Source organism: Micromonospora thermarum, assembly GCF_012034245.1.
In the GTDB taxonomy this organism is placed as follows: domain Bacteria; phylum Actinomycetota; class Actinomycetes; order Mycobacteriales; family Micromonosporaceae; genus Micromonospora; species Micromonospora thermarum.
This window is the reverse complement of sequence record NZ_JAATEO010000003.1, coordinates 57047-112402: the sequence shown is the minus strand read 5'-3', so window position 1 is coordinate 112402 and position 55356 is coordinate 57047. Positions and strand designations below refer to the sequence as shown.

The following is a 55356-nucleotide window of genomic DNA, read 5'->3' as shown; positions in this document are numbered from 1 at the left end:
GTGCTGCTGCTGGCGCTGGTCACCGTGCACTCGATCGCGTTCGCGATCAGCTCGCCGGCGCGTACCGCGACGCTGCCCCGGCTGTTGCCGCCGGAGCTGGTGCCGTCCGGCACCACGCTGAACTACACCACCTTCACCGTGGCCTCGGTGGTCGGCCCGCTCGCGGCCGGCCTGATCTTCGCGGCGTTCGGCACGGAACGCGGCCTGCCGGTCGCGTACGCGGTGGACGCCGTCCTGTTCACCGGCCTGATCGTCGCGACGCTGCGGCTGCCCGCCATGCCCCCGGAGCCGCCGGCCGACGGCGAGGTGCGGCGCGGCGGGCTGGCCGGCATCGTCGGCGGCTTCCGGTACCTCGCCACCACGCCGGTGCTGCTGCTGTCGTTCGCCATCGACCTGATCGCGATGATCCTGGCCATGCCCCGGGCGTTGTTCCCGGAGGTGGCGCAGGAGCGGTTCGGCGGCGGCGCGGCGGTCGGCTGGCTCTTCAGCGCCATCGCGATCGGCGCGATGGTCGGCGGCCTCACGTCCGGCTGGATCGGCCGGATGCGCCGACAGGGGCTCGGCCTGGTGGTGGCGGTGGTGGGCTGGGGGCTGGCCATCGCCGCGGCGGGGCTGGCCCGGCAGCTCTGGCTGATGGTCCTGCTGCTCGTGGTGGCCGGTGCCGCCGACCTGGTGAGCGCGGTGCTGCGCCAGTCGATGCTGCTGGTCTACGCGCCGGACCGGATGCGGGGCCGGCTCCAGGGCGTGAACACCGTGGTCGTGGCGGGCGGCCCGCGTCTGGGCGACCTGCGGGCGGGTACGACGGCGGCGGGCCTCGGCACCGGGGTGGCCTGGGTCGGCGGCGGCCTGCTCTCCGCCGTGCTCGCGCTCGGGCTGGCGGTCGCGTTCCCCGCCCTGGTCCGCTACCGGGCGGCGGCCGCGTCGAGCGGCGAGCGCAGTTGACCGGTTAAGGTCCGGGCATGGACACCCCCGAGCAGCGTCCCCCCTCCGGCGCGCAGTGGACCATCGCCGCCGCCGGCCACGAGGCCGTCATCGTCGAGGTGGGCGGCGGGATCCGGACGTACCGGCACGACGGCGTGGACCTCCTCGACGGGTACGCGGCCGACGAACTGTGCCCCGGCTGCGCCGGGCAGGTGCTCGCGCCGTGGCCGAACCGGATCCGGGACGGGCGGTACACCTTCGGCGACCGGCACCTCCAGCTGTCGATCAGCGAGCCGGCGCGGGACGTGGCGATCCACGGGCTGGTCAACTGGGTGCCGTGGCGGCTGCTGGAGCAGTCGGCCGACGCGGTCACCGTCGGGTACGAGCTGCCGCCGACCCCCGGCTACCCCTGGTCGTTGCGACTGCGCACCCGGTGGAGCGTCGGCCCGGACGGGCTGCGCGCCGAGCACGAGGTGACCAACACCGATGTCGAGCCGGCGCCGTTCGGGTTCGCGGTGCACCCGTACCTGCAACTGCCCGGTGTGGCGGTCGACGACCTGACGATGCGGCTGCCGGCTCGCAGCCGCCTGCAGGTGGACGCGCGGCTGCTGCCGATCGCCGTGACACCGGTGACCGGCACCGACTGCGACTGGACCGGCGGGCGCCGCATCGGCCGGGCGACCCTCGACCACACGTTCGGCGACGTGATCCGGGGCGACGACGGCGGCTCGGCGGTCGACCTGGCCGCCCCGGACGGCTCGGCCGGCGTACGGATCTGGGCGGACCACCAGTTCGGCTGGTGGCAGGTCTTCACCGGCGACTCGCTGACCGGGGAGCGGTACCGGCGGTCGGTGGCAATCGAGCCGATGACCTGCCCGCCGGACGCGTTTCGCTCCGGCCGGGACCTGATCACACTGAAGCCCGGTGACACCTGGCGGGGTGTCTGGGGCATCCGGCCCGGTGCGTGAGAGGCGGGACGGCGTGGAGTTCGGCGAGGTGGTCCGGCGGCGCCGGATGGTCCGCAACTACGACCCGGACCGGCCGGTCCCGCCCGAGGTGGTGGAGCGCCTGCTCGACCACGCGATCCGGGCGCCGTCGGCCGGGTTCTCCCAGGGCTGGGGCTTCCTGGTGCTGGAGAGCGATGAGGACCGGGAGCGGTTCTGGACGGCGGCCACGCCGGGCGGCGGCGGCCGGGACCGCTGGCTGAGCGGCATGCGGCGGGCACCGCTGATCATCGTCCCGCACGCGAACCGGTCGGCGTACCTCGACCGGTACGCGGAGCCGGACAAGGGCTGGGCGGACCGCTCGACCGAGCGCTGGCCGGTGCCGTACTGGTACATCGACACCGGCTTCGCCGCGCTGCTGATGCTGCTGACCGCCGTCGACGAGGGTCTGGGGGCGTGCTTCTTCGGCATCCCGCCGCACCGCCTCGACGACTTCCGGTCCACGTTCGGGGTGCCGGCGGAGTACGAGCCGGTCGGCGCGATCACGATCGGTTACCGTGCTCCCGACCATCGGTCACCATCCCTGCGTCGTGGACGCCGCCCGGTCGAGGAAGTGGTCCACCGTGGCCGGTGGGGGTCGACCGGCTCGCCTGATTCGTCCGGTTGAGAAGCGGACGGCACGGGAGGGAAACTGACATCAGGGAGCAGAACGCGGCGTGACGTGGCGGGCTAGGCTGGCACGGTCATCGGTGCCGCTGGTCGCGGTGCCGCGCCGCGACCCGGCCCGGTGTCGTGGGGGTCGGCCCGGTCAGGGGGAGGGGAGCGTGCCGTCGTGATCTTCAGAGCGGTCCGGGACGGGCGTCCCTACCCCGAACACAACCTGACGCTCAAGCAGTGGGCCGAGATCCCTCCGCGCCCGCTGCGGCTGGACCAGTTGATCACCACCAAGCGCGAGCTGGCGCTCGACAAGCTGCTCGCCGAGGACTCGACCTTCTACGGGGACCTCTTCCCGCACGTGGTGCAGTGGAACGGCGGTCTCTATCTGGAGGACGGCCTGCACCGCGCGCTGCGGGCCGCGTTGCAGCAGCGCAACCAGATCCACGCCCGGGTGCTCGTGCTCTCCGAGGCGGTGGAGTGAGCCTTCGTTAAGGTGGCCACCATGACCCCTCTCGACCTGCTCGACATCGACTCGTCGCTCAGCGAGGAGGAGCGCCAGATCCGCGCCGTCGTGCGCCAGCTCGTCGACGACCGGGTCCGCCCGCACGTCGCCGGCTGGTACGAGGAGGGCCACGCGCCCGCCCGCGAGCTGGCCCGCGAGTTCGGCAAGCTCGGCCTGCTCGGGATGCACCTGACCGGGTACGGCTGCGCCGGCTCGTCGGCCGTCGCGTACGGCCTCGCCTGCCTGGAGCTGGAGGCCGGCGACTCTGGTGTCCGGTCCCTGGTGTCGGTGCAGGGGTCGCTCGCCATGTACGCGATCTGGCGCTACGGCAGCGAGGAGCAGAAGCAGCGCTGGCTGCCCGCGATGGCGGCCGGCGAGGCGATCGGGTGCTTCGGGCTGACCGAGCCGGACCACGGCTCCGACCCGGCGTCGATGGCCACCCGGGCCCGCCGCGACGGCGACGACTGGGTGCTGCACGGCACCAAGATGTGGATCACCAACGCGCCGGTCGCGGACGTCGCGGTCATCTGGGCGCGCACCGACGAGGGGGTACGCGGCTTCGCCGTACCCATGGACACGCCCGGGGTGACGGCGCGGGAGATCCGGCGGAAGATGTCGCTGCGCGCGTCGGTGACCGGCGAGGTCTCCCTCGACGACGTGCGGCTCCCGGCGGACGCGCAACTGCCCGGGGCGACCGGGTTGAAGGCCCCGCTGAGCTGCCTCACCGAGGCCCGGCACGGCATCGTCTGGGGCGCGCTCGGTGCGGCCCGCGAGTGCCTGGAGACCGCCCTGGGGTATGCGACCAGCCGCACCCAGTTCGGCAAGCCGCTCGCCGCGTTCCAGCTCACCCAGGCGAAGCTCGCCGACATGGCCGTCGAGTGGAACAAGGGGTACCTGCTGGCGCTGCACCTGGGCCGGCTCGCCGACGCCGGGCGGCTGCGGCCCGAGCAGGTCAGCGTCGGCAAGCTCAACAACGTCCGGGAGGCGCTCGCGATCGCCCGGCAGTGCCGCACGATCCTCGGCGCGAACGGCGTGTCCGGCGAGTACCCGGTGATGCGGCACGCCAACAACCTGGAGAGCGTGCTGACGTACGAGGGCACGTCGGAGATCCACCAGCTGGTCGTCGGGCAGAAGCTGACCGGCATCTCCGCGTTCGCCTGACCCGGGCCGTCACCCGATCGGGTCGCTCGCCGCGCGGGTGTCGTACGAGGGCCGTAACGTCATTCTCAGACGATGTCTGAGGAGGACGGTGAGGGCGATGGCGCGCGACGGTGACATCAACCAGCCCACCCGGGAGTTTCCGGGCTACCCGACCACCGACACGCTGAAGGCCCGGTCCGACGACGCACCGGAGCCGCCAGCGCCCACCTCGGGCGGCGGGCCGGTCCACCGCCTGCTGCTGGTGCTCGGCGCGGCGGCGCTGACGGTGGTGGTGCTGCTCGGTGTGCAGGCCACCGGCATCCTGCCCGAGTTCCGCAACCCGTTCGCCAAGGAGCAGACCGACCGCAGCCAGCCCGCGCTGCTCAAGTCGATCCAGGATCTGAGCCGCTACGTCGCCGCCGAGGGCAACTTCCAGGTCGTGGTCGACCTCCAGAACGACCGGCGCAACGTCCCGGACTGGCTGCTCAACCAGCGCACGCTCTTCGTCGGTGCGGGCAGCGTCGAGGCGTACGTCGACTTCGCGAAGATCTCCGAGGGTGCGATCGTCGAGTCCGCCGACGGCAAGTCGGTCGAGATCACCCTGCCCGCGCCGCAGCTCGCGAAGACCAACCTCGACCTGGAGAAGAGCTACGTCTTCGCCGAGGAGCGCGGGCTGCTCAACCGGATCGGCGACCTTGTCGAGGGGGATCCCAACCGGCAGCAGCAGGTCTACCAGCTCGCCGAGGAGCGGATCACCGCCGCCGCTCGGGACAGCGGCCTGACCCAGCGCGCCGAGGAGAACACCCGCAAGATGCTGGAGGGCCTGCTCCGCTCCCTCGGCTACGAGCGCGTCACCGTGACGTACACGGCCCCCTGACCCTCTGGACGACCGCGCCCGCCCCGGGAGAACGGGGCGGGCGCCGGTGTCGGGGCGGGGATCAGTAGGTGGTGACGTAGCGGTCCTCGTTCGGCATCAGGATCCAGAGGATCGCGTAGACGATCACCTGGGTGCCGGGCAGCAGCAGGGACAGCAGGAACAGCAGCCGGACGAACCCGGCCGACCAACCGAACCGCTGCGCCAGGCCGGCGCACACGCCGGCGATCATGCGCCCCTGACGGGGCCGGACCAGTCTGCGACTCATCGTCGTACTCCCACTCTGCGGCGTTCCGCCGCCTCTGAGTCAACGGTAGGAAGGGGGCACCACCGCGCCCTCGGTCCCGAGGAGGATCGGCGGCCCGCTGACCCGTAGGTGCATACCCGCGCGCCGGTGACCCGATGCCCCTGACCTGAACGCTCCCCCGGCCGGTCAAGATCGCGCTCGATCCTGGATGTAGTCCCCTCCGAGGCACCGCAATACCACTGCTTCATGGATCGAGCGTGATCATGCGCGGCGGCGGGCGTCGCCGGGTGGAGGCTGACCTGGGCGGGTAGGCTGGCGGGTCGGGCAGCCCACCCACGGTTGCCCCGCCGACGGTCGACCGGACCGCGCGGCCACCACCGAGCGGGAGCCCGCACGACGGGGTGCGGCGGCGAGGAAGTACAGCCATGATCAGCGTCTTCGACCTCTTCAGCGTCGGCATCGGGCCGTCCAGCTCGCACACGGTCGGGCCGATGCGCGCCGCCCGGACCTTCGTCACCGGGCTGAAGGCGGACGGGCTGCTCGCCGACACCGTACGGATCCGCGCGGAGCTGTTCGGCTCCCTGGGCGCCACCGGGCACGGCCACGGCAGCGACCGGGCGGTGCTGCTCGGGCTGGCCGGCGAGGCCCCCGAGACGGTGGACACCGACAGCGTGGAGCCGCGGGTCGCCCGGATCCACGCCGAGCGGCGGATCGCGCTGCTCGACGCCCACGAGATCGACTTCGACCCGGACCGGGACCTGGTGCTCCACCGCCGCCGGGCGCTGCCGTACCACCCGAACGGGATGACCTTCGCCGCCTACGACGGCACGGGCGCGGAGCTGCGGGCCCGGACGTACTACTCGGTCGGCGGCGGGTTCGTCGTCGACGAGGCGGCCGCCGGAGCCGACCGGATCAAGCCGGACAGCACCGCCGTGCGGCACCCGTTCTCCACCGGTGCGGAGCTGCTCGCGGTGACCCGGGCGACCGGACTGTCGATCAGCGAGGTGATGCTCGCCAACGAGCTGTCCTGGCGCAGCGAGCGGGAGGTGCGGGCGGGCCTGCTGGAGATCTGGCGGGTGATGCGCGAGTGCGTGGCACGCGGCTGCGAGCGGGACGGCGTACTCCCGGGTGGGTTGAAGGTCCGGCGGCGCGCGGCCGAGCTGTACCGCGGTCTCATGGCCGACGCGGACCCGGTGCGGTCGGCGGCGGGCGCGGCGGGCCGGGGGGCGGCGGACCCGCTGCGGGCGATGGACTGGGTGACCCTGTTCGCCCTCGCGGTCAACGAGGAGAACGCGGGCGGCGGCCGCGTCGTCACCGCACCCACCAACGGCGCGGCCGGCATCATCCCGGCGGTGCTGCACTACTACGACCGGTTCGTGCCGGGCGCCTCCGAGGACGGGGTGGTGCGGTTCCTGCTGGCGGCGGGCGCGATCGGCGTGCTGTTCAAGGAGAACGCCTCGATCTCCGGTGCGGAGGTCGGCTGCCAGGGCGAGGTGGGCTCCGCCTGCTCGATGGCGGCGGCCGGGCTCGCGGAGGCCCTGGGCGGCACACCGGAGCAGGTGGAGAACGCGGCCGAGATCGGCATGGAGCACAACCTCGGCCTGACCTGCGACCCGGTCGGCGGCCTGGTGCAGATCCCGTGCATCGAGCGGAACGCGGTGGCTAGCATCAAGGCGATCACTGCCGCCCGGCTCGCGCTGCGGGGCGACGGGGTGCACCACGTCTCGCTCGACAAGGTCATCAAGACCATGCGCGAGACCGGGGCCGACATGAAGGTCAAGTACAAGGAGACGGCACGGGGCGGCCTGGCCGTCAACGTGATCGAGTGCTGAGCCCCGTCCGTCTCGCGGGCGGGAGGCGGCGGTGAGTTCTGGCGTGGGCGCGCTCTGGTCGCACCGCGACGCGCTGCGCATCCTCGTCCGCCGCGACCTGGCGGTGAAGTACCAGCAGTCGGTGCTGGGGTACCTCTGGTCGCTGATCGAGCCGCTCGGCACCGGCGCCATCTACTGGTTCGTGTTCGGCGTGCTGTACGCCCGGGACACCACCCGCCACCTGGGCGAGGCGGCTGACTCGTACCCGCTGTTCCTGATCACCGGGGTCTTCGCCTGGAGCTGGACCAGCTCGGCGATCGGCGAGGCGACCAACGCGCTGACCGGCCAGTCCCGACTGATCACCACGATGAACATCCCCCGCCAGGTCTTCCCGATCGGCCGGGTCGTCGGCCGGGTCGCCGAGTACGCGGCCGGCCTGCCCATCCTGGTCGGGGTGGCGGTGGCGTACGCGGTGGCGGACCGGATCCACCTCGGATGGTCGGTGCTCGCCCTGCCGCTGGCCGTGACCGTCCAGGGCGTGCTGCTCGTCGGGCTGGCGCTGCTGCTCTCCGCGGCCAACGTGCTGATGCGCGACGTCGAGCGGTTCATGCGGCTGGCCGTGCGGGTGCTCTTCTACGCCACGCCGATCATCTACCCGCTCAGTCTCGTCCGCGATTCCGGCCTGCCCGGCTGGGTGAAGGTCGCGTACGAGCTGAACCCGCTGGTCGGCATCTTCCAACTGCACCACGCGGTGTGGTACCCGGCCGAGTTCCCCGACGCCCGACTGCTCGCCACCACCGTCGCCGGTAGCCTTCTCGTGCTCGCCGCCGGGTGGTGGACGTTCCGCCGCCTCGAACCGGCCGTGCTGAAGGAACTGTGAATGCCCGCCCCGATCATCGAGGCGGACGGGCTGGGCATCCAGTTCGTCCGCAACCGCCGACGCCAGCTGCGGCTCCGGGACCTCGTCATCCACCGGGGCCGGCGCGGCGGCATCTCGGACGGCCGGTTCTGGCCGCTGCGTGACCTGTCCTTCTCGATCGAGGCCGGCGACACGGTCGGCGTGATCGGCCGCAACGGCACCGGCAAGAGCACCCTGCTGCGGCTGATCGCCGGCGTGCTCATCCCCGACGAGGGGCGGATCACCGTCCGGGGTGACGTCGCGCCGCTGCTGGAACTGTCCGCGGGCTTCTCCAGCGAGCTGACCGGCCGGGAGAACCTGTACTTGGTCGGTGGCCTGCACGGCCTGTCGGCGCGCTACCTGCGCCGCCACTTCGACGAGATCGTGACGTTCGCCGGGGAGCAGGTCGAGCGGGCCATCGACACCTCGGTGCGGCACTACTCGTCCGGAATGAAGGTCCGGCTCGGTTTCGCGATCATCTCTCACCTGCCGCACCCGATCCTGCTCATGGACGAGGTGACCGCGGTCGGGGACGCGGAGTTCCGCCGGAAGTGCTATGCGACGATCGAACGTCTGCTCGGGGAGGGGCGCACTCTGGTGCTGGTGTCACACAACGAACAGGATCTGACCCGGTTCTGCCGTCGCGGGTTCTACCTCGACGCCGGCCGGATGAGCGTCGACGGGACGATCGACGAGGCGCTGGCCGCGTACCACCGGGCGGTGGCGCGGTGACGCTCGCGATCGTGCTGACCGCCGACGCGCCGGCCGGCGGGGCTCTCGGCGAACGACTGGCGGCGCAGTGCCGCCGCGCCGGAGCCGACGAGGTCCACGTCGTCGGCGACCTGCGTGAGCTGGCCGACCTGGTCGAGGCGACCACCGAACCGGTGCTCCTCGCCGGGGCCGACCTGGTCGCGCACACCGCCGTCCTGCGGCACCTCGCCACCAGCCCGGTCGGGCCGACCGTGGCGCTGGTGCTCACCGACCCGCCCGCGCGCGGCCGTACCGCCGTGCGCGAGGACCGTGGCCAGATCGTCGCCGCCGGGGCCCCCGACGAGGTGGACGGTGCCACCGGGACGTTCGGCGGGGCGCTGCGGGTCGGCACCGCCGACCTGCCGGCCCTCGCCGCCGCCGCGCGGTCGGTCGCCGCCGGGGTGGTGCCGGTCGGTCCCGCGCCGGCCGGCGGCACCGTGGTCGGCGGGCCCGCCGTGGACCGGCTCTTCGCCGACCTCGCGGCCGGCGGCACGCTGACCTTCGCCCACCGGGTACGCCTGCTCGTCGCGCACCGGGTCGGCGACGCCGCCGAACTGGCCGCCGCCGAGGCGGCCGTGGCTTCGGTGGACGAGGACCGGGCGGAGCTGCGGCTGTCCGTGAAGGAGCGGGACGACTTCTTCACCACGTTCTTCGTCAGCACCTGGTCCCCGTACGTGACGAAGGCCGCCGCGCGGCTGCGCCTCAGTCCCACCACGGTCACGATGATCTCGGTGGCCTTCGCGGTGGCGGCGGCCGTGCTCTTCGGCGCGGGCGGCCGGCCGGCGCTGGTCACCGGCGCGGTGCTGCTCTACCTGGGCTTCGTGCTGGACTGTGTGGACGGTCAGCTCGCCCGCTACACCCGCACGTTCAGCGCCTGGGGCGGCTGGCTCGACACGATGGCCGACCGGGCCAAGGAGTACGTGGTCTACGCCGGCCTCGGCTACGGCGCGACCCAGGCGGGCTTCCGGTACGGCTGGGCCCTCGCCATCGCCGCGATGACCCTCCAGACCGTGCGGCACATGACCGACACCTGGTACGGGGCGCTGCACGACGAGGCGGCCCGCCGCCCGAAGGCCGCCGCGGGTGGCGGTGGCGGGATCGGTGACCGGCTCAGCGCCGCCTCCAACCGGGTGCAGGCGGACACCGGTTCGGTCACGTACTGGCTGAAGCGGACGGTCGTCTTCCCGATCGGTGAGCGGTGGGCGCTCGTCGCGGTCGTCGCGGCGCTGTTCGACCAGCGGGCCGCGCTGATCGCGGTGCTGACGTGGGGGGTGCTGGCGTTCGCGTACACCGGTGCGCTGCGGACCCTGCGCTCCCGCTCGATGCGGGTGGGGGTCCTCGACACGGTCGACGCCACCCTGCACCGCGACGACGGGCCCCTCGCCCGGGCCCTGCCGGTGGTCCGCCGCCCGCTGGTGCTGGCGATGCTGGCCGCGCTCGCGGCGGCGGTGTTGCTGCTGGCGGCCCTCACCGTCGATCCGCCGCGGTGGTCGGTGGTGGTGGCCCTGGCGGTTTTGCTGGTCGCAGGTCTCGGCGGCCGCGCGCCGCACGGCGCGGCCCTGGACTGGCTGGTGCCGGCGGCGCTCCGGGCGGCCGAGTACCTGTTCGCCATCGCGGTCGGCGTGCTCGGCGACGTGCCGGCCTGGGTGATCTTCGGGTACGTCTTCGTGCTGACCCTGCACCACTACGACCTGACCGCCCGGCTGGAGAAGCGCAAGGTAGCGCCGCCGCTGCGCGCCGCCACGCTGGGCTGGGAGGGGCGCTCGGTGGTGCTGGCCCTCGCGGCGATCGCCGGAATTGCCGAGATCGGGATGGTTACACTCGGTCTGTACCTTCTCGTGTTGTTCGTGGCAAGCGTTGCTCTGGCGTGGGTGGTCCTGCCCGGCCGTGTCGCGCGGCCGACGGCCGGGCCGGTCCGGGCCGGAGGTGGCGGGCCGGGCTGACGGAGGGACGGCCGGGGTGACACTGATCAGTTTCGTGGTCCCGGCCTACCGCGTGCAGGGCTACCTGCGCGAATGCCTGGACTCGATCCTCGGGCAGTCGGCGACCGGCATCGAGGTGATCGGCGTCGACGACTGCTCCCCGGACGGCAGCGGCGAGATCCTCGCCGAGTACGCGGCCCGCGACGCGCGGGTGCGCGCGCTCCGGCTGCCGGCGAACGTCGGGCTCGGTCCGGCCCGCAACGCGGGGCTGGACCGGGCCGCCGGCGAGTACGTGTGGTTCGTCGACGGCGACGACTGGCTCGCGCCGGAATGCCTCACCGAGGTGGCCGAGCGGCTGCGCGCCACCCGTCCCGACGTGCTCGTGGTCGACCACGTCCGGGCCTGGTGGAACGGGAGCACCACCCGCAGCGGGATGCTCGACGTGTTCCCGGAGGCGCCCGGTGCGGAGACGTTCCGGCTGCGCGAGCGGCCCGAGGCGGTCCACCTGCTGCACACCGCGTGGAACAAGGTGCTGCGGCGGGGATTCCTGCTCGACCACGGGCTGCGCTTCGCGCCCGGCTGGTACGAGGACGTCTCGTTCACCTACCCCGCGCTCCTGCTCGCCGAGCGGATCGGCGTGCTGGACCGGATCTGCGTGAACTACCGCCAGCGCCGCGCGGGCGCGATCACCCGGACGAGGGGCGACCGGCACTTCGAGGTCTTCACGCAATGGCACCGGGTGTTCCGGCGCCTGGACGAGTGGGGGCCGGAGGCCGACGACCTGCGACCGGTCCTCTTCGAGCGGATGATCTGGCACTACCTGACGGTGCTCGGCAACGGGGAGCGGACCGCCCCGGAACTGCGACCGCGCTTCTTCGCCCAGATCACCGCCGACTGCACCCGCTGGCGGCCACCGCAGGGGTACCCGGTCCCGGGCGGGGTGGAGGGGCTCAAGCACCGGCTGGTCGCCGAGGGGCGGTGGCGGACGTACAGCGCGCTGCGGACCGCGTACCAGGCGCGGGAGGTGGCCGAGCGGCGGGCCCGGCGCGCCGCCCCGGTGGTACGCCGGAGCGCCCGACTGGCCCGGGACATCGCGCTGCGCGGGTACTACCAGGCGGAACTGCGCCGGCCGGTCGACCCGACGCTCGCCGTGTACGCCGCCTACTGGTACCGCGGCTACGCCTGCAACCCGGCGGCGATCTACGAGGCGGCCCGCCGGCTCGCACCGGACGTCCGTGGGGTGTGGATCGTCCGGCGGGACCGGGCATCGGCCATGCCCGACGGGGTCGAGTACGTGGTGGCGGGCACCCCCGCCGAGCACCGGGTGCTGGCGCGGGCGCGCTGGCTGGTCAACAACGTCAACTTCCCGGACTTCGTCCGCAAGCGCCCGGGCACGGTCCACGTGCAGACCCACCACGGCACCCCGGTCAAGGTGATGGGGCTGGACCAGCAGCGGCACCCGGTCGGAGCGGTGGGGATGGACTTCGCCGGGCTGTTGCGTCGCGTGGACCGGTGGGACTTCAGCATCACCTCGAACAGCTTCTCCACCCAGATGTGGGAGCGGGCGTACCCGGCCGCGTACACGACGCTGGAGGTCGGCTACCCGCGCAACGACCGGCTGGTCACCGCCACCGCCGAGGACGTGCTGCGGATCCGCGCGGAACTGGGCCTCGGCGTCGGCGAGCAGGTGGTCCTGTACGCGCCGACGCACCGCGAGCACCTTCCGGGCTACCGGCCGCCGTTCGACCCGGACCGGGTCCTCGCCGCGCTCGGCCCGACCGGCCGCCTGCTCATGCGCAGCCACTACTTCCACGACCGGGAGCGCCGGGCGCTGCGCGCGGTGACCCGTGAACGGGTACGCGACGTCAGCGGCCACCCGCGCGTCGAGGACCTCTACCTCGCCGCCGACGTGCTGGTCACCGACTACTCGTCGGCCATGTTCGACTACGCCGTCCTGGACCGGCCGATCGTCGTCTACGCCCCCGACTGGGAGGCGTACCGGTTGGCGCGGGGCGTCTACTTCGACGTGACGGCCGAGCCGCCGGGGGCGGTGGCGACGGACCTCGACGCCCTGCTCGACGTGTTCCGCTCCGGCGCGGTACGCGGCCCGGAGGCGGAGGAGGCGCGGCGGCGGTTCCGTGACCGCTTCTGCCGGGTCGACGACGGCCACGCGGCCGAACGGGTGGTGCGGCGGGTGTTCCTCGGCGAGCCGCCGGGGCACGTCCCGGCCTGCTGATCGGACCCTCGTGGACCCCGGTGACGTGCCGGGTGTCCGGATTGCCGCATTGTCTTGGCTCGATGGCGCGTAATAGGACTGTCACGGGTGAAACATGGCACGTTCACCCGATGTGCGATCGGGGTGGTCTTCGTCACAGTCATTCGGGTTCGGCCGACCGAGCTGGGGGAGGAGACGGTGACCACCGTCGCGCTCAAGGATGTGACCAAGGTCTTCAAGGACGGCACCCCTGCCGTCGACAGAGTGAACCTGGACGTCAACGACGGCGAGTTCATGGTGCTGCTGGGGCCGTCGGGTTGCGGCAAGTCGACCGTCCTGCGGATGGTCGCCGGCCTGGAGACCCCGACCTCCGGCGCGGTGCTGCTCGGCGGGGAACTGGCCAACGACCTGCCACCGCGCGAGCGCGGAGCGGCGATGGTCTTCCAGGACTTCGCCCTCTACCCGCACATGACGGTCGGCGACAACATCGCCTTCCCGCTCCGGCTGGCCGGCGTCGAACCGGACCGGCGGGCTGAGCGGGTCGCCGACGTGGCGGGCGCGCTCGGCATCAGCGACGTCCTGGCCCGCCGGCCCGGCCAGCTCTCCGGCGGCCAGCGGCAGCGGGTGGCGATGGGCCGCGCGATCGTGCGCCGGCCCGGCCTGTTCCTCATGGACGAGCCGTTGTCCAACCTCGACAGCGGCCTGCGCGCCGAGCTGCGGGCGGAGATCTCCGGCCTGACCCGCGAGCTGGGCGTCACCACGATCTACGTCACCCACGACCAGGCCGAGGCGCTGACCATGGCCGACCGGGTCGCCATCATGCGCAAGGGCGTCCTCCAGGACGTCGGCACGCCCACCCAGGTGTACGGCCGCCCGGCCACCCTCTACGTCGCCGCCTTCCTCGGCAGCCCCCGGATGAACCTGCTGGAGGCCTCCGTCTACGTGCACCTCGACCGGTACGTCACGCTCACCCTCGGGGAGCAGGCGCTCTACCTGCCGTGGGACGACATCCGCACCCGTGCGGTCGCCCACTACCACGGCGAGCGGATCGTAATCGGTATGCGGGCCGAGGCGCTGACGCCGGTCACCCCGGACACCCAGGGCGACGTCCTGTACGGCCGGATCCGCTACCTGGAGCACCACGGCCACGAGTCGCTCGCCTTCCTCGACATCGGCGCCACCGCGGTGGTGGTGGACGAGATGGGCACCCCGGTCGACCAACCGGTTCCCGGTGAGCGCGGCCTGCGCCGGTTCAACCAGGTGGTGCAGCGCATCACCGGCCGCGCGGGGGAGCCGGCGTCGGACGACGAGGTGGCGTCGGCGGCCGGCACCCGGACGAGCGTGCTCCCCGACCCGGGCCGGCACCACCGCCGCCCGGCCGAGCTGGCGGTCCGGCTGGCCCCGTACCCGGCCGTGTCGCCGGGGCACCCGCTCGCCGTGTCGGTCCGGATGGACGCGCTGCACTTCTTCGACGAGCGCGGCGACCGCATCGACGTCGGCTGGCGCTGAGGGTGTACCTGGGCCTTACCCCGGAAGTTACTCACGGGTAACGTACGGGCATGACGATCGACTCTCGCCTGGTGGCGACCGCCATGCTCGAGGCCGTCCCGTTCGCCCGAACGCTCGGCTTCGAATTCGTCGAGGTGGCCCCCGAGGCCGACGGCGGGGTGCGGGCGGTCGTCCGGCTGCCCGACTCGCCGGCCACCCACAACCACGTCGGCGGGCCGCACGCCGGCGCCATGTTCACCCTCGGCGAGACCGCCTCCGGCGCCGTCGTCATGGCCGCGTTCGGGCACCTGCTCGACCGGGCCACGCCGCTCGCCGTGAGCGCCGACATCGCGTACCGGAAGCTGGCCATGGGTCCGGTGCGCGCGACCGCGCGGCTCGGCCGCCCGGCCGCCGAGGTGCTCGCGGAGCTGGAGGCCGGCCAGCGGCCGGAGTTCCCGGTGCCCGTCGAGATCGCCACCGAGGAGGGCAAGGTGACCGGCGAGATGACCGTCGTCTGGACGCTGCGCCCGCACTGAGTCGCGGGTGGACGACCCGGCCCGGGAGACGTTCTACGGCGGGTACGCGGGCTGCTTCAGCGACCCGGACGGGCACGTCTGGGAGATCGCGTACAACCCGGGCTTCACACTGGCGGAGGACGGCTCGTTGACCGTCCCCGACTTCGGCAGCGCCTAGAACCGCGCGACCAGCCAGCGGCACGCGTCGGCTTCGGCGGAACCGGGTTTGCCGCCACCAGGGTGTGGATAGATTCGTACCGTGCTGGGCCTGCCTGCTCACGTGACCGCCTGTCTCTTCGATCTGGACGGTGTGCTCACGCAGACCGCCCGCGTCCACAACGCCGCCTGGACCGCCACGTTCGACGAGTTCCTGCGCCGTCGCGCGGCGGCCACCGGCGAGCCGTTCCGGCCGTTCGATCCGGGCGACGACTACAACCGCTACGTCGACGGCCGGCCCCGCTACGACGGGGTGCGCACGTTCCTCGCCTCGCGCGGCATCGGGCTGCCCGAGGGAGAGCCGGGCGACCCCCCGGGTGCCGACACGGTGCACGGCGTCGGCAACCGCAAGAACGTGCTGCTGCTCGAGACGCTGCGTACCTCCGGGGTCGACGTCTACCCCGGCTCGGTGGCGTACCTGAAGGCGGCGACCGCCGCCGGCCTGCGCCGCGCGGTCGTTACGGCGAGCGCCAACGGGCGCGAAGTGGTCGCGGCGGCCGGCTTGGAATCCCTGCTGGAGGTACGGGTCGACGGCCTGGTCGCCCGCGCCGAGGGGCTGCGCGGCAAGCCTGAGCCGGACACCTTCCTCGCCGGCGCGCGGCTGCTCGGCGCGGAGCCGGCCGACGCGGCGGTCTTCGAGGACGCCCTCGCCGGGGTCGCCGCGGGGCGGGCCGGCGGATTCGGGTACGTGGTCGGCGTCGACCGGGTGGGCCAGGCCGACGAGCTGCGGGCGAACGGCGCCGACGTGGTGGTCCGCGACCTGGCCGAGCTGCTCGACGCCGAATCGGCCGGGCCGGGACGCGAGTCGACCGCGCTGGCGCGGGAGTCGAGCCGGATGGACCGCGGGCCGATCGTGCGGGACCGGGAGACCGGCGCGTGATCCGGGAACGGGCGTATCCGGTCGAGCCGTGGCACGTGCGGGAGACCCGCCTCGACATGGACGTGCTGGCCCAGTCCGAGTCGGTCTTCGCCCTGTCCAACGGGCACGTCGGGCTGCGCGGCAACCTGGACGAGGGGGAGCCGCACGGCCTGCCCGGGACGTACCTGAACTCGTTCTACGAGCTGCGTCCGCTGCCGTACGCGGAGGCCGGCTTCGGCTTCCCGGAGTCCGGCCAGACGGTCGTCAACGTCACCAACGGCAAGCTCATCCGGCTGCTCGTCGACGACGAGCCGCTCGACGTGCGCTACGGCGAACTCCTCTCCCACGAGCGGGTGCTCGACATGCGGGACGGGACGCTGCACCGGTCCGTGCACTGGCGCTCGCCGGCCGGCCGGGAGGTGCGGGTCCGCAGCACCCGGCTGGTGTCGTTCCGGCAGCGGGCGGCCGCCGCCATCAACTACGAGGTGGAGGTCGCCGACGACAAGCCGCTGCGCCTGATCATCCAGTCGGAGCTGGTGGCCAACGAGACGCTGCCTCCGCAGAGCAAGGACCCGCGCGTCGCGGCGGTGCTGGAGTCGCCGCTGCTCGCCGAGGAGGAGCTGACCACGGACGACGGCGGCCTGCTCATCCACCGCACCAAGGTCTCCGGGCTGCGGGTCGCCGCCGCTATGGACCACGAGGTGCAGACCGAGGCGCGGACCACCGTCGAGTCCGAGGGGTACGAGGACTGGGTACGTACCACCATCGCCTGCGTGCTCAAGCCCGGCGAGACGCTGCGGGTCGTCAAGTACCTGGTGTACGGGTGGTCGAGCCGCCGGTCGCTGCCGGCGTTGCGCGACCAGGTCGGTGCGGCGCTCGCCGCCGCCCGCCTGGACGGCTGGGAGGGTCTGCTGCGCGAGCAGCGCGAGTACCTCGACGATTTCTGGAAGTCCGCCGACGTGCTCGTGGAGGGCGACCCGGAGGTGCAGCAGGCGGTCCGCTTCGGGCTCTTCCACGTGCTCCAGGCCGGTGCCCGGGCGGAACGCCGGCCGATCGCCGCCAAGGGCCTCACCGGCCCGGGGTACGACGGACACGCCTTCTGGGACACCGAGATGTTCGTGCTGCCCGTGCTCACGTACACCCATCCACCCGCGGTGCGCGACGCCCTCTACTGGCGGCACCGCACCCTCGCGGCCGCGCACGAGCGGGCCCGTACGCTCAACCTGAAGGGCGCGGCCTTCCCGTGGCGGACCATCGAGGGGCCGGAGTCGTCCGGGTACTGGCCGGCCGGCACGGCCGCGTTCCACATCGCCGCCGACGTCGCCGACGCGGTACGCCGGTACGTGCTGGCCACCTGTGACACCGACGTGGAGCGGGAGATCGGCCTGGAACTGCTCGTGGAGACCGCGCGACTGTGGCGGTCACTGGGCCACCACGACCGGCACGGCCAGTTCCACATCGACGGGGTGACCGGCCCGGACGAGTACACGGCCGTCAAGAACGACAACATCTACACCAACCTGATGGCCCAGCGGAACCTGATCAGCGCGGCGGACGCGGTGATGCGGTACCGGGACGAGGCGTTCCACCTCGGCGTCACCGACGAGGAGGCGGCCGCCTGGCGGGACGCGGCGGCCTCCATGCACATCCCGTACGACGAGGAGATCGACGTCCACGAGCAGGTGGAGGGTTTCACCCGGCTCCAGGAGTGGGAGTTCGCGGAGACGCCGGCCGAGAAGTACCCGCTGCTGCTGCACTACCCGTACTTCGACCTGTACCGCAAGCAGGTGGTCAAGCAGTCCGACCTGGTGCTCGCGATGCACTGGCGGGGGGACGCGTTCACCCCGGACCAGAAGCTGCGGAACTTCTTGTACTACGAGCGCCGCACGGTCCGGGACTCGTCGCTGTCGGCGTGCACCCAGGCGGTGCTCGCGGCCGAGGTGGGCTACCCCGAGCTGGCGCACCTGTACCTGCGCGAGGCCGCGCTGATGGACCTGCACGACCTGAACGAGAACACCCGGGACGGCGTGCACATGGCGTCCCTGGCGGGCGCGTGGATCGCCCTGATCGCCGGGTTCGGCGGGCTGCGCGACCACGACGGCATGCTCTCGTTCGCGCCCCGGCTCTCCAGCCGGCTGAGCCGCCTGGAGTTCTCCCTCCAGTGGCGGGGGATGCGGCTGCGGGTCGACGTGCGGCCGCACCAGACCACGTACACCCTGCGTGACGGCGAATCCGACGACACGATGGACCTGCGTCACCACGGGGAGCGGATCCAGCTCACCCGCGCCGAACCGGTGACCGTGCCGATCCCCCAGCTCGAGGTGTCCGGCCCCACCCCGGAGCAGCCACCCGGGCGCGGCCCCCTGCTGCGCCTGCCGGAGCGCTCTCCGTAGCGGGTGCGAGGAAGGGGCCCTCCCGACCGCCTCCGGCGGAGAAAGGGCCCCTTTCCGATACTTCCAGCGGTCAGAGCGCTCTGCCCTGCGACGGGCGGCCCGCCGCGTCGCGGGGCGCCATCGCCCGCGGATCGTCGGCCGTACGCGCCTTCGCCGCCTCGTCCGCCCAGTCCCGGTTGCGTTCGGCGTCCTGTTCCCGTCGTTCCTGCTCGGCCGTCTGCTGCCTGGACCCTCGCTGCTGCTGCGCCATGGCGATCCTCGCGATCCGTCGGGGGCGCGGTGCGCGCCGGTACGGTCTGCGGTCACCCGCCGCCTACCCGACGCCCCGAACGGCAAACGCGGAGGCGGCTCCGGTCGGACGGACGGGCGTGTGGGGGGTTGACAAGAGCCCCTTCCTTGCGCGCATGGGGCGGGGGCGGGTGGGAACGTGCGGGGTATGGACGTACGGAGCAGCGAGGTGACGATCCCGGCGGGGGAGGCCCGCCTCACGGCGGACCTGCTGATGCCGGCGGAACCGGTGGGCGTGGTGGCCTTCGCACACGGCAGCGGCAGCTCCCGGCACAGTCCCCGCAACGTCGCGGTGGCTCACGTGCTCAACGGGAGCGCCCTCGGCACCGTCCTGGTGGACCTGCTGACCCCGGCGGAGGACGCGGTCGACGCGCGTACCGCCGAACTGCGCTTCGACATCGGCCTGCTCGCCGGCCGGCTCGCGGGGATCGTCGACTGGCTCGCCGCCGAGCGACCGTTCGGTCCGGTGCCGATCGGGTTGTTCGGGGCGAGCACGGGTGCCGCCGCGGCGCTCGTGGCCGCCGCCGAGCGACCCGACCTGGTCAAGGCGGTGGTGTCCCGGGGCGGCCGGCCGGACCTGGCCGGCCCGGCGCTCGGGACGGTCCGCGCCCCGACCCTGCTGCTGGTGGGTGGCCTCGACGAGCAGGTGATCACACTGAACGAGCAGGCCCAGGACGCGCTCCCAGAGACGGCCGAGCTGACGATCGTCCCGGGCGCCACCCACCTCTTCGAGGAGCCCGGCGCCCTGGAACAGGTCGCCCACGAGGCGGCGACCTGGTTCACCACCCACCTACGCTGACGCCTCCGACATCGGGCCGGCGCGGTGCCGTTGGACGGTGTCGACCACGCGCCAGACCACCGCCGTGATCGGCACCGCCACGAAGGCGCCGGCGATGCCGGCGATGAGCGTGCCGGCGGTGACCACGACGAGGATGACGGCCGGATGCAGGTTCACCTGCCGTTTCATGATCAGCGGCTCCAGCAGGTTGCCCTCGATCTGCTGGACCGCGATAACGGCGGCCAGGATCAGCAGGGCGGTGACCGGGCCGTTGGCCGCGAGCGCCACCAGGACGGCCACCGTACCGGCCACCGTCGCCCCGATGATCGGGATGAAGGCGCCGAAGAAGGTGATCAGCGCCAGCGGGAACGCCAGCGGCACCCGGAGCACCACCAGCGCCAGGCCGATGCCGATGGCGTCGATCGCCGCGATCATCAAGGTTCCCCGGCTGTACGCGCCGAGCGTGTGCCAGCCGTTCCGGCCCGCCTCGGCGGTGAGTGCCCGGTTCGGTCCGGTCATCCGGTCGAGCATCCACCGCCACATCGTCCGGCCGTCCTTGAGCAGGAAGAAGAGCAGCACCAGTGCGAGCAGGGCGGACCCGAACACCTCGGCGGCGGTCCGTGCGCCGGACACCGGGTCCAGCCCGCCGCCTCCGCCGGCGGCCTGCCGAGCCTGGTCGACCAACCGGTCGAGCTGTTGGTCGGAGACCGGCAAGGTGGAGGTCACGAAGTTTCTCGTCTCCTCCACGCCCCGGGTCAGCTCGCTGCTCAGCTTGTCGAACTGCTCCGCCGTGAGGTTCCACACCAGAGCGCCGACACCGACGAGCACACCGAGCAGCAGCACCACCGTCAGCAGGGCGGCGAGTGACGCCGGCAGTCGCAGCCGGCGCAGCAGTCGTTGCACCGGGTCCAGCATCGCGGCCAGGAAGAGGGTGGCCGCCACGGCGATGGCGAGCGGTGCGAGCAGCAGCGCGATCCGGCCCAGCAGGTACAGCCCGGCGACCACCACCACCAGGCACGCGCTCCACAGCACCGCGGCGCGAACCAGCCAGGGCAGGTTGGCCCACGCTGCCCGGGGGCCCCGCTCCCTCGGCTCCTCAGTCGTCCGTCCGTCGTCGACCACGTCGGCCCTCCTCGATCTCCGGGCGAGTCGGTACCCGGACGGCGGCTCCGCGACACCCACGCTAGGCCCCTTCCGGCGTCCCGGCGCGACGGTACGTCCACGTTTGTGCCATCCGCCCCGGGGAACGCAGAGAACCGAACCCCGATTCGAGGAGGATCCCCCCGTGAGCGACTTCATGGACAAGGCCAAGGACTTCGCGGACAAGCACGACAAGCAGGTCGACCAGGGGCTGGAGAAGGGCGGCGAGCAGGTCGACAAGCGCACCGGCGGCAAGTACGACGAGCAGACCGACAAGGGCGTGGACACGGCCCAGGCGCGTACGGGCGAGGGCGACCAGGCCCGCTGACCGGCGTACCCGATCCCGGGCCGCCCCACGCGGGGCGGCCCGGGATCGGCATGTGTCAGCTCTCCTTCGCGCGCAGTTCCGTCATCGTGGTCGGGCGACCGCTCAGCGCGTCCCGCACCCGGTCCACGAGACCGGTGCCCGGAGCGAGCAGCTTGTTCGCCGGTGGCCGGTCCGGAGCGGCCGGGTGCGGCCGGGTCGGCGCCGACTTCTTGGCCGCCTCCACCTTGCCGGCCAGCTCCACCAGCTCCTCGTGGGCCACCGCCGCCCGCAGTCGGGGGAACAGGTCGGACTCCTCCTCCTGCACGTGGTGCCGGATCGTGCGGGTGAGGTGGGTGAGCAGCTCGTCGAAGCGGGGGTCGCTCGGGTCCACGGACTCCAGGTCCTTCATGGTCCGCTCGGCGTCGGCGTGTTCCGAGATCTCGTGTTCGGCGATCTGGTCGCCGTCCGGCAGCGCCTTACGGGCGGTCGGGTAGACGTGCATCTCCTCGGCGATCGAGTGGCGAACCAGCTCGGCGATCACCACGTCGGCCAGGTGCCGGCGGTGCTCGGGGCTGCCCTGCCGGCTCTCCAGCTCGACGAAGAGGACCTCGACCTCGCGGTGGTCGGTGATGAGGACGTCGAGGACGTCCGGTCCCGTGGTGGTCTGTGGGTTGGTCATGTCGTGCCCCTTACCGGTTGCGGAATCGGTGGGAGCCCTCCTACCCGTGGGTCGCCGGTCGAACCCACCGCCGTGTTCCCGGTCCATCGGGGAGCCGCACGGTGGCCCGGCTCAGCCCTCGTGGTCCGCGAGGATCGCGGCCAGCGTGTGGCGGGCGGTGGCGGACATCGGCGGGTTGCTGTCCACGTAGTACGCCAGCGCGCCGACCGCCTGCACGAGCGCCCAACCCTGCCCCCGTGCCCAGGTGGCGTCGTCGACCGCGAGGGCACGCCGGTACCGCTCGCGCCGGGCCGGCGGCAGCAGGTTCCACGCCGGCATGAGGTCGACCGCCGGATCGCCGACACACACCGTGCCGAGGTCGATGACCACGGCGAGGCGGCCGTCGCGCACCAGCAGGTTGCCCGGCATCAGGTCGGTGCGCACTCCGCCAGGTAGCGCTGGACGTACGCGTCCTTCTCCGGCAGCGGCCCACCGCGCGAGTCCCCGTCCCACCCCCGGCCGCCGGTGTCCACCGCCTGCAGGGCCCGGACGAACGCGGCAGGTCGTCCGCGAACTCGGCGGCGTCACGGAGCCGCGCATCGCGCCACGGGTTTCCGCCGGAGGGTTTCTCCTTGGCGAGGGCGCGCCACCGGCGAACGCCGCACCGTCCACCGCTGCCGGCGGGGACGGTTCGCGTGCCGCAGGCGGGGTACTCGCCGCCATGTCCGACCACCGTCCGGCCGACACCGTCCGGTCGCCGCTGGACCCGGCCGTCGAGCGGGTCGACGCGGTGGTGGGCGGGGCGCGCCGGCGCTCCTGCTGCCGATCAACCCGCTCCGGGTGCTCGACCGGGCGGTCGCGCCCGTCGTCACCACGCTGGCGGAGCAGTTGCACGAGGCGAGCTCGACCGGGTCCGGGAACTGGTGCTGGTGGCGGCCGAGCTGGCCGGTCGGGCGTCGGCGCGGGGAGTGCGCGCGTACGGGGACTCCGTCGTCACCGACCTGCGTACCGCCGCGAGCGATCTGCTCCGTGCCACCGGCTGCAGCCCGGCCGACGCGAACACGGCGGTGCGGCGGATGGCCGGCGCCGGTCAGGAGGCGGTACGCCGGGAACGGGCGGCGGCCACCGCTCGACGGTCCGTCCCCGGAGACGCCGACGGGCCGGCCGCCCCGGTGGGGGAGGCCGGCCCGTGACCGGTCAGGAGGAGTAGCCGCGCTCGGCGATCCAGTTCGCGACCTTCTCCAGCGTCATCCAGTACTCGCCCTGCGGTGCGGCCGGGTCGGCGATGCGGATGAGGTCACCGCCGTCGCGGTAGCCCACCAGGGTCAGGTAGTGGCCACCCTCGTACGAGTGCGGGGCACCGTCGGTGTCGACGGCCGTGCCCTTGATGTTCGCCACGACGGGACGGCCCTCGTCCACCGAGTCGAGCACGTCCTTCCGCAGCCGGTCGACCTCCTCCGGCTTGGCCACCGGGCCCGGGATCTCGGTCGTCCGGTACGTCCCACCGGTCAGCTCGTTGAGCACCCGGGTGGTGTCCAGCGCCGAGTCGGTACCGGCCTCGGTGGTGCCCAGCATCTTCGCGACCTCGTCCTGCGGCAGCGCCTTACCCTGCGCCGACAGGGCGATCCGGGTCGCGGCCGGGCCGCAGTAGTAGAAGTTCGGCTGCGCCTCGTACTCGATGCCCAGCATGCGCTCGGCCCGCTTGTCCCGGCCCGGCTTGTCGTTCTTGTCGCCCTTGTCGGCGCGGACCGACGTGACCGGGTCGGTGACGGCCGGGGCGGCGTGCGCGGTGGTGGCCGGACCGACGACGCACCCGCCGGCGACCAGCAGGCAGGCGACGGACAGACGGCTCTTCTTCGCGATGAGACTCATGGGTCGGGCTCCATTCGGGGGGTCTGACGCCTCCGGCGGACCGGAGACGGCAAGCACCAGGAAAGGCGCTCGGCTCAAGGACTGGAGAGCCCGGGGCGAGACGGCCCGCGGGCGTACCGGTTCTGCAACGGGCCGGACCCGGACGCCATTCCACGTCGGGTTCGACCACCGGGGAAGACAACGGCAGGGGAAGGGCGGGGGATTCCTCGGTACGGGTGGCGCCGGTCACCGCGGTACGGCTCGCACGCGGTCCGGTGATCGGTTGCGGCCAGCCCGGCGCGGGCCGGCTGCCCGTCCGCCCGGGTGATCGCGGGCCGGCGGCTCGTCTGCGCGGCCGGTTGCGGGACGGATCGGTCAGATGGTCACAGACCACCCAGGAGGCGCGTCACGGTGATCTCGATGACCACCCGGGCCGGATTGGGGCGCGGGGTGCGGTAGCGCTCGGCGTACCGGCGCTCGGCCTCGGCGACGGACGCCGGGTCGGAGCGCACGACCGCCCGCCCCTCGATGGTGAGCCAGCGCCGGCCGTCCACCTGGCACACGGCCACCGGGGTGCCCCCGGCTCCGGCGGCGGCCACGTGCCGGGCCTTGAGGGACGTCCCGCTGGTGATGACGCGGGCCAGCCCGGCCTCCGGATCGACAGTGACCCCCACCGGTACGACGTGCGGGGTGCCGTCGGCGCGCAGCGTGGTCAACGTGGCGAGGTGCCGCTCCCGGCAGAACTCGACGACCCGCTCATCCCGCAACTCCACCCGATCTCCCTCCGCGACCCCGCCCGATCCTCCCACGCCTCCCTCCCCGCCGATCATGGAGTTGTGGTGGGTGGTGTGTGGCAACGTGCCGCGTTTGCGAGGCACCACAAGTCCATGATCGCCACGTGCGGGGCCGGGCGGCGGTGGCGGGGTTGGGCTAGCGTGACGGATGTGTCGCGGGAGGTCTGGCTGATCCTCGGCGTCGTGGCGGTGGTCACGCTCGTCGGTGCCGTGCTGCTGGCCATCCGGGTGTTCCGCATGCGGCGGCTGCTCGGCAGCCTCGGCGTCGGAGGCCGGGTCGCCTTCTACGGCGCACTGATCTACACGATCCTGCCGGTCGACCTGCTGCCCGACCCGATCTACCTGGACGACATGGCCGTGCTGGCCGGCACCCTCCTCTACCTGGGCCGCCTCGTGCGCCAGCAGCGGAGGAGCGTCCACCGTGGCGACGCCGGCCTCCCCGGCCAGCCGACCCCACCAGCCGTCACCCGCCGGCCGGGCGCCCAGTAGGCGGGGACGGCCGGCCCCGGCGACGCCACCAGCCGGCACCCGCCGGCCGGGCGGTCAGTAGGCCGGGACGGCCGCGCGACCCCGGGCCGCCGCCCCCTTCGGCGCGACCGCCGGGATCTCCCGGGTCTGCTCCGGCTCCGGACCGCCGATCAACGCGAGCACGGACGGCTGCTCCTCGGGGCGGCGGCGGGTCGCCGCGTACGCCTCGTCGCGCAGGGCGCGGGCCGCCTCGGCGGCGCGCTCGGCGGCCTGCCACGCCGACTGCTCCCGCTCCCGGGCCGCGCGGTGGCGGGCGGCGAGGTTGTCGCGGACCGCCCGGCGCAGCACCAGCTCCTGCTCGACCGGGTGCAGCCGGGGGTCCCACCCGTCCTGGTGGGCGAAGACGGCACTGACCTGCTCCACCGACAGCTCCCGCCGCCAGTACGCGGCCAGCGCGGCCCGGTGCAGGAACCGCTCCCGCTCGACGTACTCCGCCGGGGTGCGGACCGTACGCGGCAGCGGCAGCGCCGCCGCCGCGGTCAGCCGGCGCACGTCGGCCTCCGCCTCCTCGTACGCCGTCCAGGCCGACTCGACCGCCTCCTGCGCGGTCAGCCACTCGGTGCGCAGCCGGCGGGCGGTGGTCGCCGCCCGGTCCGCGGCGACGGCGACCTCCTCGGCGTACCGGCTCAGCTCCCGTTCCTCCGCCGCCCGTTCCAGGTCGCTCGGCATCGCTGCTCGGTGGATCCGGGTGCCCACGTCGAGGCGCAGCCGGCCGGGGCGCAGCAGCAGGGCGGCGGCGGTGACGGCGACCACCGCGAGCAGGCTGAGCCAGATCACGGCGGCGCGGGGAACGTCGGGGAGAACGGCGGAGAGCACGGTCTGCATCAGGTGACACCTCGCGGTCGAACTCGACTGTGGTGGCCCGGTGACGGGCAGGGTCTGGTGTACCGGCGGGATCCTGGAAACAATGCGCCCTCGCAGGGCTGTTCCCTTCCCCGACCCGAAGGAGGAGCGCGCGGCGCTCGTCGGGGGTGCCGGATCAGGCGGTGGGTGGGCCCCGGCGGGTGGTCGCACCCTCGCCCGGCTCACCTGCCGGCTCGTGCCGTGCGTCCGAGACCGCGGCGCGGCTCACGGCCGGCTTGATGAGCGGCCGGACAGCGGCTCCGCCGGCCGGCGTGGAAGCCACGGCGTGCCACGACGCGGGCGCGGCGTCGCGCGTCGCGATCGTGCTGGTCCACAGGGCGGGCGAATCGGCCGACCCGGATGCCACCAAGGTGTCGACGTCGATCGCGATGCCCGGGCGGGCCGCCTCGACGACCGCCGGCGGCGGTGCCGCGGTGGCGGCCGGGGCGCCACCGAACCCGGCGCCGAGCGCCAGCGCGACCACCGCCAGCCGGGTCATCTCGCGCAGCGACCGCAGCACGGTGCCCCACAACGGGCGGGCGGGCGCGACGGAGGGCACCCGACAAACCTATCGCCGGATGGCGGCCGGCGCAGCCTTCGCCGAACGTCAGAGCGGGTGACCGCGACCACGTGTGCGATGTGGACAGGCTGGGCCGGGTTCGCCCGGGCCGAGAGGTTCCGGGCCGAGCCCGTGCCCTCCTACCCGCGATCGACCCCACGGGCGACACCCTGACGGTGTCCCGGAGACACGGAAGGGCCACCGACCGGTGGCCCTTCCCGGGTGTGCCTGTCGAATCAGTTGCCGAGCACCGGCGGTGCGCCCTCCGGGCCGTCCCGCCAGACCATCTCGTCCTCGGTCAGCCAGGTCAGCCGGCCGTCGGTCGGCTCGTCGTCGCTTCCGTGGCCGGCACCGAGCAGGCCCGGGCGCGTCCCGGCGGCGGCCGCGCGGCCCGCGTCCGTACGCCCGATGCCGCCGACCGCCCGGTCACCCGGCACGCGGCTGGCGGCCGTGCCCTGGCGGGTGGCGGCGTCCCGGCCGGAGCCCTCGCCGCGGCGGCCGTCGGCGCTGCGCCCGATCCCGGTCGCCGACCGGCTGTCCGGCGCGCCGGTGCCGACGATTCCGCCGGCCGGGGTGCCGCCCGGCGTGCCGAACGTCAGGCCGGGCCCGGTGCCCGGGGTCGCCGTCGCACCACCGCCCCGGCCCAGTGCGGCCAGGCCGGCGACGCCGCCGGCCAGCGCACCGCCGAGCAGCGGATCGGCTCCGGCGAGCGAGGTGCCGCCGACGGGTGCGGCGCCGAGCGTCCCGGTGCCCGGGGCGCCGCCCCCGGTCGGGGTCGCGGTGCCCCCGGTGCCGGACGTGGGCCCGCCCGACGCCCGGTCGGGCGTCGACGCCGTCGCCCCGCCCGTGCGCGCGGAGAGCTCGCTGGCGGTCGGCGTGCCGACCGCCGGGCCACTGCGCGGCGCCGTGGAGTCACGGTTGACCGAGCCGGGCGTGTCCGGTGGTGGGGGCGGCGGGGGCACCAGCCGCCCGTACGCGGACAGGTCGTAGCCGGCGGCCAGCTCCGAGACCACGTTGACCATCCGCTGGTGCGCCTTCTCCTGCTCGGCCTTGTCCTGCTGGTGGCCGAGCAGGCCGCCGACGACCATGCCGGGCACACCGAAGACCGCGCCCTTGGCCGCGCCGGACATCGCCTGGTCGTGGTCGTCGGTCTCGGCCGGGCTCTCCGCCTGCTCCTTGGCGGTCCGCAGGTGGTCGGCCATCAGGGTCAGCCCGCGGCTCACGTCGGCCATGCCCTCGCCCAGCGACTCGGCGTACGTGGCGACGAAGCCCAGCCGGCGCTGGAACTCCTGGCCCGCCTCGCCCGTCCACGTGTTGGCCAGCTTCTCCAGGTCGCCCTTGAGGTCGCGGCGGAGGTCGTCCACGATGCCCTTCAGCGCCGTCCACTGTGCCGCAACGCCCTCGATCTGACCGGGCTGACCCGCCATCACACCGTCGTAGAGCGCCTGGTGGCTCTCGGCCTGGTAGCGCTGGGTGTACTCAGACACGCGGCTGCTCCTCCCGGGTGATCGCCTCGTCGACCCCGGCGAGGGCGGCGGCGATGTCGGCGGAGTTGGCGGCGTTGCGCGCCTCGGCCGTGCGGTAGCGGGCCAGGATGGTGGCGGTGGCGGTCTGCGCCGCCTCGACGGCGGTGCGCAGCCGGGCGACGTGCTGCGAGTAGGCCAGGTGGATGTCGCTGTATCGCCGGGCGTTGTCGGTCGCGTCGGCGAACGTGCCCAGCGCCGGCGGCCGGCACTGCATCTCGGTGTCGAGCTTCCGCACCGCCCGCTCCGCCTCGGCCAGCCGGTCGGCGAGCTTCCGGCGGAAGTCCTCAAGGGACATCAGGTCGACTGTCGTGCGCCCGGTCATGGCAGCATCCCCGTACGTCGTGAGTCGATAACCGTTGGCGACGCTCAGGTTAGTCGACCGATGCGACACCGGGCGACCCACCGGCGGCCCGATCCCGTCACTCGGCAGCCGGCAAACCGGTGGAAGCCGGTGCGGCGGGCGGGGACGGGTCGGCCGGCGCGTACCGCGTCAGCGCGTCCTCCCGGTCGAGGGTGGGGCCGGTGGGGATGAGCGCCAGCAGCGAGGCCGGCACGACCAGCGGCGTCACTCCCTCGTACCCGAGCGCGGTCTGCGCGCCGGGGCCGAGCGGGTGCCGCAGGCCCTGTGGGGTGACCAGGTGCACGGTCGCACCGGGCGCGGGCGCGCCGCTCTCCCCGGAGCCGGTCGCGGCCTGGACCAGCACGCCCTTGCCGCCGGGCAGCAGCACGGCCTCGGCCGTGCGCACACCGTCCCGGGAGGACTGCCGGACCGGCTGCGGGCCCTCCCGTCCGGCGGACAGCTCGGCCGGGGCCCGGTCGAACACCTCGATCGTGGTGGTGGGCGGACCGCCGTCCGCGCCCGCACGGTACGTCGCGCAGAGCACCGACCGGCCCGGCGCGACGGGGTGCAGCGCGGGCAGGGTCTGCGGGATGCCCTCCGCCTCCACCCGCTGATCGGTCAGCAGGCGGCCCGCCTCGTCCGGAGTGATGTCGGTCACTGTCCCGCCGGCCCGCAGCAGCAGGAGAGCACTCACCTCGCCGATCGAGGCCAGCCCGTCCCGGGTCAGGACGTAGTGCCGGCCCGCCGCCCGGAAGACCTGACCGATCCGGGCCTCGGAGCCGCCGACGCGGACCTGACCCGGCTCGTCGTCCCCGGGGACGGACGGCTCGCGCAGGGTCGGGCCGGCGGGCACCGCGTTGAGCAACTGCTGGCCGACGGTGAGCGTGGGCGCCCCGGCCATCCGCAGGGCGGCGATCGCCGGGTCACCGCCCTGCACCTGCAGCCGGGCGTCGCCGGTGAGCAGGTGGCGTTGGCCGTCGACCTGGACCAGCACCGCCCGGTCGCCGAGCGGCGTGCCGCCGGGCAGCGTCCGGTCGATCACCAGGCGGGTGGTCGAGCGGCCGGCGCCGGCCGGGTCCGGCACGTCGCAGACCGACCAGGGCAGTCCGGTCAGGGACTTCCGGTCCGGCAGGGCGTCGGGGGCGCCGACGATGCCGACGGTACGGCCGCGCGGCCGGTCCCGGATCGACGCCTGCGACATCGTGCGGATCGCGGGGTCGGCCTCGCCGAGAATCAGGCGGGCCGAGGCGTAGTTGAGCGTGGGGTGCAGCTGGCCGTCCAGGAAGACGTACGTCGCGCCGGTCTCCCGCTCGATCACCAGCGTGTTCTGCTCCAGCGGGGCCGTGTTGCCGGTGAGCTGCCCGTACGCGCCGACGCCGCCGAGCACCACCGCCGCGGCGATCACGCTGCCGAAGACCGCCATGCCGAGCCGCCGCATCGGCAGGTTGTTCGTCTCCGGGTCGCCCGACAGCAGCGCCGAGACGATCCGACGGGTGACGAAGCGGTACGCCTGCACCTGGTCGCGGCGGGTCCGCATGGCTAACCTCCGGCGGGGGTGGGTCCGCGACGATCGGTCCGTGTCGGCGCCGCGGGCTTCCCTACGATAAGGGGCCGTCGGCGGGCCACCGGGACCGCCGCCCGCGCCGGTGACGACGCCGCCGCGGTCCGTCCAGGAAGGACTGCCACCGATGACGCAGGTTCAGGCGCCGCCGGGCCGCCCCCCGCAGACCGGCGCACCGGCCCGGGCCCAGCACCCGGCCACCGCCCCGGCCGGCCCGGCTCCGCGACGGGGCCGGCTCGGGCCCGTCGCGGTGGGGCAGCTCGTCATCCTGGAGCTGTGCGCCCTCGCGGTCGCGGCGGCGCTGGGCGGGCCGACCTGGCTCACCGCGCCCGTCGCCGTGCTCGCCGCCCTTGTCGTCGTCGCGGTGCTTGCCCGCCGGGGCGGCCGCTGGTGGTACGAGGACCTGATGCTGCGCCGGCGCCTGCGCCGACGCGCCGAGCGGGCGCGGAGCAGCGTCAAGGCGGGCACCGCGGTCGACCCACGGCTGGCCCCGCTGGCACCCGAGCTGACCGTCGTGGAGCTGACCGACCGGGGCACCCGGCTGGGTGTCGGGCAGGACGCCCAGGGCTGGTTCGCCGCCGTGGCGGTGCAGGGCCGGCCCGGGCCCGGCCCCGTCGAGGCCGCGGTGGTGGACCGGGCGGTCCGCGTCCTCACCGAGTTCAGCGGCCCGGTGACCCGGGCCCAGGTGGTGTCGCACACCCTGGTCTGGTACCCGGCACCCGGCGCGCCGCCGGCCGCCCACCGTACGGTCTGGGTGGCGCTACGGCTGTCGGTGCGCGACGCCCGGGTGGAGTCGTTCAGCCGCGGTGGCGGGATGCCCGGGGTGCACCGCACGCTGTCGGCGGGTGTCGGCCGGCTGGGGAAGGCGCTGACCGCCGCCGGCCTCGCCCACCGCCCGCTCGGCCGCGACGAACTGCGCGCCGCGGTGGTGTCGGCGGCCGGGCTGGACCTGGCGCCCGCCCCGCCCACCGAGACCTGGACCGGGCTGCGCGGCGGCGGCTGGACGCAGCGCTGCCTCACCCTCCGGCCCCGCGCCGAGGCGTCGTTCGCCACGCTGGTGGACACGGTCACCGCGACGTCCGCACCGTCGCACACGCTCGCCGTCGGGGTGCTGCCGGGCGGCCGGTTGGCGGCGCCGCTGCTGCGCGTCGCGGCGCTCGACAACCACGTCGAGGCGCTGGTGAAGGTCGTCCGGGACGTCGCCCGCAAGTGCGGCGCGCCGTCCCGACCGGTGGACGGCCAGCACGCGCCCGGCGTCTACGCGACCGCACCGGTGGCGGCCGGCGTCGAGACCCTCGCCCCGACCGCCTGACTCGCGGCAGGGTCGGCCAGGTGCCTGGCCGGCGGCCCAACGCCGACACCACGGTGGAGGGCGGCCTGCGCCGGCCGCGCCCCACGGGTCAGGGGCGGAGGTTCACGATCCAGCCGTAGAGGCCGACGACCCAGACGGCCAGCGGCACCAGCGCGATGATGAGCAGGATCTCCACGATGTCGAGCAGCCGACCCCACACGGGGGAGATCCGCTTGCCGGCCACGGTGAGGCCGTAGATCAGGCTCGCCACGGCGGCGAGCAGCGCACCGCCGAGGATGAGACCGAGACGCAGCGCCATGGAACCGCCCGCGAAGGCGGCCGCGGCCGCCAGGCCGAGCCCGGCGGTCCCGGCGAACAGCACCGGCGTCCGCTGCGCCCGGCCGAGGAACGGCCGGGCCCGCAGCAGCGAGAGCAGGGCCAGGACGAGGCAGAGCAGGACGGCCGGCAGCCGCCCGTCCAGCGCGAGCACCAGCTCGGCGCCCAGCACCAGCAACGAGACCGTCCACACCAGACCGGTCAGGAACTCGTCGGCGCGTTCGCTCAGCTGGAGCACCCGCCGCCCGTCCACCGACTCGCTGTCGGTCTTCAGGTCCTCCGGGCCGGTGGGGATGGACGGGACGGGCAGCCGGGCCAGCCGGTACGCGACCATGGGCAGCGCCGGGACGGCCCCGAACGCCACGGCGGCCACGACCGCCGCGGCAGCCGCCGGGCCGATGCCGAACGCGAGGCAGAGCAGCGCGCCGACCGCGGTGGCCGCGCCGATCGCGACCGCGCCGAAGAAGACCGGCAGCCGGTCACCGACGGCCAACGCCGCCACGGCCGCGCCGACCACGACCGCGGTGGTGGCGAGCAGCACGTGCGGGGCGGCCAGCTCGGTCAGTGTACGGTCGCCGGCGAGCAGCAGGAGGCCGCCGACGGCCGCGTACCCGAGGCCGGCCAGCGCGAGCGCCGACCCGGTGGCGCTGTCGGCGGCGGCCCGGGACAGCACCGCGGCGCCGACCAGCAGGGCGACCGCGACGAGCAGCGCGGCCAGCGCGCCGGGAAGCTGCGGTGGGCCGGTGAACAGCGCGGCCAGGGCGCCGCCGCCGAGCGCCACCGCCGCGAAGAGCACCGCGAAGGCGCGCGTGGTGCCGACCTGCCAGGCGCCCGGACGCTGGTTGGTGGCGGTCGCCACCGCGTCGACCACGTCGTCGAAGACGATCTCGGGTGTGGCCGACGCGCGCGGGTTGAAGTAGAGGATCTCCCCGTCCCGGATGCCGAGCTGCGCGGCCGTCCGTCCCCCGTCCAGCGGCGACCCGCCGAGCCGCGCCAGGCTCCAGCCGCCGTGCCGGACGCCCTCGTCCGCCAGGTCCTCGCCGGCGTAGCGCAGCAGCGTGGGCAGCAGGTCGGCAAGGGGTACGTCGGACGGCAGCGCCAGGTCCATCCGGGTGCGCGGCGCCACGATGGTGATCCGGCTCAGCCCACCGGTCGCCGTCTTCGTCGCCACAGTGGCCTCCTCGCTCGTCCTCCGGCCGGCCGGGCCCGCGCCGCACGGGTCCGTGACGCCCACGGGAGATTACCTACGATGGCGGGCGCGTACGATGCCCACCCGACGACCCGGGCCGCCCGCGCGATCGTCTCAGGGGGAGGAGACAGCCGTGAGCACGGTGGTGTTCCGCCGACCGCCACGCCAGCCGGGCCCGGCCCTGCCGCGGGGCGAGGTCCTGCTGGAGTCGCCGCCGGAGCTGCCGGAGCCGACGCCGCGCGGGATGGGTCAGCTGCTGATGATCCTGCCGATGGTCTGCGGCGTCGGGGCGATGGCGTTCCTCTACGCCGGGCGTGGCGGCGGCATGATGACGTACGTCGCCGGTGGTCTGTTCGGCATCTCGATGCTGGGCATGGCGATCGGCTCGCTGAGCAACGGCAACAACGACAAGGCGGAACTCAACGCGGACCGCCGCGACTACATGCGGTACCTGGCGCAGATGCGCAAGCGCACCCGGCGCGCCGCCGAGCAGCAGCGGGCCGCGATGGCGTGGCGCCACCCGGAGCCGGACGCCCTGTGGTCGGTCGCCGCGTCGCGCCGCCTGTGGGAGCGGCGGATCACCGAGGACGACTTCGGTGAGACCCGCATCGCCACCGGCCCGCAGCGCCTCGCGGTGGAGATCGTGCCGCCCGAGACCAAACCGGTCGAGGATCTGGAGCCGATGAGCGCGATCGCGCTGCGCCGGTTCGTCCGCGCCCACTCGACCGTGCCGGACCTGCCGACCGCGCTGTCGGTGCGCTCGTTCAGCCGGGTGGTGCTGCGCGGCGACCGGGAGCCGGTGCTGGACCTGGCCCGTGCCGCCCTCGGCCAGCTCGCGACCTTCCACGCGCCGGACGACCTGGTCGTCGCGGTGGTGGCCGCCCCGGACCGGCAGGGAGCCTGGGACTGGGTGAAGTGGCTGCCGCACGCCCACCACAATGGACGCAGCGACGCGGCGGGCGCGCGCCGGCTGGTGTTCCCCAGCCTCGCCGAGGCGGAGGAGTCGCTCGCCGGCGAGCTGGCCGGTCGGCCCCGCTTCGCCCCGGAGGCGAAACCCCTCACCACGGCGCCGCACCTGGTCGTGGTGATCGACGGCGGCGAGGTCTCGGCGACCTGCCAACTGATGGGGGCGGGGCTGCTCGGTGCCACCGTCATCGACCTCTCCGGCGCCGTGCCGCGCGACGCCGGCCGCTGGCTGCTCTGCCTCGACGTGGGCGACGGCACCTCGCTGGAGCTGGTGCGCGGCACCACGTCGTCCCGGCTCGGCACGCCCGACCGGCTGAGCGCCTCCGCCGCCGAGGGGCTGGCCCGGCAACTGGCGCCGTTCCGGCTCTCCCAGCAGCAGACCACCGCCGACGAGCCGCTGGCCCGCAGCATGGAGCTGCCCGACCTGCTCGGCGTCGGCGACGCCGCCACACTGGACGTCCGGCAGAGCTGGCGGCCGCGCAGCCACCGGGACCGGCTGCGCATCCCGCTCGGCGTCGGGCCGGACGGAAACGTGGTCGAGCTGGACTTCAAGGAGTCCGCGCACGAGGGTATGGGCCCGCACGGCCTGGTCATCGGGGCCACCGGTTCGGGTAAGAGCGAGCTGCTGCGGACGATCGTCGGCGCGCTCGCGGTCACCCACTCCTCGGAGGAGCTGAACTTCGTCCTGGTCGACTTCAAGGGTGGCGCGACCTTCGCCTCCCTGGAGGCGTTGCCCCACACCAGCGCGGTGATCACCAACCTGGCCGACGAGCTGCCGCTGGTCGACCGGATGCGGGACGCGCTCGCCGGCGAGATGACCCGGCGGCAGGAGGTGCTGCGGGCCGCCGGCAACTACGTCTCGCGGTACGACTACGAGAAGGCCCGGGCGGCCGGCGAGCCGCTGGAGCCGATGCCGAGCCTGCTCATCATCTGCGACGAGTTCAGCGAGCTGCTCGCCGCGAAGCCCGACTTCATCGACCTCTTCGTGATGATCGGCCGGCTGGGCCGCTCGCTCGGGGTGCACCTGCTGCTGGCCAGCCAGCGCCTGGAGGAGGGCAAGCTGCGCGGTCTGGACACGCACCTGTCGTACCGGATCGGTCTGCGTACCTTCTCCGCCGTGGAGAGCCGGATCGTGCTCGGCGTGCCGGACGCGTACGAGCTGCCGAACGCCCCCGGCCACGGGTACCTGAAGACCGACACCAGCACGATGCTCCGGTTCCGGGCCGCGTACGTGTCCGGGCCGTACCGGGCGCCGGGGCAGGCCGCCGCCGCGTCCCAGGCGATGGTCCAGCGGCGGATCGTGCCGTACGGCGTGGACTACCTCCCGGTGCGGGACCCGCAGGTGCCGGTGCCGGCCACCCCGGAGCCGGAGCAGCCGGCCGAGGGCAAGACCGTGGCGATGCTCGACGTGCTGATCGACCGGATCACCGGGCAGGGCCGTCCGGCGCACCAGGTCTGGCTGCCGCCGCTGGCCGACCCGCCGGGCCTCGGCGAGCTGCTGCCGGCGCTCAGCGCCCACCCGACGTACGGGCTCTGCACGGCGAACTGGGCGGGCCGGGGGCAGCTCACCGTCCCGGTGGGCGTGGTGGACCGCCCGTACGAGCAGCGTCGCGACCCGTTGCTGGTGGAGCTGGGCGGCGCCGGCGGCAACGTGGTGATCGTGGGTGCCTCGCTCAGCGGCAAGAGCACCATGCTGCGGACGCTGCTGGCGTCGCTGGCGCTGACCCACACTCCCCGCGAGGTGCAGTTCTTCTGCCTCGACTTCGGCGGTGGCGCGCTGCGCAGCCTGGACGGGCTGCCGCACACGGCCGGCGTCGCCGGCCGGCGGGACACCGAGGCGGTCCGGCGGACCGTGGCCGAGGTGGTGGCGGTCCTGGACGACCGGGAGACCCGGTTCGCCCAGCACGGCATCGACTCGGTGGCGAGCTACCGCCGCCGGCGGGCCGCCGGTGAGTTCGCCGACGACCCGTTCGGTGACGTCTTCCTCGTGGTCGACGGCTGGAACACGCTGCGCCAGGAGTACGAGGAGCTGGAGCAGACCATCACGAACCTGGCCAACCGCGGGCTGGGCTTCGGCGTACACGTGATCCTGACCGCCGTCCGGTGGGCGGAGATCCGGATCAACATGCGGGACCTGCTCGGCACGAAGCTGGAACTCCGCCTCGGCGACCCGAACGAGTCGGAGATCGACCGGCGGGCCGCCGCGAACGTCCCGACCGGCTCACCCGGCCGCGGCCTCACCCGCGACAAGCTGCACTTCCTCACCGCGGTCTCGCGGGTCGACGGTCGCCGGAGCATCGAGGACCTGACCGAGGCGTCGGTCGCCCTCGCCCGGCACGTCGCGGCCGCCTGGCCCGGCCGGCCGGCGCCGAAGGTACGCCTGCTGCCGCGCAGGTTGCCCGTCACGGAGCTGGCCCGGATCATCGACCGCTCGGCGCCCGGTCTGCCGATCGGTGTCAACGAGTCCGCACTCGCCCCCGTCTACCTGGACCTGGCCAACGAGCCGCACCTGACGGTCTTCGGCGACGCGGAGTGCGGCAAGACGAACCTGCTGCGGCTGATCGCCCGGCAGATCACCAAGCGGTACACCCCGGCCCAGGCCCGGCTGGTCATCGCCGACTACCGGCGCGGGCTGCTCGGCGCGGTCGAGGGGGACCACCTGCTCGACTACGCGCCCTCCAACCAGGTGTTCGCCCAGGGGCTGGCCTCGATCCGCAGCGCGCTGTCGAACCGGCTGCCCGGGCCGGACGTCACCACGGCGCAGCTGCGCGACCGCAGCTGGTGGAAGGGACCGGACCTCTACATCCTGGTGGACGACTACGACCTGGTCGCGTCGGGCGGGAACAACCCGCTCAGCGCGCTGCACGAGCTGCTGCCGCAGGCCCGCGACATCGGTCTGCACCTGATCGTCACGCGGCGGGTCGGCGGCGTGGCCCGGGCCCTGTACGAGCCGGTGCTGCAACGCCTCCGGGAGCTGGACTCCCCGGGTCTGCTCATGTCCGGCAACCGGGAGGAGGGCGCGGTCTTCGGCATCCTCCGGCCGAGCCCGCAGCCGCCCGGCCGCGGCACTCTGGTCCGGCGGCGTGACGGCCAGCAGCTCATCCAGACCGCTTGGGCGGAGCCGGTCTGAGCGCTGTCCGATGTGGACGGCGATGCCGTCTCGGAGTGGACTATTGCGCCAGCAACGAACGCATCACCGTCCGTCACATTTGTGGTCGGGCGGGGCTGCGCCGCGTTGCGTCGGTCCGCTACGGTCTCCTGAGGAGTGTCCGTCGGTGGGGTTGTGAGCCTTGCCGCGGGGGAGGGGCGCGGCAGATCCGCCGCCACAAGAAGACGGAGGGGTGTGAAGCATGGCGTTCGAGGTCGAAGCAGCGACTCTACATACCGCCGCGAGTGACGTGCGGTCCACGCGCAGCGAGGTCGACGGCGAGCTGAAGAAGCTGTGGAACGTGGTCGACGATCTGGCGATCGCGTGGAAGGGCCAGGCGTCCACCGGGTTCCAGACGCTCATGCAGAACTGGAACGACAACACCACCAAGCTGCTGACGGCGATGGACAACATCGCCGACCTGCTCGACAAGTCGGGCACGACGCACCAGGTCAACGACGAAGAGCAGCAGCAGATGCTGGACAAGTTCCACGCTGCTCTCAACCCGTGATCCGACGAGACGAGCAGGGGAGGAACTCATGAGCATCAAGGTCGATTACGCGGTCCTCGAGAACGCGAACCAGCAGATGCAGACCATCTCGCGGACCATCGACGAGAAGCTGGACACGCTGCGCTCCATGCTGTCGAAGCTCCAGTGGGACGGCCAGGACCGGGCGGCCTACGAGCAGCACCAGGCCCAGTGGGACTCGGCGGTGCGCGACATCAACCGCATCCTCAACGAGATCGGTGGCGCCGTGGGCATCGCCCGCGAGAACTACGTCAACACCGAGATGAGCAACGCCAAGGTGTGGGGCTGATCCGAACGTCGACGCGGCTCCGGTCCGGTCAGACCGGGCCGGAGCCGCGCCATGTTCGCAGCCGAGTGGTCCTGGGGGAGTCATGCGTACGGGGAATCGTTTCCGGCCACTGCTGGCGCTGACCGCCGCCGCCGTGGCGCTGGCCGTCGGCGCCGGTCCGCTGGCCGCGCCCGCCCCGGCCCGGGCCGCCGACACGGTCCGCGGCCTCCAGTGGTACCTGGACACGCTCAAGATCTCGCAGGCCCACCAGATCACCAAGGGGCGTGGCGTGACGGTGGCCGTGATCGACAGCGGCGTCGACCCGACCGTCCCCGAGCTGCGCGACCAGGTGCTCAAGGGGACCGGCCTCGGGAACGCCAGCGCCTCCGACGGCCGCCGTGACGACGACAAGGAAAAGGCGCACGGCACCTCCATGTCGGGCATCATCGCGTCGCGCGGGGGCGGCGAGATGCGGCACCTCGGCATCGCACCCGAGGCCAGGATCCTGCCGGTCGCGCTGGGTCGGCCGTTCGACATGGACGACGTCGCCGAGGGAATCCGGTGGGCCGCCGACGCCGGGGCCGACGTGATCAACGTCTCCTCCGGCGAGAAGGGCCCGCTTCCGGTGACCGCCGGCCCGGAACGTGAGCGACTGGTGCAGGCCGTCCGCTACGCCCTCGACAAGGACGCCGTCGTGGTGGCCAGCGCCGGCAACCGGAAGCAGGGCGCTACGCGGGTGAACAGCCCCGCCAACATCCCGGGCGTCATTGCCGTGACCGGCCTGACCAAGCGCGGCGCCGCGTTCGCCGAGAGCGTGCACGGCCCGGAGGCGGTGCTGGCCGCGCCGATGGAGGACATCATCTCCCCGCGACCCCGGTCGGTGTCGCCGAACGGGTACGGCATCGGCAGCGGCACCAGCGATGCCGCCGCGATCGTCTCCGGCGTGACGGCTCTGGTCCGGGCACGGTATCCGGATCTCGACGCGGCCAACGTGGTCAACCGGATGATCCGCACCGCCCGCGACGGCGGTGGGCCCGGGCGGGACGACCAGTACGGCTTCGGCGCGGTCGACCCGGTCGCGGCGCTCACCCGTTCGGTGCCGGCGGTGCGGTCGAACCCGTTGCTGACGTCCACTGCCGACACCTCGGCCGGCCCGACGCGTCCGGTGGTGGTCGCCGAGGACGACGGGCCGGCGGTGGCGATCACGTTCAAGAAGGGGCCGGGCGCCTGGATCACCGGCGCATTCTGTCTCGCCGTGCCGATCGGTCTCGTGGTTCTCGTTGTGGTGCTGGTCCGGCGCTCCCGCCGCCGGCCGCCCGCGGGCCCGCCCGGTATCCGGCCACCGGGCTTCCCGCCGCCCGGCGCCGGCCAGCCGGTTCCGCCGGGTTTCCCGCCCAGCCAGCCGGGCTTCGCGCCCGGCCAGCCGGGCCAGTCGGGCCTAGCACCGGGCCAGCCGGGCCAACCGGGGTTCCCGCCGGGCCAGGGGGGCCACCCGGGCTTCGGGCCGGGGCAGCCGGTCGGGCCGGGAGCGCTGCCGGGGCAGGCGTATCCACCGCCGTCCGGCCAGTCCGGGTTCGCGCCCGGTTCCGCGCCGTCCGGCCCGACGTCCGGCGTGCCGGGCGTACCCACGCCACCTCCGCCCGCACCCGGTGGGCACCAGCAGTAAGTCAGATCCAGTCGGCTAGGGGGAGGAACCGATGACGGAGGAACGGACGACACCGGTCGACCGGGCCGAGCAGCCGGAGGAGATCCGGCTGGACAATCCGATTCCGGTGCCCATCACGCCGTTGGTGCCCACGATGCACCTCGACGGCATCACGATGGACAACGTCAACCGGGCGGAGCGGCCCACGGCGCTGATGCCGGGAGCCAACGAGGCCGGCGCGCGGACGGAGTGGGACGCGACCAGCCTGGAGGAGGCGATCCGGTGGCTGGAGTCGCACGCCGACTTCCTGCACAAGCAGTCGTACCAGATGGTGGAGATCCAGGACCGGATGGGCGGCAGCGCCACCGCCGGCATGCCGACCGGCACCAGTCCGCTCGGCACGTTCCCGAGGGCGCAGGACCTGGCGACGAAGCACTCCTCGCTCTTCACCAGCACCCAGCAGAGCGTCCGTAACCTCGCCGAGGACCTGTACCAGGCGGCGAACGCGCTGCGCGAGGTCAAGGAGAACTACGAGACGGCCGAGCGGGCCAACGCGATGTCGGCCGCCGAGATGGAGCGCGTCTTCAGCGACGCCTCCAAGCAGAAGGCCTGACGGGGAGGGGGAGCGGTGCCGAGCTGGGAAGAGATGTGCCAGCAGGTGGTGGTGGCGGGCCGGCCGGGTGACGTGGCCACCGCCGCCTCGCTCTGGGAGCAGCTGCTGAAGAACGTGACGGCGGTCAAGGAGAGCCTGGACAAGAACGTCAAGGATCTGGGTGAGGTCTGGAAGGGCGAGGCGTACGAGGCCTTCAAGACGAAGGTCACCGGGATGGCGACCAAGGCGGAGAAGATCGTCGAGGCCGCCGAGGGCCAGGACGGCATCGTCCAGTCGCTGCGGAACGCGGCGGACCGGCTGACCGCCGCCCAGTCCTCGTTCCCGGTCCCCGCGAGCTGCGTCAACGACGTCCTCGAGGCGCGTAACGGCCGGCTCGTCATCGACACCGGGCTGTTCGAGATGCGGGTGAAGCCCGACTTCATGGGTCTGCTCGACCCGTTGACCGGCCTCTACGACTGGATCAACGACAAGTCGGAGGAGGCGGCGCGCGTCTACGGTGACGTCAGCGGCGACTACGTCGCGGTCGATCAGGGGATGCCGGGATCGAGCACGCAACAGGTCGACACGACGCCGGACATGCGTACGCCGGACCTGGGCACCGGCCCGGGCGGCGCGGGCGGGCTCGGCGGGGCGCCGAGCGCCGGCGGGATGCCCTCCACGGGCGGCATCGGCGGCGGCGGGCCGTCGATCGGCGCGGGTGGCCTGCCCGGCACCGGCTTCCCGGGCGTCGGCTCCGGCGTCCACCCCGACCTGGCCGGCGGCGGCTACGGCTCGGGCGGCGGCTACACGCCGGGCACCGGCAGCCTCGCCGACGACTACGGCAGCGGCCTGGCCGGGGCCGGCGCCGCCACGGCGCCCGGTCTCGGCGGCGGCCTGCCCGGCACCACCGGTCTCGGTGCGGGCGGCGGTGCCGGTGGCGGCGCGGGGCTGGCCGGCGGCGGCATGATCCCGGGCGGCGGTGCGCTGGGTCGCCCGGTGACCCCGGGCATGGCCCCGATGATGGGCGGCGGCATGGCCGGCGCGGGTCGCGGCGGAGGCCGTGGTGCCGGCGGCCGGCTGGGCGCGGCCGGCAAGCTCGGTGCGGGTGCCGGGATGGCGCCGATGATGGGCGGCGGCGCGGCCGGCGCCGGTCGGGGCGCCGGCGGCCGGGGTGCCGGCCGGGGAGTGCCGGGCGCGGGCGCGGCCGGCGTCGGCGGTGCCGCCGGCCGGGGTGCCGGTGCCCGCGGTGGTGCCGCCGGCGTCGCCGGGATGGGTGGCCACGGCGGGGCGGGGTACGGCGACGAGGACGTCCCCCGCAACACCTGGCTGGAAGAGGACGAGGACGTCTGGGGCGCGGACGGCGGCGGCACGCCCGGCGTGCTGCGCTGATCCGACGTCACGCCACCGCCCGCACCGCCTCCACCGGGGCGGCTGCGGGCGGTGGCGCGTCCGGCCGCGAAACGTTCCCTCCGCCAAGGCGGAGCGCCGGTGCCACGCCCGTGATCGACTCGATGCCGGGGGGCACCGGGGTGTCCGGAGGCGGGGATGCCGCCATGCCGCCGGCATCGTGTGGCCGCGGGGACTGCCGCCGGTGTCGTCGGCCGGTCAGGTGGGCCGGTTCGGCGGTCTGGTCAGGTGGTCGTGGTGGGGTCCGCTGGGCGGCGGCCCGGCCGCCAGCCGCGCCGACGGCCCCGATCGAGGATCGGCTTGACGGCCAGGAGCAGCACGGCCACCAGCGCGCCGGTGGCGGCCACCCAGAGCGCCACGTCGCGCTGCCAGGCCAGCGGGTCCGCAGGCGCGGCCGGTGCGGCCAGCGCGTCGGGCGGCGGGTCGGTCCGGTGCCCCAGCAGGGCGGACACCGCCCGGTACGGGTTGACCACACCGTGCCCGACCTCGGCGTTGTGGCCGTCGGGCGGGCTGTCCGCCGTACGGGCGAGCCGGTCGGCCACCTGCGCCGGGTCGAGGTCGGGGTACGCGGAGCGCACCAGCGCGACCACCCCGGACACGTACGCGGCGGCGAAGCTGGTGCCGCCCTGCGGCTCGGCGAGGTACCCGTCGCCGCCCGGGGCGGGGCCGACGATGTTCAGGCCCGGGGCGGCGATGTCGACGTACTCGCCGCTCACCGAGCTGCCCACGTGGCCGCCCTGCTCGTCCACACCGGCGACCGCGATGACGCCCGGGTACGCGGCCGGGTACGCGGGCAGATCCTGCTGGTTCTCCTGCCGGTTGCCGGCCGCCGCGACCACCACCACGCCCTCGTCCAGCGCGTACCGCACCGCGTCGGCGAGGTCCGGCCGGTCCAGGGTGACCAGCGACAGGTTGACCACGTCGGCGTCGTTGTCCACCGCCCAGCGGATCGCCCGCGCGATCTCACCCGGCAGACCTTCGTCCACTGTGGTGCGGGTGTTGGGCAGTACGCGTACCGGAAGGATCCGGGCCTGCGGCGCGATGCCGCTGAACGGCACTCCGGTGCCCTCCCGGCCGGCGATGATCCCCGCCACGATCGTGCCGTGCCCGGCGAGGTCGCACTGGCCCTGCTGCTGGGGAAGGCTGTTGAAATCGCGACCCTCGCGGACCTGGCCTCGCAGGGCGGGGTGGGTGGCCGAGACCCCGGAGTCGATGACCGCCACGGTGACCCCGGCGCCCCGGGAGAGGCGCCAGGCCGACGCCGGTTCCAGCCGCCGCAGCGGCCAGGGCGTCTCGGTGGGTGCCGCCGTGCCCGTCGGCCCGCAGCGGGGCGCAGCCGCGGCCGGGGCGGGCGCGACGGCGACGGTGCCGAACAGGAGGAGGGCGGCTCCACTCAGGAGGACCCGTGCCCCGGCTCGGCGGGCGGGAGCGGGCCGGCCCGGTCGGAAGCTCTCGCGCACGCGGTGAGACTACCGCCGCCCGTCACCGGCGCGGGTGCCGCCCGTTGCGCCGTCGTCCGCCGGTTCGTCGGTGAAGAGCGCCAGGAGGGCGCCGACCTGACGGTCGGCCTCGGCGGGGTGCCGGAAGCGGCCGGAGGGGTTCAGCGTGTACTCGTTGCGCCGGCCCACCCGGGTGCGTTGGAGGTAGCCGCCCGCCTCGAGATCGGCGACGATCGCCTGCGCGGCCCGCTCGGTGACGCCGACCTCGTCGGCCACGTCCCGGAGCCGGGCGGTGGGGTTGCGGGCGATGGCGAGCAGCACGTGCCCGTGGTTGGTGAGGAACGTCCAGTTCCGGGTGCTCCCCTGCTCTCCTGTTGTCGCCATGCCCGACATCGTATGACCCGTCGTTCCGGTTTTCCCGGCACGGCCGGGGCGCTCGCGGGGGCACCCGCAAGGGTCCGGCGACATATGAAGTGCATATCACGCATACCTTGACGTGCGTTTTGCTGCGTGTGACGGTGGGTTTCGGCCCGAGTCCAGCGCCGGTCCGGGTCCCACCAGGTTCGTCACTCGCAGGGACGAGGTGAGGGGATGAGTCACCCCGGAATGCCCGGCACGCAGCCGGGCCCGGATGGGAAGCCCGCCGGCCCTGTGGGCGCCGCTGGTCCGGCCAGCCCCGAGCAGGCGCTCGCCGAGCTGCGCGCCGGCAACCGGCGCTTCGTAACCGGTGAACCGCGCCACCCCAACCAGGACGCCGGCCGCCGGGCGGCGGTGGCGGACGGGCAGCAGCCGTTCGCCGTGATCGTCGGCTGCTCCGACTCCCGCCTCGCCGCCGAGATCATCTTCGATCGCGGCCTGGGTGATCTGTTCGTGGTCCGGACCGCGGGGCACACGGTCGGCCCGGAGGTGCTCGGCAGCGTCGAGTACGCGATCACCGTGCTCGGCACGCCGCTGGTGGTCGTGCTCGGCCACGACTCCTGCGGCGCGGTCCAGGCGGCCCGCGAGGCGGACGCGACCGGGACGCAGCCACCCGGGCACCTCGGGGCCGTGGTGGACGCCGTGGTGCCCAGCCTGCGCCGGGCCGACGCCGAGGGTGTCGCCGACCTCGACGGGATCGTCGACATCCACATCGCGCAGACCGTCGAGGCGATGCTGGACCGGTCGGAGGCGCTCGCCGGGGCCGTGGCCGCCGGCCGGTGCGCGGTCGTCGGCATGTCGTACCGTCTCGCCGCCGGTGAGGTGCGGACGGTGGCCGGCGCGGGCGACCTGACCGCCGCCGACCCGGCCGCCCGCGCCGCCGCCTGACCAACGCCGCCGCGCGCCGCCTGATCAACGCCGCCGGACCAACGCCGCCGCGCGCCGGCTGACGAACGTCGGCCGCACCAGCGCCGAACACGCGAAGGGCCGCCCCGCACGTCGCGGGGCGGCCCTTGCACGTCAACGGCTACAGCAGTGATACGTGCACGTGGTCCGTATGGGCCGACGGCCCGCTGTACGACTTCCAACCGGTCGCCGGGAACCAGATCTGCCGGTTCCAGATCACGTAGTAGATGCCCAGGCGGTCGGCGTTGCGGACGAGGAATGCGGTGAGGTTGTTGCCGTACATCCGCATGTCGTTGTTGTACCAGGAGCGGAACCCGCTGTTCTGCAGCGACCAGTCACAGGCCCGGCCCTTGGGGTGTTCGTACGGCCCGCCGGACCGGTAACAGCCGACGAACCGTTTGAACCCGGCCCGTCGCACCTCGTTGTACATGTGCAGCGTCCGGGGGGTGACGCAGCCGCCGGTGGTCGGGTCGTTCTCGCTGCACGACTCGGACCTCCAGTCGCCGTCCCCGGTGCGGCCCGGGGCGATCCGGGCGACCGGCGACGTCGCGCTGACCAGGCCGCCGGTGAGCCCCCGTCCGCCGACCAGGCGGAGGGCCTTCTCGGCCTCGGTCTTGCCGCGCTTGAGGTCGTTGGTCAGCTTCTGCTGCTCCCGGACCTCGGCGTCGAGGGCCAGCTTGGCCTGCTCGGCGCGGTTCTTCACCGCGTTGACCACGGCCAGGCGCTTGTCGTTGACGAGGTTCAGCTCGTCGAGGGCCGACGCGCGGGCGATGAACGAGTCGGGGGTGTTCGCGCCCAGCAGCATCGACATCGCGCCGATCCGCCCGGTCCGGTACGACTGGGCGGCGATCTCGTTCACCTGAGGGGCCAGGGCGGCGAGGTCGGACCGCGCGCGCTGGAGTTCCAGCTCGAGGGCGAGGCGCCGCTCCTCGGATTTCTTCAGCCGGGCCTGGGCCTTGACGAAGTCCCGGTTCCGGGCCTCGATGAGGTCGCCGAGCAGTTTCGGCTCCTCGTCGTGCCCCGAGGGCTTGGGGGGTGTGGTGGGGGCGGCCGACACCGGGGCCGGCCCGGCGAACACGGCCAGCGCGGCGAGCACGGCCACCACGGGTGTCAACCAGCGGCGTAGGGGTGCCGTCACAGTGTTCCCTTCCGTCGACCGCCGACCGGGTTAGCTGACGGGTTCGGGACGGAAGCGGCCCCTACCGCTGGCGCGGATTCACCCCACGTACCTGGTTCCCCGGCTCGCCTCTCGGCGATTGGGCGGTGGCCCCGCTGGCGCCGGTGCGCGCGTTCGGCGGTGACCGGCAGCGAGGTTACCTGACAGGCGTCCTGGGGATCTACGTCCGGAAGCCGACCAAACGCGCTATTTCGTAAGCGCGCTGCGTAATCAGTGACGCGTTTATCAGGGGGGTGGGACGGCGTCGTCACTGTGTGGAGTGTCACCATCCGGTGTCCGTACTCCTGTCTCGGTCGGGCCACCCGGCGGGGGTGGCGGGGGCGGTGGTGCCGGCGCGCGGCGCGCTCAGCGCCTCCAGCGCGTCCGTCCGGTCGGCTGCCGGCCGGGGGGCCGGAGCGGGGGCGTCCGGGTCCGCCGGCCGATCACCGCGCCGCCCGGCGGTGGTGACCAGGGCGGCGAGCGCGGTGGTGAGCGGAACCGCGGCGATCAGGCCGAGCGTCGCCACCGCGCTGCGGACGATCTCCTGGGCGAGGAACTCGCTGGTGAGGATCTGGCTCGCGGCGCGCGAGTCAGCGGTCAGCAGGAGCAGCACGGGCAGCGAGGCGCCCGCGTACGCCAGCACGATGGTGTTCACCGTGGAGGCGATGTGCGCCCGGCCGACCCGGGTCGCGGACCGGTAGAGCTGGCCCCGGGTCAGCCCCGGGTTGGCGTGGGCCAGCTCGGTGACGGTGGCCGCCTGGGTGACCGTGACGTCGTCGAGCACGCCCAACGAGCCGATGATGATGCCGGCCAGCAGGAGGCCGTGCAGGTCGACGTCGGCCTGGAACATCGACAGCGTGGTGGCCTCCTCGCTGCCGTACCCGGTCAGGTGCGTGGCCGCGGTGGCGAGCGTGCCGAGCACGCCGGTGAGCACCAGGCTGCCGAGCGTGCCGAGCACCGCCACCGACGTCTGCGCGGTGACGCCGTGCGTGAGGTACAGCACCACGAACATGATCAGTGCGGCGCCGACCACCGCGACCAGCAGCGGCGACCGGCCGGCGCTGATCCCGGGCAGGACGAACGTCAGCAGGATCGCGAAGCTGGCGGCCAGGCCGGCGAGCGCGGCGAGGCCACGCCACCGGCCGAACGCGACGATCGCGGCGGCGAAGAGCGCCACCAGCCAGACCAGCGGTTCGCCGCGCTGGTGTTCGGCGATGTTGTACGCGCTGGCCGACGGATCGGCCGGGTCGGTCAGCTCGACCAGGATGATCTCGTCGCCGACGGCGACCTCAGGCGCGCCCGGCCCGGCCGGGACCGGGGTCTCGACCTGCTGCCCCGCGTCCGGCCCCTGGTCGACCCGGACGGTCACCGTGCCGCAGGGGCCGTCACCTGTGGCCGGGCCGCCCTCGGGCGCGTCCGGGGTGGGCGGGCACGGCTCGGTCACCACCTTCGTGACGGTGCCGTGGTAGCGGGGCGGTTCGGTGCCCGCGTCGACCTCCCGGGCGTCGCGGGGCCAGAGCGCCAGGGCGGCGACCAGGGTGGCGAGGAAGAGGGGGACCACCGTCGCGACGAGGATCCGCCGCACCCCGGGTGGGGTGGACGGAGCGGGACGGGTGTGGTCGGCGCCCATCGAGTGTCTCCCAACGAATCCAGGGCGGGGTACGGGCCGGCGGGTCGATCGGTTCAGCGTCTCCCGGAACTCCTCACGAGGGGTGCCCGAGGGTGGTGGCGTGGCCACGTACCGTGCCCGCCGTGCCGGGCCGGACGCGGCCACGCGCGGTCGGCGGCGGCGTCGGAGCCCCGGCGCGGAAGCGGGCCGGGTGGTGTGGAATCCGTAGGGCCATCGGCCGAATCGTAGCCACCGCGCTCCTTCGGCGCAGGTCGCGTGCTGTGGTGTCGGCGGTCGGACCTGACGGTCGACGCCCGCGGGGCGGGTGCGGAGAGCCATGTCGAGGGCATGGAGCGGCACCCGACGCCCGGCGACGGACACCTGCGCCGGGTGCGGCTCGACCCGGCCGGGTCGTCCCCCGACGGTGGCGGTTCCGGCGGGCGCGGCGAATCCGGCGGCCCGAGGCGTTAGCGTTCCGGGTTGGGCGGTGAGAACGGCGGCGGGCCGGATGGCCCGGCCGCACGGAAAGCGAAAGGCTCAACCGTGGACACTCGTACCCTCGCGCGCCGGGCCGCCCTGGCTGGCGTCGCCGTCGCCGCCACCCTGGCCCTGTCCGCCTGCGGCAGTGACGACCACTCGCCCTCGGGCCGGGACAGCACGACCGCCGCGCCGACGACCGGCGCCGCCACCCCGGCCAGCCCGGCCGCCGTCGGCGACGCCGACGTCATGTTCGCCCAGATGATGATCCCGCACCACCGGCAGGCGGTGGAGATGGCGGAACTGGCCGAGACCCGGGCCGCCGACCAGGAGGTCAAGCGGCTCGCTGCGGAGATCAAGGCGGCGCAGGCCCCGGAGATCGCCACGATGAGCGGCTGGCTGACCGCCTGGGGCCGGCCGGTGCCGTCGTCCTCCGCCGACATGCCGCACATGGACCACGGCATGCCCGGGATGATGTCCGAGGCCGACATGCGAAAGCTGGCTGCCGCGTCGGGCCGCGACTTCGACCGGCAGTTCCTGACGATGATGGTCGCTCATCACGAAGGTGCGATCACCATGGCCCAGGCCGAGCTGTCGGAGGGGGTCAACCCGCAGGCCAAGGACCTGGCTCAGGAGATCATCTCGGGCCAGCAGGTCGAGATCGAGATGATGCGGAAGATCCTCGACCGGCAGTGACCCGGCTCTGATCAACCCTGGTTGCGGTCAGTCGCGGTGTCCGGATCGGCGGACACCGCGACAGACGCGAACGGCGCGGCGCTCGCCGAGAGGGCGCGTCCGGCCCGTCAGCCGCGCTTCATCAGCCGGCCCACGGCGGCCATCATCTCGCTGGCCATCTCGTCGGCCCGGCCCTCGGCGGCACCCTCGTGCATGCAGTGCCGCGCGTGCCCGTCGAGGAGGCCGAGGGCGACCTTGTCCAGCGCGGCCTGGATCGCGGAGATCTGGGTGAGGACGTCGATGCAGTAGCGGTCCTCGTCGACCATCTTCTCGATGCCCCGGACCTGCCCCTCGACGCGGCGCAGCCGCGCGAGCAGCTGGTCCTTGGTGGCGGTGTAGCCCCGCGTCGGGGCCGGCGTGGGTGTGGTCATGCCGACAAGGATAACGTACCCCTTGGGGGTATGTTAGTGTCGTGAGCAACTACCCCCTAGGGGTATCTTCGGTGACGGCGAAGGAGAGGTTCCATGGTCACCACCACGTACCAGGTGCAGGGCATGACCTGCGGGCACTGCGTGAGCTCGGTCAGCGCCGAGGTGAGCGCGATCAAGGGCGTCAGCGACGTCCGGGTGGATCTGGCCACCGGCCAGGTCACCGTCACCAGTGAGAGCCCGTTGGACATCGAGATCGTGCGTGCCGCGGTCGACGAGGCCGGCTACGACCTCGTCGGCGCCTGACGGCGACACGGGGAAACCGAGGTATCCCATGAACACGGCGACGAAGCTGAGCGGTTTCGCGCTCGGCCTCGCGGCGGTGTTCGGCGCGGCGTACGGGGTCGGTCAGGTGACCGGCCCCGTCGCCCCCGCCGCCGAGACCCGCCACGACGACACCGGACACGCCGGCGAGACCTCGCACGGCGACGACACCAGGCACGGCGACAGCGGCGCTGCCCACCTGCCCGGCGGCCTGCTCGTCTCCGAGCGCGGCCACACTCTCCGGCCGGTCGCGGCGCCCGCCGGCCAGTTCGCCTTCCAGATCACCGGGCCGGACGGCGCGCCGGTGACCGCGTACGAGGTGGCGCACGACAAGCGGATGCACCTGATCGTCGCCCGCCGCGACCTCAGCGGGTTCCGGCACGTGCACCCGGAGATGTCCCCGGACGGCACCTGGCGGGTCGACTCACCGCTGGCCGGGCCGGGCGTGTGGCGGGTCTTCGCCGACTTCACGCCGGGCGGCGGGGAGCCGCTGACCCTCGGCGTGGACGTGACCGTCCCCGGCGTGCTGACCGAGCGGCCGCTGCCGGCGCCCGCGACCAGCACCACCGTCGACGGCTACACGGTCACCCTGGCCGGAACGCCGCAGCCGGGCCGGACCAGCGAGCTGACGCTGACGGTGAGCCGGGACGGCGTACCGGTCACCGACCTGGAGCCCTACCTGGGCGCGTACGGGCACCTGGTCGCGCTGCGCCAGGGCGACCTCGCGTACCTGCACGTCCACCCGGACGGCACGCCGGGTGACGGCCGGACGAAGCCCGGCCCCGACGTGACCTTCTTCGCCGAGGTGCCCTCCGCCGGCACCTACCGGCTCTTCCTGGACTTCCAGCACGGCGGCGTGGTCCGCACCGCCGAGTTCACCATCGTCGCCGGCGCGGCCGGCGGGACGGTCACCGCCGTCCCGGCCGCACCGACGCCGACCAGCACGAGCGCACCCGCCCCGACCGGCGGCACCGACCACGGCGCCCCCGGTCACGGGCACGACTGACGGGACGGCGTGATGACCACCACGAGCAAGCAGCCCCTACCGATGGCGCCGAACCAGATCGAGCTGGCGATCGGCGGGATGACCTGCGCCTCCTGCGCCGCCCGCATCGAGAAGAAGCTCAACCGGATGCCCGGCGTCACCGCCACGGTCAACTACGCCACCGAGAAGGCCACCGTCGCGTACGCCGACGAGGTGACCCCCGGCGACCTGATCGCCACGGTCGAGAAGACCGGCTACACGGCCGTCGTGCCCCGCCCGCCGGTCCCGGCCGGTGGTGAGCCGGCCGCCGAGCCGGTGGACGAGCTGCGCGGCCTGCGTACGCGGCTGTGGGCCTCGATCGTGCTGACCGTGCCGGTGATCGTGCTGGCGATGGTGCCGGCGTGGCAGTTCACGTACTGGCAGTGGCTGTCGCTGACCCTGGCCGCCCCGGTGGTGGTCTGGGGCGGCCTGCCGTTCCACCGGGCCGCCTGGGTCAACCTGCGGCACGGCGCGGCGACCATGGACACGCTGGTGTCACTCGGCACCCTCGCCGCGTTCGGCTGGTCGGTGTGGGCGCTGTTCCTCGGCACCGCCGGCACGCCGGGCATGACGCACCCGTTCAGCTTCGACATCGTGCGCGGCGACGGTGCGGGCAACATCTACCTGGAGGCGGCGGCCGGCGTCACCACCTTCATCCTCGCCGGCCGGTACTTCGAGGCGCGGTCCAAGCGCACCGCCGGCGCCGCCCTGCGGGCCCTGCTCAAGCTGGGTGCCAAGGACGTGGCGGTGCTGCGCAACGGCGTCGAGACCCGCGTCCCGGTCGACCAGCTCGCGGTGGGGGACCGGTTCGTGGTCCGCCCCGGCGAGAAGGTCGCCACCGACGGCGTCGTGGAGGAGGGCACCTCGGCGGTCGACGCGAGCATGCTCACCGGCGAGTCCGTCCCGGTCGAGGTGGCGCCCGGCGACACCGTGGTCGGCGCCACCGTCAACGCCGGTGGGCGGCTGGTCGTACGCGCCACCCGGGTCGGCGGCGACACGCAGCTCGCCCAGATGGCGCGCCTCGTCGAGGCCGCCCAGACCGGCAAGGCGGCCGTGCAGCGGCTCGCCGACCGGATCTCGGGCGTCTTCGTCCCGATCGTGATCGCTCTCGCCGCCGGCACGCTGGGCTGGTGGCTGGGCAGCGGGGCGGGTCCGACGGCCGCGTTCACCGCCGCCGTGGCCGTGCTCATCATCGGCTGCCCGTGCGCCCTGGGCCTGGCCACGCCGACCGCCCTGCTGGTCGGCACCGGGCGGGGCGCCCAGCTCGGCATCCTGATCAAGGGGCCGGAGGTGCTGGAGTCCACCCGGCGGGTCGACACGGTCGTGCTGGACAAGACCGGCACGGTCACCACCGGCCGGATGACCCTGGTCGACGTGCTCCCGGCGACCGGGGAGGACCGGGCGGAGGTGCTCCGGATCGCCGGCGCCCTCGAATCCGCCTCCGAGCACCCGATCGCCCGGGCCGTCGCCGCGGGCGCGGCCGAGGCCGGCGGGCTGCCGCCGGTGGCCGGCTTCGCCAACCTCGAAGGGCTGGGCGTGAGCGGCTCGGTGGAGGGCCGCGAGGTGCTGGTCGGCCGGCCCCGGCTGCTCCGGGAGCGGGGTCTGGTCGTACCCGAGGAGATCGCGGCGGCCGTCACCGCCGCGGAGGCCCAGGGGCGGACGGCGGTCCTGGTCGGTTGGGACGGGCGGGCCCGGGGCGTGCTGGCGGTGGCCGACGTGGTCAAGCCGACCAGCGCGACGGCGGTCGCCCGGCTTCGGGACCTGGGCCTCACCCCGGTGCTGCTCACCGGCGACAACGAGACCGTCGCCCGGGCGGTGGCGGCCGAGGTCGGGATCGACGAGGTGATCGCCGAGGTGCTGCCGGCGGACAAGGCCGCGGTGGTCCAGCGGCTCCAGCGCGACGGCCGCGTCGTGGCGATGGTGGGCGACGGGATCAACGACGCCGCCGCGCTCGCCCAGGCCGACCTGGGGCTGGCCATGGGCACCGGTACGGACGTCGCGATCGAGGCGTCCGACCTGACCCTCGTCCGGGGTGACCTGACCGCCGCCGTGGACGCGATCCGGCTCTCCCGGCGCACCCTCGCGATCATCAAGGGCAACCTGTTCTGGGCCTTCGCCTACAACGTCGCGGCGCTCCCGCTGGCCGCGGCCGGGCTGCTCAACCCGATGATCGCCGGTGCCGCGATGGCGTTCTCGTCGGTCTTCGTGGTGGCCAACAGCCTCCGCCTCCGGGGCTTCCGCCCGGTGGGGTGACCCACGGTTGGACGCCCGCGTCCGGGGTACATCGTGACCGAACGGCACCCCCGGATTCTGGAGGCCGACATGGGTATCGAGGACAAGGTCAACAACACCGCCGAGAACACCGCCGGCAAGATCAAGGAGGGCGCCGGGCGCGCCACCGACAACGAGCGGCTTGAGGCCGAGGGCCGGAACGACCAGGCCGGCGCCAACCTCAAGCAGGCCGGCGAGAAGATCAAGGACGCCTTCAAGAGTTGATCAGGGCGTACGTGTCACCGCCGGGACGGCCACGTGCCGCCCCGGCGGTGACGTGTCCCGCCGACGAGTCCACTCGTTGCCAGGACGACGCCGATGGCGGCGTCATCGGCGTCCACAGGGGACGTCGTGGTGCAGAACGGGGGTGAACCGGTGTCCCGGTTCGTCGTGCTCGCGCGGCGTGCCGCCGCTATCGCGGCCCTGGCCGTGCTGGTCCTCGGGGCGCACGACGAGCGCCGGGGCGAAGCCGGAGCCCCACCACCGCCCTCGCCCGCCCCAGCCAGCGCCACCCCCTGACGGGCCGGCGTCTGGAGACCTTGGAGGATTTCGGTCCCTCCGGGGGCCGTTTCCTCAGCCCCGCTCGGCGACCTGAGTGACGAACGCCCGCCAGGCGGTGGGGGCGAAGGTCAGCGCCGGGCCGGTCGGGTCCTTCGAGTCGCGTACGGCGACCACGCCGGGGAGGTTGTCGGCGACCTCGACGCAGTTGCCGCCGTTGCCGCTGCTGCGGCTGCTCTTGCGCCACCGCGCGCCGTTCAGGTCCATGATTCCGCTAATCCTCTCGTTGACATCGCCGCTCACGCTCGCTCGACCTCGCGAAGCATCAGGGCGAGGCTCTGTGACCGCCGCTCGGCCGGGAGGGCATCCCACGCCCGTCGTGCGTACGCGACACCGCCCGCCTTGTCGCCGGCCTTCGCCATGGTGAGCCCTCGGTGTAGTTCGATGTGCGTCGCGAAGCGCAATAGGCCCTCCGGCCGGGCTCGGTCGGCCTCCTCCTGCGCTTCGGTGCCGGGGCCCGGCATCCCGATTCGGGCGTACAGCATGCTGCGGAAGGTCGCCATCCGCCACGGCGGGACGGCGGTGTCGGAGACCTCGCTGTCGGGTGAGGCGACGTGATCGAAGACCCGGCGCGCTTCGGTGTCGAGGGCGACGGCCCCCGCATTGTCGCCGCGTCCCGCCGCGACGTGTGCCCTGGCCATGAGTGCCTGGACGCGACCGAGCGACGGCTGGTCGGACAGCGCAGTCGCCTGGTCCGCATATCGTCGCGCCGTCGGAAGCGCCGCCCCCTCGTAGGCGAGGGCGATCGCGGCGCGACCGCGTACCCACACTCGGACGGTCAGGTCGTCGGAACGGTCGGCGGCAGTGGTCGCCAGGTCGTACCACCGGATCGCCTCGACCGGGTTCGGGGTCGTCTTCCCGTAGGTGACCAGCGCCCTTGCCGCGTGCGACCACATGCGAGGCGTGTCTAGGTGCTGTTGCAGGATCACCAGGTCGCTCGCGAGGCGCGTCTGAAGCACGGTCGCACCGACCGCCATGTAGTCGCGCCCGTACTGGTCGACCCGCTCACGCCAGTCCTCTTCAGCGGCACGGCCTTGAAGGGCGGCGCTGAAACCTACCCGGATGAGTTCACCGGCCACGACCGGGCCGACGACACCCGCCGCCAGGCCGAGCACTTGCCGTCGGTTCACGTCGCCCTCCCCGAGCGCCCGCGCGTAGGCGAGCACGATGTCAGGGGTCGCCGCTCGCCGTCCAGCCTCGACGTTGCTCAGGTGCGATGCCGAGTAGCACGTCCGGGCAGCCACCGAGGCGAGCGTGACGCCGGCCTCGGTACGAGCCTGCCGCAGTTGTGCGCCGAGATCATCCACCGGTCCTCCTGCTGAAAGCCGCTGAAAGCATCGACCTCCTTCCGAGCGTAGTCCCACGATCGCACTCTGAAAGGGACGGTGCGGCTGGTGGAGGTGACCCGGAACCCGGCGGCTGCGCTGGTCACGGGGCCGCCTCGGCATGAGGGCGAGGCGGCCCCGATCCATGAGACGAAGGAGGTCCGCCCGTGCGACTCAGATTCTGGCGATGCGAGCCCCTGCCGCCGCCGCTTCCCCGGCGCATCCGCGGGGCCAACCTGCCGGCAGCGCTGTTCGCCCCGACCCGGCCACTTCCCGCAGTCCAGCCGGGCCGTCCCGGAAACCTGACACCGGCGCAGCAATGGCGTGCGAACGGGGGCCGCTGGTGAGTCTCGTCGTTGGCCACACCATCCGCGTCCCCGAGGACGGCTACAAGTTCGGGACCGGGCCCCTGACCCTGCACATCTCCGAGGTGATCGGCCGCAGCGAGTTCGACGGGGTGGTCTGGGTGGAGGTGCGGGGGCGGGAGGTCCGCCCGGACGGGTCCGTCGCCGTCCGCGAGCGGTACGCGCTCGTCCGCGCAGACCGGGTCCGCGAGGTGGAGGGCCGGTGAGCCGCCGTACCGTCGACCACCGTCCCTCGCGGCCGACCTGGCGCTGCGCGGCGTGCGGCATCGCCTGGCCGTGCTCGCCGGCCAAGTTGCGTCTCCTCGGCGAGTACCGCAACGACCGGGCGGCCCTGCTGGTCTACCTGGCGACTCTCCAGTCCGAGGCCGTCGAACACCTCACGGGGCTCGACCCCGGCACGCCCGTCGACCTGGCCGACCGCTTCACCGGCTGGGCCCGCGCCCGCGCTCCCTGCTGCTGACCGTCGATCTTGCAGTTGTTGCCCCGACAATTCGCGCTCTCCGGGCGAATCAAGGGCACTAAGTGCAAGATCGCCGGGGGAGGGGCCGGCGCGGCACGCGCCCCCGTGTCGCGCGCCGCGCCGGGGCCCGGGGGACGGTCAGGGCAGGACGCGGTAGGTCACGTGGGTCACGGTTGGGCCGGGGACCACCCTGGTCTGCTTCAGGCGCAGGTCGGCCAGGCCGTCGAAGAGGCGTTCGCCCGCGCCCAGCATGATCGGCACCACGTGCAGTTGGAGCGTGTCGACGAGACCCGCCGCCAGGTACTGCCGGACGGCGCTCGCGCCGCCCGCGATCGCGACCTCCCGGTCACCGGCGGCCTTCCGGGCCTGCTCCAGCGCCGAGTGGATCCCGTCGGTGACGAAGTGGAAATCGGTGCCGCCGGCCATCGGCAACGACGGCCGGGGATGGTGGGTCAGCACGAAGACCGGCGTGCGGAACGGGGGCTCCTCACCCCACCAGCCCCGCCACGTCAGGTCCCACGGGCCGTCACCGCCGCCGAACATCCGCCGGCCCATCACGTACGCGCCGACGTCCCGGATCGCCTCGTCGACGACCTGGGAATCCACGCCGGCCTCACCGCCGGACTCGCCGTGCTGTTCCCGCCACCGGTCGGCGGCGAAGAGCCACTCGTGCAGGCGCAGACCGCCCCGGCCCAGCGGATCCTGGAGGCTCTGGTCCGGCCCCGCCACGTACCCGTCCAGAGAGATCGAGATCTGACACGTCACCGTACTCATGTGGGTTGGACGACCGGCGCCGGCCGAACTCATCGGTCGCGGCGCCGGCCCCCGCGGACCGGCCGGGCCGGGCGGCCCGGCGTCGCGCCCAGCGATGCCCGATCGGCGGCGGCGGTGCCCGACGTCCAGCCCTCGGCGTCGCGGACGGTGAGCCGGGCCCGGGTGACGCCCGGGAAGAGGGTGTCGAGGCGTTCCCGCACCGCCTCGGAGCGCGCTGCCAGCACCGGCAGCAGCCGCTCCGGGCCGGCCTCC

General features: G+C 73.8%; 58 protein-coding genes and 1 riboswitch (2 of these 59 only partly in view). Of the genes, 36 read left to right on the top strand and 22 right to left on the bottom strand.

Annotated elements, in window-relative coordinates; translation table 11 throughout:
• From HCJ94_RS03880 to HCJ94_RS03855, 6 genes are all read left to right on the top strand, one after another.
• Window positions 1-942, top strand: partial view of an MFS transporter gene (locus tag HCJ94_RS03880; protein WP_167999561.1) — the 3' portion only. The gene continues 354 nt to the left of window position 1, outside the view; the window shows 942 of its 1296 coding nt (coding positions 355-1296); the start codon falls outside the window, past its left edge; its stop codon occupies window positions 940-942.
• Window positions 943-959: 17 nt separating this feature from the next.
• A complete protein-coding gene (locus tag HCJ94_RS03875; protein WP_167999560.1) occupies window positions 960-1889 on the top strand; it encodes an aldose 1-epimerase family protein in 930 nt (309 codons plus the stop codon).
• Between the two features lie 13 nt (window positions 1890-1902).
• Window positions 1903-2532: a nitroreductase family protein gene (locus tag HCJ94_RS03870; RefSeq protein ID WP_167999559.1), complete on the top strand. Its 630-nt coding sequence runs from the start codon at window positions 1903-1905 to the stop codon at window positions 2530-2532.
• A 165-nt stretch (window positions 2533-2697) separates the two neighbouring features.
• Window positions 2698-3003: a type II toxin-antitoxin system VapB family antitoxin gene (locus HCJ94_RS03865; RefSeq protein WP_091593012.1), complete on the top strand. Its 306-nt coding sequence runs from the start codon at window positions 2698-2700 to the stop codon at window positions 3001-3003.
• 21 nt (window positions 3004-3024) lie between these two features.
• Entirely contained in the window at window positions 3025-4185 is a 1161-nt protein-coding gene (locus HCJ94_RS03860; RefSeq protein WP_167999558.1) for an acyl-CoA dehydrogenase family protein, read from the top strand.
• Window positions 4186-4282: 97 nt separating this feature from the next.
• Window positions 4283-5041 (top strand): DUF4230 domain-containing protein, encoded by a 759-nt coding sequence (locus HCJ94_RS03855; protein ID WP_167999557.1) that lies wholly within the window; start codon window positions 4283-4285, stop codon window positions 5039-5041.
• A 61-nt stretch (window positions 5042-5102) separates the two neighbouring features.
• On the opposite strand, the gene HCJ94_RS03850 is transcribed toward HCJ94_RS03855, so the two are convergent.
• On the bottom strand, window positions 5103-5306 hold the full coding sequence (locus tag HCJ94_RS03850; protein ID WP_155329174.1) for a PspC domain-containing protein: 204 nt from the start codon (window positions 5304-5306) through the stop codon (window positions 5103-5105).
• Between the two features lie 404 nt (window positions 5307-5710).
• Here HCJ94_RS03850 and HCJ94_RS03845 point away from each other — a divergent pair, with 404 nt between their 5' ends.
• The 10 genes from HCJ94_RS03845 to HCJ94_RS03800 all read left to right on the top strand — a co-directional run bounded on the left by HCJ94_RS03845 (window position 5711) and on the right by HCJ94_RS03800 (window position 18352).
• Window positions 5711-7117, top strand: a complete 1407-nt coding sequence (locus HCJ94_RS03845) for an L-serine ammonia-lyase (protein WP_167999556.1) — start codon at window positions 5711-5713, stop codon at window positions 7115-7117.
• Window positions 7118-7148: 31 nt separating this feature from the next.
• Window positions 7149-7976, top strand: a complete 828-nt coding sequence (locus HCJ94_RS03840; RefSeq protein ID WP_167999555.1) for an ABC transporter permease — start codon at window positions 7149-7151, stop codon at window positions 7974-7976.
• Entirely contained in the window at window positions 7977-8726 is a 750-nt protein-coding gene (locus HCJ94_RS03835) for an ABC transporter ATP-binding protein (RefSeq protein WP_167999554.1), read from the top strand.
• Window positions 8723-10687 carry a DUF5941 domain-containing protein gene (locus HCJ94_RS03830; RefSeq protein WP_167999553.1) on the top strand — a complete coding sequence of 655 codons (1965 nt, stop codon included), beginning with the start codon at window positions 8723-8725 and terminating at the stop codon, window positions 10685-10687. The genes HCJ94_RS03835 and HCJ94_RS03830 overlap by 4 nt, the downstream gene beginning before the upstream one ends.
• Window positions 10688-10703: 16 nt before the next feature.
• Entirely contained in the window at window positions 10704-12902 is a 2199-nt protein-coding gene (locus HCJ94_RS03825; protein ID WP_167999552.1) for a bifunctional glycosyltransferase/CDP-glycerol:glycerophosphate glycerophosphotransferase, read from the top strand.
• Between the two features lie 177 nt (window positions 12903-13079).
• Window positions 13080-14390 (top strand): ABC transporter ATP-binding protein, encoded by a 1311-nt coding sequence (locus HCJ94_RS03820; protein WP_167999551.1) that lies wholly within the window; start codon window positions 13080-13082, stop codon window positions 14388-14390.
• 50 nt (window positions 14391-14440) lie between these two features.
• A complete protein-coding gene (locus HCJ94_RS03815) occupies window positions 14441-14905 on the top strand; it encodes a DUF4442 domain-containing protein (protein WP_167999550.1) in 465 nt (154 codons plus the stop codon).
• 7 nt (window positions 14906-14912) lie between these two features.
• On the top strand, window positions 14913-15062 hold the full coding sequence (locus HCJ94_RS03810; protein WP_205800610.1) for a VOC family protein: 150 nt from the start codon (window positions 14913-14915) through the stop codon (window positions 15060-15062).
• Window positions 15063-15143: 81 nt separating this feature from the next.
• Complete coding sequence (locus HCJ94_RS03805; RefSeq protein ID WP_167999549.1) at window positions 15144-15980, top strand: beta-phosphoglucomutase family hydrolase; 837 nt, start codon at window positions 15144-15146, stop codon at window positions 15978-15980.
• Complete coding sequence (locus HCJ94_RS03800; RefSeq protein WP_167999548.1) at window positions 15977-18352, top strand: glycoside hydrolase family 65 protein; 2376 nt, start codon at window positions 15977-15979, stop codon at window positions 18350-18352. The genes HCJ94_RS03805 and HCJ94_RS03800 overlap by 4 nt, the downstream gene beginning before the upstream one ends.
• A 70-nt stretch (window positions 18353-18422) precedes the next feature.
• On the opposite strand, the gene HCJ94_RS03795 is transcribed toward HCJ94_RS03800, so the two are convergent.
• Window positions 18423-18602, bottom strand: coding sequence for a hypothetical protein (locus HCJ94_RS03795; RefSeq protein ID WP_167999547.1), 180 nt, complete (start codon window positions 18600-18602; stop codon window positions 18423-18425).
• A 186-nt stretch (window positions 18603-18788) separates the two neighbouring features.
• Between HCJ94_RS03795 and HCJ94_RS03790 the strand changes: the two genes are divergently transcribed.
• Window positions 18789-19439 (top strand): dienelactone hydrolase family protein, encoded by a 651-nt coding sequence (locus HCJ94_RS03790; protein WP_167999546.1) that lies wholly within the window; start codon window positions 18789-18791, stop codon window positions 19437-19439.
• Here the strand turns inward: HCJ94_RS03790 and HCJ94_RS03785 are convergent.
• Complete coding sequence (locus tag HCJ94_RS03785; protein ID WP_167999545.1) at window positions 19431-20540, bottom strand: AI-2E family transporter; 1110 nt, start codon at window positions 20538-20540, stop codon at window positions 19431-19433. The two genes, HCJ94_RS03790 and HCJ94_RS03785, sit on opposite strands and share 9 nt — an antisense overlap.
• 175 nt (window positions 20541-20715) lie before the next feature.
• Here HCJ94_RS03785 and HCJ94_RS03780 point away from each other — a divergent pair, with 175 nt between their 5' ends.
• Window positions 20716-20886 carry an antitoxin gene (locus HCJ94_RS03780; RefSeq protein ID WP_205800629.1) on the top strand — a complete coding sequence of 57 codons (171 nt, stop codon included), beginning with the start codon at window positions 20716-20718 and terminating at the stop codon, window positions 20884-20886.
• Window positions 20887-20941: 55 nt separating this feature from the next.
• Here HCJ94_RS03780 and HCJ94_RS03775 read toward each other — a convergent pair whose 3' ends face one another.
• Together HCJ94_RS03775 and HCJ94_RS29895 are read right to left on the bottom strand one after the other, a co-directional pair.
• Window positions 20942-21544: a hemerythrin domain-containing protein gene (locus HCJ94_RS03775; protein ID WP_167999543.1), complete on the bottom strand. Its 603-nt coding sequence runs from the start codon at window positions 21542-21544 to the stop codon at window positions 20942-20944.
• Between the two features lie 111 nt (window positions 21545-21655).
• Window positions 21656-21967: a phosphotransferase gene (locus tag HCJ94_RS29895; protein ID WP_309227135.1), complete on the bottom strand. Its 312-nt coding sequence runs from the start codon at window positions 21965-21967 to the stop codon at window positions 21656-21658.
• Between the two features lie 485 nt (window positions 21968-22452).
• On the opposite strand from HCJ94_RS29895, the gene HCJ94_RS03765 reads away from it, so the two are divergent.
• Window positions 22453-22716: a hypothetical protein gene (locus HCJ94_RS03765; RefSeq protein WP_167999542.1), complete on the top strand. Its 264-nt coding sequence runs from the start codon at window positions 22453-22455 to the stop codon at window positions 22714-22716.
• A gap of 4 nt (window positions 22717-22720) precedes the next feature.
• On the opposite strand, the gene HCJ94_RS03760 is transcribed toward HCJ94_RS03765, so the two are convergent.
• Both HCJ94_RS03760 and HCJ94_RS03755 read right to left on the bottom strand, forming a co-directional pair.
• Window positions 22721-23395: a C39 family peptidase gene (locus tag HCJ94_RS03760; RefSeq protein ID WP_167999541.1), complete on the bottom strand. Its 675-nt coding sequence runs from the start codon at window positions 23393-23395 to the stop codon at window positions 22721-22723.
• A gap of 362 nt (window positions 23396-23757) precedes the next feature.
• Complete coding sequence (locus tag HCJ94_RS03755; protein ID WP_373684184.1) at window positions 23758-24147, bottom strand: pyridoxamine 5'-phosphate oxidase family protein; 390 nt, start codon at window positions 24145-24147, stop codon at window positions 23758-23760.
• Between the two features lie 162 nt (window positions 24148-24309).
• Between HCJ94_RS03755 and HCJ94_RS03750 the strand changes: the two genes are divergently transcribed.
• Window positions 24310-24657: a YkvA family protein gene (locus HCJ94_RS03750; RefSeq protein ID WP_309227134.1), complete on the top strand. Its 348-nt coding sequence runs from the start codon at window positions 24310-24312 to the stop codon at window positions 24655-24657.
• A gap of 54 nt (window positions 24658-24711) precedes the next feature.
• On the opposite strand, the gene HCJ94_RS03745 is transcribed toward HCJ94_RS03750, so the two are convergent.
• The 5 genes from HCJ94_RS03745 to eccB form a co-directional block, all read right to left on the bottom strand.
• Window positions 24712-25521 carry a hypothetical protein gene (locus HCJ94_RS03745; protein WP_167999540.1) on the bottom strand — a complete coding sequence of 270 codons (810 nt, stop codon included), beginning with the start codon at window positions 25519-25521 and terminating at the stop codon, window positions 24712-24714.
• Between the two features lie 154 nt (window positions 25522-25675).
• Window positions 25676-26098, bottom strand: coding sequence for a hypothetical protein (locus tag HCJ94_RS03740; protein WP_167999539.1), 423 nt, complete (start codon window positions 26096-26098; stop codon window positions 25676-25678).
• Between the two features lie 236 nt (window positions 26099-26334).
• Entirely contained in the window at window positions 26335-27585 is a 1251-nt protein-coding gene (locus tag HCJ94_RS03735; protein WP_309227133.1) for a WXG100 family type VII secretion target, read from the bottom strand.
• A complete protein-coding gene (locus HCJ94_RS03730) occupies window positions 27578-27946 on the bottom strand; it encodes a hypothetical protein (RefSeq protein ID WP_167999538.1) in 369 nt (122 codons plus the stop codon). The genes HCJ94_RS03735 and HCJ94_RS03730 overlap by 8 nt, the downstream gene beginning before the upstream one ends.
• A gap of 97 nt (window positions 27947-28043) precedes the next feature.
• Window positions 28044-29501, bottom strand: a complete 1458-nt coding sequence (eccB, locus tag HCJ94_RS03725) for a type VII secretion protein EccB (RefSeq protein ID WP_167999537.1) — start codon at window positions 29499-29501, stop codon at window positions 28044-28046.
• A gap of 151 nt (window positions 29502-29652) precedes the next feature.
• On the opposite strand from eccB, the gene HCJ94_RS03720 reads away from it, so the two are divergent.
• On the top strand, window positions 29653-30837 hold the full coding sequence (locus HCJ94_RS03720; RefSeq protein WP_167999536.1) for a type VII secretion protein EccE: 1185 nt from the start codon (window positions 29653-29655) through the stop codon (window positions 30835-30837).
• 88 nt (window positions 30838-30925) lie between these two features.
• On the opposite strand, the gene eccD is transcribed toward HCJ94_RS03720, so the two are convergent.
• The gene (gene eccD, locus HCJ94_RS03715; protein WP_167999535.1) at window positions 30926-32323 is read right to left on the bottom strand and encodes a type VII secretion integral membrane protein EccD; all 1398 of its coding nucleotides are present in this window, start codon (window positions 32321-32323) and stop codon (window positions 30926-30928) included.
• 151 nt (window positions 32324-32474) lie between these two features.
• On the opposite strand from eccD, the gene eccCa reads away from it, so the two are divergent.
• From eccCa to HCJ94_RS03685, 6 genes are all read left to right on the top strand, one after another.
• Window positions 32475-36437: a type VII secretion protein EccCa gene (gene eccCa, locus HCJ94_RS03710; protein ID WP_167999534.1), complete on the top strand. Its 3963-nt coding sequence runs from the start codon at window positions 32475-32477 to the stop codon at window positions 36435-36437.
• Between the two features lie 220 nt (window positions 36438-36657).
• Window positions 36658-36966, top strand: a complete 309-nt coding sequence (locus HCJ94_RS03705; RefSeq protein ID WP_167999533.1) for a WXG100 family type VII secretion target — start codon at window positions 36658-36660, stop codon at window positions 36964-36966.
• Between the two features lie 28 nt (window positions 36967-36994).
• Entirely contained in the window at window positions 36995-37273 is a 279-nt protein-coding gene (locus HCJ94_RS03700) for a WXG100 family type VII secretion target (RefSeq protein WP_155329142.1), read from the top strand.
• A gap of 82 nt (window positions 37274-37355) precedes the next feature.
• Window positions 37356-38918, top strand: a complete 1563-nt coding sequence (gene mycP / locus HCJ94_RS03695) for a type VII secretion-associated serine protease mycosin (protein WP_167999532.1) — start codon at window positions 37356-37358, stop codon at window positions 38916-38918.
• A 31-nt stretch (window positions 38919-38949) separates the two neighbouring features.
• Complete coding sequence (locus HCJ94_RS03690; RefSeq protein WP_167999531.1) at window positions 38950-39510, top strand: hypothetical protein; 561 nt, start codon at window positions 38950-38952, stop codon at window positions 39508-39510.
• A gap of 15 nt (window positions 39511-39525) precedes the next feature.
• Window positions 39526-40878 (top strand): WXG100 family type VII secretion target, encoded by a 1353-nt coding sequence (locus HCJ94_RS03685; RefSeq protein WP_167999530.1) that lies wholly within the window; start codon window positions 39526-39528, stop codon window positions 40876-40878.
• A 242-nt stretch (window positions 40879-41120) separates the two neighbouring features.
• On the opposite strand, the gene mycP (HCJ94_RS03680) is transcribed toward HCJ94_RS03685, so the two are convergent.
• Together mycP (HCJ94_RS03680) and HCJ94_RS03675 are read right to left on the bottom strand one after the other, a co-directional pair.
• Complete coding sequence (mycP, locus tag HCJ94_RS03680; RefSeq protein ID WP_309227132.1) at window positions 41121-42356, bottom strand: type VII secretion-associated serine protease mycosin; 1236 nt, start codon at window positions 42354-42356, stop codon at window positions 41121-41123.
• Window positions 42357-42365: 9 nt separating this feature from the next.
• The gene (locus HCJ94_RS03675) at window positions 42366-42728 is read right to left on the bottom strand and encodes a helix-turn-helix transcriptional regulator (protein ID WP_167999529.1); all 363 of its coding nucleotides are present in this window, start codon (window positions 42726-42728) and stop codon (window positions 42366-42368) included.
• A gap of 198 nt (window positions 42729-42926) precedes the next feature.
• Here HCJ94_RS03675 and HCJ94_RS03670 point away from each other — a divergent pair, with 198 nt between their 5' ends.
• On the top strand, window positions 42927-43640 hold the full coding sequence (locus HCJ94_RS03670; RefSeq protein WP_167999528.1) for a carbonic anhydrase: 714 nt from the start codon (window positions 42927-42929) through the stop codon (window positions 43638-43640).
• Between the two features lie 139 nt (window positions 43641-43779).
• Here the strand turns inward: HCJ94_RS03670 and HCJ94_RS03665 are convergent, their stop codons facing one another.
• Window positions 43780-44796, bottom strand: coding sequence for a coiled-coil domain-containing protein (locus HCJ94_RS03665; RefSeq protein WP_167999527.1), 1017 nt, complete (start codon window positions 44794-44796; stop codon window positions 43780-43782).
• Between the two features lie 4 nt (window positions 44797-44800).
• Window positions 44801-44931, bottom strand: a riboswitch (cyclic di-AMP (ydaO/yuaA leader).
• Window positions 44932-45097: 166 nt separating this feature from the next.
• Window positions 45098-46444: a YibE/F family protein gene (locus HCJ94_RS03660; RefSeq protein WP_167999526.1), complete on the bottom strand. Its 1347-nt coding sequence runs from the start codon at window positions 46442-46444 to the stop codon at window positions 45098-45100.
• A 522-nt stretch (window positions 46445-46966) separates the two neighbouring features.
• Here HCJ94_RS03660 and HCJ94_RS03655 point away from each other — a divergent pair.
• A complete protein-coding gene (locus HCJ94_RS03655; protein ID WP_167999525.1) occupies window positions 46967-47596 on the top strand; it encodes a DUF305 domain-containing protein in 630 nt (209 codons plus the stop codon).
• Between the two features lie 107 nt (window positions 47597-47703).
• Here HCJ94_RS03655 and HCJ94_RS03650 read toward each other — a convergent pair whose 3' ends face one another.
• A complete protein-coding gene (locus HCJ94_RS03650; protein ID WP_167999524.1) occupies window positions 47704-48006 on the bottom strand; it encodes a metal-sensitive transcriptional regulator in 303 nt (100 codons plus the stop codon).
• 93 nt (window positions 48007-48099) lie between these two features.
• Between HCJ94_RS03650 and HCJ94_RS03645 the strand changes: the two genes are divergently transcribed.
• The 5 genes from HCJ94_RS03645 (at window position 48100) to HCJ94_RS03625 (ending at window position 52141) form a co-directional block, all read left to right on the top strand.
• Window positions 48100-48309: a heavy-metal-associated domain-containing protein gene (locus HCJ94_RS03645; RefSeq protein ID WP_167999523.1), complete on the top strand. Its 210-nt coding sequence runs from the start codon at window positions 48100-48102 to the stop codon at window positions 48307-48309.
• Window positions 48310-48337: 28 nt separating this feature from the next.
• On the top strand, window positions 48338-49333 hold the full coding sequence (locus HCJ94_RS03640; protein WP_167999522.1) for a DUF8832 domain-containing protein: 996 nt from the start codon (window positions 48338-48340) through the stop codon (window positions 49331-49333).
• 12 nt (window positions 49334-49345) lie between these two features.
• Complete coding sequence (locus HCJ94_RS03635) at window positions 49346-51604, top strand: heavy metal translocating P-type ATPase (protein WP_167999521.1); 2259 nt, start codon at window positions 49346-49348, stop codon at window positions 51602-51604.
• A gap of 69 nt (window positions 51605-51673) precedes the next feature.
• A complete protein-coding gene (locus HCJ94_RS03630; RefSeq protein WP_167999520.1) occupies window positions 51674-51847 on the top strand; it encodes a CsbD family protein in 174 nt (57 codons plus the stop codon).
• A 150-nt stretch (window positions 51848-51997) separates the two neighbouring features.
• Complete coding sequence (locus HCJ94_RS03625) at window positions 51998-52141, top strand: hypothetical protein (protein WP_167999473.1); 144 nt, start codon at window positions 51998-52000, stop codon at window positions 52139-52141.
• Between the two features lie 54 nt (window positions 52142-52195).
• Here HCJ94_RS03625 and HCJ94_RS03620 read toward each other — a convergent pair whose 3' ends face one another.
• Window positions 52196-52387: a DUF397 domain-containing protein gene (locus HCJ94_RS03620; RefSeq protein WP_167999519.1), complete on the bottom strand. Its 192-nt coding sequence runs from the start codon at window positions 52385-52387 to the stop codon at window positions 52196-52198.
• 32 nt (window positions 52388-52419) lie between these two features.
• Complete coding sequence (locus HCJ94_RS03615; protein ID WP_167999718.1) at window positions 52420-53487, bottom strand: helix-turn-helix domain-containing protein; 1068 nt, start codon at window positions 53485-53487, stop codon at window positions 52420-52422.
• A 361-nt stretch (window positions 53488-53848) separates the two neighbouring features.
• On the opposite strand from HCJ94_RS03615, the gene HCJ94_RS03610 reads away from it, so the two are divergent.
• Together HCJ94_RS03610 and HCJ94_RS03605 are read left to right on the top strand one after the other, a co-directional pair.
• Window positions 53849-54076, top strand: a complete 228-nt coding sequence (locus HCJ94_RS03610; RefSeq protein WP_167999518.1) for a hypothetical protein — start codon at window positions 53849-53851, stop codon at window positions 54074-54076.
• Window positions 54073-54330 (top strand): flavin reductase, encoded by a 258-nt coding sequence (locus tag HCJ94_RS03605; RefSeq protein ID WP_167999517.1) that lies wholly within the window; start codon window positions 54073-54075, stop codon window positions 54328-54330. The genes HCJ94_RS03610 and HCJ94_RS03605 overlap by 4 nt, the downstream gene beginning before the upstream one ends.
• Before the next feature lie 138 nt (window positions 54331-54468).
• Here HCJ94_RS03605 and HCJ94_RS03600 read toward each other — a convergent pair whose 3' ends face one another.
• Window positions 54469-55104 carry a dihydrofolate reductase family protein gene (locus HCJ94_RS03600; RefSeq protein WP_167999516.1) on the bottom strand — a complete coding sequence of 212 codons (636 nt, stop codon included), beginning with the start codon at window positions 55102-55104 and terminating at the stop codon, window positions 54469-54471.
• Between the two features lie 29 nt (window positions 55105-55133).
• A protein-coding gene (locus HCJ94_RS03595) for a DUF2786 domain-containing protein (RefSeq protein ID WP_167999515.1) crosses the window boundary here: on the bottom strand, window positions 55134-55356 show its 3' portion. It continues 1010 nt past the right edge of the window; only the last 223 of its 1233 coding nucleotides appear in the window; the start codon falls outside the window, past its right edge — the gene reads right to left on this strand; the stop codon is at window positions 55134-55136.

What these genes read in the sequence shown, in the direction of transcription:
- HCJ94_RS03875 (WP_167999560.1), top strand. Translation starts at nt 960, where the DNA reads ATGGACACCCCCGAGCAGCGTCCCCCCTCCGGCGCGCAGTGGACCATC.
- HCJ94_RS03860 (WP_167999558.1), top strand. Translation starts at nt 3,025, where the DNA reads ATGACCCCTCTCGACCTGCTCGACATCGACTCGTCGCTCAGCGAGGAG.
- HCJ94_RS03855 (WP_167999557.1), top strand. Translation starts at nt 4,283, where the DNA reads ATGGCGCGCGACGGTGACATCAACCAGCCCACCCGGGAGTTTCCGGGC.
- HCJ94_RS03850 (WP_155329174.1), bottom strand. Translation starts at nt 5,306, where the DNA reads ATGAGTCGCAGACTGGTCCGGCCCCGTCAGGGGCGCATGATCGCCGGC.
- HCJ94_RS03845 (WP_167999556.1), top strand. Translation starts at nt 5,711, where the DNA reads ATGATCAGCGTCTTCGACCTCTTCAGCGTCGGCATCGGGCCGTCCAGC.
- HCJ94_RS03835 (WP_167999554.1), top strand. Translation starts at nt 7,977, where the DNA reads ATGCCCGCCCCGATCATCGAGGCGGACGGGCTGGGCATCCAGTTCGTC.
- HCJ94_RS03815 (WP_167999550.1), top strand. Translation starts at nt 14,441, where the DNA reads ATGACGATCGACTCTCGCCTGGTGGCGACCGCCATGCTCGAGGCCGTC.
- HCJ94_RS03795 (WP_167999547.1), bottom strand. Translation starts at nt 18,602, where the DNA reads ATGGCGCAGCAGCAGCGAGGGTCCAGGCAGCAGACGGCCGAGCAGGAA.
- HCJ94_RS03790 (WP_167999546.1), top strand. Translation starts at nt 18,789, where the DNA reads ATGGACGTACGGAGCAGCGAGGTGACGATCCCGGCGGGGGAGGCCCGC.
- HCJ94_RS03780 (WP_205800629.1), top strand. Translation starts at nt 20,716, where the DNA reads ATGGACAAGGCCAAGGACTTCGCGGACAAGCACGACAAGCAGGTCGAC.
- HCJ94_RS03775 (WP_167999543.1), bottom strand. Translation starts at nt 21,544, where the DNA reads ATGACCAACCCACAGACCACCACGGGACCGGACGTCCTCGACGTCCTC.
- HCJ94_RS03760 (WP_167999541.1), bottom strand. Translation starts at nt 23,395, where the DNA reads ATGAGTCTCATCGCGAAGAAGAGCCGTCTGTCCGTCGCCTGCCTGCTG.
- HCJ94_RS03745 (WP_167999540.1), bottom strand. Translation starts at nt 25,521, where the DNA reads ATGCAGACCGTGCTCTCCGCCGTTCTCCCCGACGTTCCCCGCGCCGCC.
- HCJ94_RS03730 (WP_167999538.1), bottom strand. Translation starts at nt 27,946, where the DNA reads ATGACCGGGCGCACGACAGTCGACCTGATGTCCCTTGAGGACTTCCGC.
- eccB (WP_167999537.1), bottom strand. Translation starts at nt 29,501, where the DNA reads ATGCGGACCCGCCGCGACCAGGTGCAGGCGTACCGCTTCGTCACCCGT.
- HCJ94_RS03720 (WP_167999536.1), top strand. Translation starts at nt 29,653, where the DNA reads ATGACGCAGGTTCAGGCGCCGCCGGGCCGCCCCCCGCAGACCGGCGCA.
- HCJ94_RS03705 (WP_167999533.1), top strand. Translation starts at nt 36,658, where the DNA reads ATGGCGTTCGAGGTCGAAGCAGCGACTCTACATACCGCCGCGAGTGAC.
- HCJ94_RS03700 (WP_155329142.1), top strand. Translation starts at nt 36,995, where the DNA reads ATGAGCATCAAGGTCGATTACGCGGTCCTCGAGAACGCGAACCAGCAG.
- mycP (WP_167999532.1), top strand. Translation starts at nt 37,356, where the DNA reads ATGCGTACGGGGAATCGTTTCCGGCCACTGCTGGCGCTGACCGCCGCC.
- HCJ94_RS03690 (WP_167999531.1), top strand. Translation starts at nt 38,950, where the DNA reads ATGACGGAGGAACGGACGACACCGGTCGACCGGGCCGAGCAGCCGGAG.
- HCJ94_RS03675 (WP_167999529.1), bottom strand. Translation starts at nt 42,728, where the DNA reads ATGTCGGGCATGGCGACAACAGGAGAGCAGGGGAGCACCCGGAACTGG.
- HCJ94_RS03670 (WP_167999528.1), top strand. Translation starts at nt 42,927, where the DNA reads ATGAGTCACCCCGGAATGCCCGGCACGCAGCCGGGCCCGGATGGGAAG.
- HCJ94_RS03660 (WP_167999526.1), bottom strand. Translation starts at nt 46,444, where the DNA reads ATGGGCGCCGACCACACCCGTCCCGCTCCGTCCACCCCACCCGGGGTG.
- HCJ94_RS03650 (WP_167999524.1), bottom strand. Translation starts at nt 48,006, where the DNA reads ATGACCACACCCACGCCGGCCCCGACGCGGGGCTACACCGCCACCAAG.
- HCJ94_RS03645 (WP_167999523.1), top strand. Translation starts at nt 48,100, where the DNA reads ATGGTCACCACCACGTACCAGGTGCAGGGCATGACCTGCGGGCACTGC.
- HCJ94_RS03640 (WP_167999522.1), top strand. Translation starts at nt 48,338, where the DNA reads ATGAACACGGCGACGAAGCTGAGCGGTTTCGCGCTCGGCCTCGCGGCG.
- HCJ94_RS03635 (WP_167999521.1), top strand. Translation starts at nt 49,346, where the DNA reads ATGACCACCACGAGCAAGCAGCCCCTACCGATGGCGCCGAACCAGATC.
- HCJ94_RS03630 (WP_167999520.1), top strand. Translation starts at nt 51,674, where the DNA reads ATGGGTATCGAGGACAAGGTCAACAACACCGCCGAGAACACCGCCGGC.
- HCJ94_RS03620 (WP_167999519.1), bottom strand. Translation starts at nt 52,387, where the DNA reads ATGGACCTGAACGGCGCGCGGTGGCGCAAGAGCAGCCGCAGCAGCGGC.
- HCJ94_RS03600 (WP_167999516.1), bottom strand. Translation starts at nt 55,104, where the DNA reads ATGAGTACGGTGACGTGTCAGATCTCGATCTCTCTGGACGGGTACGTG.